This is a genomic window from Streptomyces sp. NPDC048644 (genome assembly GCF_043199105.1).
In the GTDB taxonomy this organism is placed as follows: Bacteria; Actinomycetota; Actinomycetes; order Streptomycetales; family Streptomycetaceae; genus Streptomyces.
Genome location: NZ_JBICVO010000006.1, coordinates 416,887 through 473,943, shown reverse-complemented (window position 1 = coordinate 473,943; position 57,057 = coordinate 416,887). Strand labels below are relative to the sequence as shown.

The 57,057-nt window shown below is 71.4% G+C and carries 49 protein-coding genes and 1 riboswitch (2 of these 50 cut by a window edge); of the genes, 24 read left to right on the top strand and 25 right to left on the bottom strand.

Features of this window, described 5'->3' with window-relative positions; genetic code table 11:
- Positions 1-940: the 5' portion of a HoxN/HupN/NixA family nickel/cobalt transporter gene (locus tag ACGFNI_RS17200; RefSeq protein ID WP_393684663.1), read on the bottom strand. It extends 137 nt beyond the left edge of the window; the window shows 940 of its 1,077 coding nt (coding positions 1-940); the start codon lies at positions 938-940; its stop codon lies beyond the left edge, outside the window.
- A 398-nt stretch (positions 941-1,338) separates the two neighbouring features.
- Here ACGFNI_RS17200 and ACGFNI_RS17195 point away from each other — a divergent pair, with 398 nt between their 5' ends.
- Positions 1,339-2,850, top strand: a complete 1,512-nt coding sequence (locus ACGFNI_RS17195) for a glycoside hydrolase family 76 protein (RefSeq protein ID WP_393684661.1) — start codon at positions 1,339-1,341, stop codon at positions 2,848-2,850.
- A gap of 21 nt (positions 2,851-2,871) precedes the next feature.
- On the opposite strand, the gene ACGFNI_RS17190 is transcribed toward ACGFNI_RS17195, so the two are convergent.
- From ACGFNI_RS17190 to ACGFNI_RS17175, 4 genes are all read right to left on the bottom strand, one after another.
- Entirely contained in the window at positions 2,872-3,426 is a 555-nt protein-coding gene (locus ACGFNI_RS17190; protein ID WP_393684542.1) for a hypothetical protein, read from the bottom strand.
- Positions 3,427-3,506: 80 nt separating this feature from the next.
- A complete protein-coding gene (locus ACGFNI_RS17185; RefSeq protein ID WP_393684541.1) occupies positions 3,507-5,102 on the bottom strand; it encodes an alpha/beta hydrolase in 1,596 nt (531 codons plus the stop codon).
- A gap of 3 nt (positions 5,103-5,105) precedes the next feature.
- Positions 5,106-5,405, bottom strand: a complete 300-nt coding sequence (locus ACGFNI_RS17180) for a hypothetical protein (protein WP_393684539.1) — start codon at positions 5,403-5,405, stop codon at positions 5,106-5,108.
- 187 nt (positions 5,406-5,592) lie between these two features.
- Positions 5,593-6,057 (bottom strand): ATP-binding protein, encoded by a 465-nt coding sequence (locus tag ACGFNI_RS17175; RefSeq protein WP_393684537.1) that lies wholly within the window; start codon positions 6,055-6,057, stop codon positions 5,593-5,595.
- 247 nt (positions 6,058-6,304) lie between these two features.
- Between ACGFNI_RS17175 and ACGFNI_RS17170 the strand changes: the two genes are divergently transcribed.
- The 9 genes from ACGFNI_RS17170 (at position 6,305) to ACGFNI_RS17130 (ending at position 16,477) form a co-directional block, all read left to right on the top strand.
- Positions 6,305-7,150, top strand: a complete 846-nt coding sequence (locus ACGFNI_RS17170) for a hypothetical protein (RefSeq protein WP_393684536.1) — start codon at positions 6,305-6,307, stop codon at positions 7,148-7,150.
- Between the two features lie 99 nt (positions 7,151-7,249).
- Positions 7,250-7,969: a YcnI family protein gene (locus tag ACGFNI_RS17165; protein ID WP_393684534.1), complete on the top strand. Its 720-nt coding sequence runs from the start codon at positions 7,250-7,252 to the stop codon at positions 7,967-7,969.
- 69 nt (positions 7,970-8,038) lie between these two features.
- A complete protein-coding gene (locus ACGFNI_RS17160; RefSeq protein ID WP_393684532.1) occupies positions 8,039-8,686 on the top strand; it encodes an SCO family protein in 648 nt (215 codons plus the stop codon).
- Positions 8,683-9,132 (top strand): copper chaperone PCu(A)C, encoded by a 450-nt coding sequence (locus ACGFNI_RS17155; protein ID WP_393684530.1) that lies wholly within the window; start codon positions 8,683-8,685, stop codon positions 9,130-9,132. Before ACGFNI_RS17160 ends, ACGFNI_RS17155 begins: the two co-directional genes overlap by 4 nt.
- 31 nt (positions 9,133-9,163) lie before the next feature.
- On the top strand, positions 9,164-11,149 hold the full coding sequence (locus ACGFNI_RS17150) for a copper resistance CopC/CopD family protein (protein WP_393684529.1): 1,986 nt from the start codon (positions 9,164-9,166) through the stop codon (positions 11,147-11,149).
- Positions 11,149-12,477: an iron uptake transporter deferrochelatase/peroxidase subunit gene (efeB, locus tag ACGFNI_RS17145; protein WP_393684528.1), complete on the top strand. Its 1,329-nt coding sequence runs from the start codon at positions 11,149-11,151 to the stop codon at positions 12,475-12,477. Before ACGFNI_RS17150 ends, efeB begins: the two co-directional genes overlap by 1 nt.
- A 140-nt stretch (positions 12,478-12,617) precedes the next feature.
- Entirely contained in the window at positions 12,618-13,544 is a 927-nt protein-coding gene (gene pheA, locus ACGFNI_RS17140) for a prephenate dehydratase (protein ID WP_393684526.1), read from the top strand.
- A gap of 816 nt (positions 13,545-14,360) precedes the next feature.
- Positions 14,361-15,650 (top strand): serine--tRNA ligase, encoded by a 1,290-nt coding sequence (serS, locus tag ACGFNI_RS17135; protein WP_393684525.1) that lies wholly within the window; start codon positions 14,361-14,363, stop codon positions 15,648-15,650.
- Positions 15,647-16,477 (top strand): HAD family hydrolase, encoded by an 831-nt coding sequence (locus tag ACGFNI_RS17130; protein WP_393684523.1) that lies wholly within the window; start codon positions 15,647-15,649, stop codon positions 16,475-16,477. The genes serS and ACGFNI_RS17130 overlap by 4 nt, the downstream gene beginning before the upstream one ends.
- Positions 16,478-16,483: 6 nt before the next feature.
- Here ACGFNI_RS17130 and ACGFNI_RS17125 read toward each other — a convergent pair whose 3' ends face one another.
- Complete coding sequence (locus tag ACGFNI_RS17125) at positions 16,484-17,566, bottom strand: Lrp/AsnC family transcriptional regulator (RefSeq protein WP_393684521.1); 1,083 nt, start codon at positions 17,564-17,566, stop codon at positions 16,484-16,486.
- A 268-nt stretch (positions 17,567-17,834) separates the two neighbouring features.
- On the opposite strand from ACGFNI_RS17125, the gene ACGFNI_RS17120 reads away from it, so the two are divergent.
- From ACGFNI_RS17120 to ACGFNI_RS17110, 3 genes are all read left to right on the top strand, one after another.
- Positions 17,835-19,448, top strand: a complete 1,614-nt coding sequence (locus tag ACGFNI_RS17120) for an MFS transporter (RefSeq protein ID WP_393684519.1) — start codon at positions 17,835-17,837, stop codon at positions 19,446-19,448.
- Positions 19,449-19,712: 264 nt separating this feature from the next.
- Positions 19,713-20,423: a FadR/GntR family transcriptional regulator gene (locus ACGFNI_RS17115; protein WP_393684518.1), complete on the top strand. Its 711-nt coding sequence runs from the start codon at positions 19,713-19,715 to the stop codon at positions 20,421-20,423.
- Between the two features lie 113 nt (positions 20,424-20,536).
- Positions 20,537-21,817, top strand: a complete 1,281-nt coding sequence (locus ACGFNI_RS17110) for a CynX/NimT family MFS transporter (RefSeq protein ID WP_393684516.1) — start codon at positions 20,537-20,539, stop codon at positions 21,815-21,817.
- A 128-nt stretch (positions 21,818-21,945) separates the two neighbouring features.
- On the opposite strand, the gene ACGFNI_RS17105 is transcribed toward ACGFNI_RS17110, so the two are convergent.
- Positions 21,946-22,686, bottom strand: coding sequence for an adenosylcobinamide amidohydrolase (locus ACGFNI_RS17105; protein ID WP_393684659.1), 741 nt, complete (start codon positions 22,684-22,686; stop codon positions 21,946-21,948).
- Positions 22,687-22,810: 124 nt separating this feature from the next.
- Here ACGFNI_RS17105 and ACGFNI_RS17100 point away from each other — a divergent pair, with 124 nt between their 5' ends.
- Positions 22,811-23,419, top strand: coding sequence for a TetR/AcrR family transcriptional regulator (locus ACGFNI_RS17100; protein WP_393684515.1), 609 nt, complete (start codon positions 22,811-22,813; stop codon positions 23,417-23,419).
- Between the two features lie 17 nt (positions 23,420-23,436).
- On the opposite strand, the gene ACGFNI_RS17095 is transcribed toward ACGFNI_RS17100, so the two are convergent.
- From ACGFNI_RS17095 to ACGFNI_RS17065, 7 genes are all read right to left on the bottom strand, one after another.
- A complete protein-coding gene (locus ACGFNI_RS17095; RefSeq protein WP_393684514.1) occupies positions 23,437-23,631 on the bottom strand; it encodes a ferredoxin in 195 nt (64 codons plus the stop codon).
- A 57-nt stretch (positions 23,632-23,688) separates the two neighbouring features.
- Entirely contained in the window at positions 23,689-24,966 is a 1,278-nt protein-coding gene (locus ACGFNI_RS17090) for a cytochrome P450 (protein ID WP_393684512.1), read from the bottom strand.
- Positions 24,967-25,029: 63 nt separating this feature from the next.
- On the bottom strand, positions 25,030-25,671 hold the full coding sequence (locus tag ACGFNI_RS17085; RefSeq protein WP_393684510.1) for a DUF3159 domain-containing protein: 642 nt from the start codon (positions 25,669-25,671) through the stop codon (positions 25,030-25,032).
- 140 nt (positions 25,672-25,811) lie between these two features.
- On the bottom strand, positions 25,812-26,531 hold the full coding sequence (locus ACGFNI_RS17080; protein WP_393684657.1) for an ABC transporter permease subunit: 720 nt from the start codon (positions 26,529-26,531) through the stop codon (positions 25,812-25,814).
- 79 nt (positions 26,532-26,610) lie between these two features.
- Positions 26,611-27,522 carry an ABC transporter ATP-binding protein gene (locus tag ACGFNI_RS17075; protein ID WP_393684508.1) on the bottom strand — a complete coding sequence of 304 codons (912 nt, stop codon included), beginning with the start codon at positions 27,520-27,522 and terminating at the stop codon, positions 26,611-26,613.
- A gap of 61 nt (positions 27,523-27,583) precedes the next feature.
- The gene (locus ACGFNI_RS17070; protein WP_393684507.1) at positions 27,584-28,504 is read right to left on the bottom strand and encodes an ABC transporter permease; all 921 of its coding nucleotides are present in this window, start codon (positions 28,502-28,504) and stop codon (positions 27,584-27,586) included.
- Positions 28,494-29,585, bottom strand: coding sequence for an ABC transporter ATP-binding protein (locus ACGFNI_RS17065; protein WP_393684505.1), 1,092 nt, complete (start codon positions 29,583-29,585; stop codon positions 28,494-28,496). Before ACGFNI_RS17065 ends, ACGFNI_RS17070 begins: the two co-directional genes overlap by 11 nt.
- A gap of 242 nt (positions 29,586-29,827) precedes the next feature.
- On the opposite strand from ACGFNI_RS17065, the gene ACGFNI_RS17060 reads away from it, so the two are divergent.
- From ACGFNI_RS17060 to ACGFNI_RS17045, 4 genes are all read left to right on the top strand, one after another.
- A complete protein-coding gene (locus ACGFNI_RS17060) occupies positions 29,828-30,694 on the top strand; it encodes a M24 family metallopeptidase (RefSeq protein ID WP_393684504.1) in 867 nt (288 codons plus the stop codon).
- A 50-nt stretch (positions 30,695-30,744) separates the two neighbouring features.
- A complete protein-coding gene (locus ACGFNI_RS17055; protein ID WP_393684502.1) occupies positions 30,745-32,535 on the top strand; it encodes an SDR family oxidoreductase in 1,791 nt (596 codons plus the stop codon).
- Between the two features lie 117 nt (positions 32,536-32,652).
- Positions 32,653-33,570 (top strand): metal-dependent hydrolase, encoded by a 918-nt coding sequence (locus ACGFNI_RS17050; protein ID WP_393684501.1) that lies wholly within the window; start codon positions 32,653-32,655, stop codon positions 33,568-33,570.
- Positions 33,571-33,581: 11 nt separating this feature from the next.
- Positions 33,582-34,646: a MerR family transcriptional regulator gene (locus ACGFNI_RS17045; RefSeq protein WP_393684500.1), complete on the top strand. Its 1,065-nt coding sequence runs from the start codon at positions 33,582-33,584 to the stop codon at positions 34,644-34,646.
- 100 nt (positions 34,647-34,746) lie between these two features.
- Here the strand turns inward: ACGFNI_RS17045 and ACGFNI_RS17040 are convergent, their stop codons facing one another.
- Positions 34,747-36,072 (bottom strand): carotenoid oxygenase family protein, encoded by a 1,326-nt coding sequence (locus ACGFNI_RS17040; RefSeq protein ID WP_393684498.1) that lies wholly within the window; start codon positions 36,070-36,072, stop codon positions 34,747-34,749.
- 4 nt (positions 36,073-36,076) lie between these two features.
- On the bottom strand, positions 36,077-36,658 hold the full coding sequence (locus ACGFNI_RS17035; protein WP_393684496.1) for a hypothetical protein: 582 nt from the start codon (positions 36,656-36,658) through the stop codon (positions 36,077-36,079).
- 114 nt (positions 36,659-36,772) lie between these two features.
- On the opposite strand from ACGFNI_RS17035, the gene ACGFNI_RS17030 reads away from it, so the two are divergent.
- Positions 36,773-37,342, top strand: a complete 570-nt coding sequence (locus ACGFNI_RS17030) for a PadR family transcriptional regulator (RefSeq protein WP_393684494.1) — start codon at positions 36,773-36,775, stop codon at positions 37,340-37,342.
- Positions 37,343-37,478: 136 nt separating this feature from the next.
- Here ACGFNI_RS17030 and ACGFNI_RS17025 read toward each other — a convergent pair whose 3' ends face one another.
- The 3 genes from ACGFNI_RS17025 to ACGFNI_RS17015 all read right to left on the bottom strand — a co-directional run bounded on the left by ACGFNI_RS17025 (position 37,479) and on the right by ACGFNI_RS17015 (position 40,144).
- Positions 37,479-38,042 (bottom strand): hypothetical protein, encoded by a 564-nt coding sequence (locus ACGFNI_RS17025; RefSeq protein WP_393684493.1) that lies wholly within the window; start codon positions 38,040-38,042, stop codon positions 37,479-37,481.
- Positions 38,043-38,173: 131 nt separating this feature from the next.
- Positions 38,174-39,073 (bottom strand): zinc metalloprotease HtpX, encoded by a 900-nt coding sequence (htpX, locus tag ACGFNI_RS17020; protein ID WP_393684491.1) that lies wholly within the window; start codon positions 39,071-39,073, stop codon positions 38,174-38,176.
- 177 nt (positions 39,074-39,250) lie between these two features.
- Positions 39,251-40,144 (bottom strand): LLM class flavin-dependent oxidoreductase, encoded by an 894-nt coding sequence (locus ACGFNI_RS17015; protein WP_393684490.1) that lies wholly within the window; start codon positions 40,142-40,144, stop codon positions 39,251-39,253.
- Positions 40,145-40,308: 164 nt separating this feature from the next.
- Between ACGFNI_RS17015 and ACGFNI_RS17010 the strand changes: the two genes are divergently transcribed.
- Positions 40,309-41,385, top strand: coding sequence for an HAD hydrolase family protein (locus tag ACGFNI_RS17010; RefSeq protein ID WP_393684488.1), 1,077 nt, complete (start codon positions 40,309-40,311; stop codon positions 41,383-41,385).
- A gap of 12 nt (positions 41,386-41,397) precedes the next feature.
- Here the strand turns inward: ACGFNI_RS17010 and ACGFNI_RS17005 are convergent, their stop codons facing one another.
- From ACGFNI_RS17005 to hisC, 5 genes are all read right to left on the bottom strand, one after another.
- Positions 41,398-43,077, bottom strand: coding sequence for a GAF domain-containing sensor histidine kinase (locus ACGFNI_RS17005; protein ID WP_393684656.1), 1,680 nt, complete (start codon positions 43,075-43,077; stop codon positions 41,398-41,400).
- Between the two features lie 107 nt (positions 43,078-43,184).
- A complete protein-coding gene (gene cydD / locus ACGFNI_RS17000) occupies positions 43,185-46,838 on the bottom strand; it encodes a thiol reductant ABC exporter subunit CydD (protein ID WP_393684487.1) in 3,654 nt (1,217 codons plus the stop codon).
- A 61-nt stretch (positions 46,839-46,899) separates the two neighbouring features.
- The gene (cydB, locus tag ACGFNI_RS16995) at positions 46,900-47,901 is read right to left on the bottom strand and encodes a cytochrome d ubiquinol oxidase subunit II (RefSeq protein WP_393684485.1); all 1,002 of its coding nucleotides are present in this window, start codon (positions 47,899-47,901) and stop codon (positions 46,900-46,902) included.
- Between the two features lie 9 nt (positions 47,902-47,910).
- Entirely contained in the window at positions 47,911-49,419 is a 1,509-nt protein-coding gene (locus ACGFNI_RS16990; protein WP_393684483.1) for a cytochrome ubiquinol oxidase subunit I, read from the bottom strand.
- Between the two features lie 283 nt (positions 49,420-49,702).
- Positions 49,703-50,779: a histidinol-phosphate transaminase gene (hisC, locus tag ACGFNI_RS16985; RefSeq protein ID WP_393684481.1), complete on the bottom strand. Its 1,077-nt coding sequence runs from the start codon at positions 50,777-50,779 to the stop codon at positions 49,703-49,705.
- Between the two features lie 429 nt (positions 50,780-51,208).
- Here hisC and ACGFNI_RS16980 point away from each other — a divergent pair, with 429 nt between their 5' ends.
- The 3 genes from ACGFNI_RS16980 (at position 51,209) to ACGFNI_RS16970 (ending at position 54,916) form a co-directional block, all read left to right on the top strand.
- The gene (locus ACGFNI_RS16980; protein ID WP_393684479.1) at positions 51,209-52,309 is read left to right on the top strand and encodes a LacI family DNA-binding transcriptional regulator; all 1,101 of its coding nucleotides are present in this window, start codon (positions 51,209-51,211) and stop codon (positions 52,307-52,309) included.
- Positions 52,310-52,723: 414 nt separating this feature from the next.
- Positions 52,724-53,827, top strand: a complete 1,104-nt coding sequence (locus ACGFNI_RS16975) for a metallophosphoesterase (protein ID WP_393684477.1) — start codon at positions 52,724-52,726, stop codon at positions 53,825-53,827.
- Positions 53,828-54,040: 213 nt separating this feature from the next.
- Complete coding sequence (locus ACGFNI_RS16970) at positions 54,041-54,916, top strand: hypothetical protein (RefSeq protein WP_393684475.1); 876 nt, start codon at positions 54,041-54,043, stop codon at positions 54,914-54,916.
- 68 nt (positions 54,917-54,984) lie between these two features.
- Here ACGFNI_RS16970 and thiC read toward each other — a convergent pair whose 3' ends face one another.
- Positions 54,985-56,769, bottom strand: a complete 1,785-nt coding sequence (thiC, locus tag ACGFNI_RS16965; RefSeq protein ID WP_393684473.1) for a phosphomethylpyrimidine synthase ThiC — start codon at positions 56,767-56,769, stop codon at positions 54,985-54,987.
- Positions 56,764-56,920, bottom strand: a riboswitch (TPP riboswitch). (Overlaps the previous gene by 6 nt.)
- 70 nt (positions 56,921-56,990) lie before the next feature.
- Between thiC and ACGFNI_RS16960 the strand changes: the two genes are divergently transcribed.
- Positions 56,991-57,057, top strand: the 5' end (the start) of a protein-coding gene (locus ACGFNI_RS16960; protein ID WP_393684471.1) for a YibE/F family protein. 1,346 nt of this gene lie beyond the right edge of the window; 67 of the gene's 1,413 nt are visible here — the first part of the coding sequence; the start codon lies at positions 56,991-56,993; the stop codon falls past the right edge of the window.

Genomic DNA, 57,057 nt, shown 5'->3' with positions numbered 1-57,057 from the left:
GGTCGAGTCCGGCGATCCAGTCCCAGAAGGCGCCGTGCAGACCGAGCTTGTCGGCGAGCAGGCCGAGCAGTTCGACGGTGCCGATGATCAGCGCGACCGCGACCGACAGGCCGGTGATGGTGAGGTTGTAGTAGACCTTGCGGACCGGCTTGGAGAAGGCCCAGCCGTAGGCGAAGTTCATGAACGAGCCGTCGATGGTGTCCAGGAGACTCATGCCGGCCGCGAAGAGCACCGGCAGGCAGAGGATGGCGTACCAGGGCAGCCCGGACGCGGCGCCTGATCCGGCGAGTACGAGGAGTGCGACCTCGGTCGCGGTGTCGAAGCCGAGGCCGAAGAGCAGGCCGAGCGGGTACATCTGCCAGGGCTTGGTGATCGACTTCATGACGCGGCCGAGCAGCCGGTTCATCAGCCCGCGCTTGTCGAGCTGGTCCTCCAGGGCCGCCTCGTCGAAGTCGCCGGCCCGCATCCGGCGGAAGACCTGCCAGATCCCGGCCAGGATGACGAGGTTGACCGCCGCGATGACGTACAGGAAGACGCCGGAGACGGTGGTGCCGATCAGACCGGTGACGTCGTGCAGCCGGGAGCCGTCGTCCTGGACAGGTCCGGCCAGGGCCCGTACGCCGAGCGAGAGCAGGAAGGCCAGCCCGAAGACGATGCTGGAGTGGCCGAGCGAGAACCAGAAGCCGACCGAGAGCGGGCGCTGCCCCTCGTTCATCAGCTTCCGGGTGGTGTTGTCGATGGCGGCGATGTGGTCGGCGTCGAAGGCGTGCCGCATGCCCAGGGTGTAGGCGGTGACGCCGATGCCGATGCCGAAGGTCTTGGTTCCCAGGCTGTAGTGCTCCGGCGCGACGATCGCCACCAGCGTGAACCAGCCGATCACGTGCAGGGCGAGGATGAACGCGGCCATGCCGCCCAGACGGCCCCACTCGGCGCGGGTCATCGAGCGGGCGATGCGCTGCCTGCGGGTGGCGGCGGGCGCGGTGGCCTGCGGTACGGCGGGGGGCACGGGCATGGGCGGTACTGCTCTCTTCCGGTGGGTCGCGTCCGGTGGGTCGCGCCTCTCCTTCTGCGGGCGCCCCTCCTCACGTTGCTGCGCTGGTTTCGCAGTTGCAACCAGTGCGCAGTAAAGACCGGGAAAGGTTCATCCCATCCCGCGCGACGGCACCGAACGGGCGGAATCCCTCTGCCTGGGGGCGGCATCGGTCGGCCGGTCACCCCGGGGAGCGCCCGGCACATCCCAACTCCCTTTGCTGCACCGGACGTTCACTTGACATGCACAAAGCCGGGACGCTTGTCTGGGCCGTCAACCCGCTCTCCGCCCTGCGACTGGAGGAGATCATGCGCCCGACCCCGCACTCCGGCGGCACCGCCCGCCACTCCCGATCCACCCGCCTCAGAAGGCTCGCCACCGCCTCCTGCCTGCTGGCCTTCCTGGCACCCGCCCTCCCGTCGTCGGCGGCGGCACAGGCAGCCGCCCCCCACGCAGCCGACCAGCCCATCTGCAACAAGCACTGCGATGCCCGCGACCCCCAGCACGCCGCCGACGACCACACCGCCGCCACCGCGTCGGTCCACTCGCGCGCCCTCGCCCTCCACCTCTCTGACAACGATGTCATGGGCTGGGCCTCGATCGACAACGGCAACCCCGGCGACGAGATCTGGCTCGACCGCTCCTTCGACGGCGGGCAGACCTGGGCATCGGGCAGCAGGCTCGGCGCCACCAAGACCCCCGAGGGCTCGCGGGGCTGGCGCAGCCAGATGTACAACGTCGACGACTGGAACCACGCAGGGGTCGGCGCGCTGCGCGCCTGCGGCAAGGCGGGCGACCGGCCCGAAATCGCCTGCACTCCGTGGAAGCGCACCACCTGGAACTCCTGGAGCAGGAGCACCGCGGCGGCCACCGCGCTGATGATGGGCTACCACCGCGACACCGGGAAGTTCGCCGGCTGGTGGACCTCGGCCACCGCGCTGACCTCGCTCATCGACAACATCCGCGTCAGCGGCATGCCGAGCTACACGTACGCCATCTCCACCACCTACGACAAGCTCCGCGGCGAGCAGGACGGCGACTTCAAGAACTCCTATCTCGACGACACCGGCTGGTGGGGCCTGGCCTGGGTCGCCGCGTACGACGTGACGGGCGAGCGGCGGTACCTGGACACCGCCCGCGCCGACGCCGACCACATGCACGACTACTGGACCTCCGCCTGCGGGGGCGGCGTCCAGTGGGCCACCGACAAGCCGTACAAGAACGCCATCACCAACGAGCTGTACCTGCACCTCAACGCGTCCCTGCACAACCGCATCGACGGCGACCGCACCTACCTCCAGCGCGCCGAGGACGAGTGGTCCTGGTTCCAGGGCAGCGGCATGACCAACTCGGGCCACAGCATCAACGACGGCCTCGACAACTCCTGCAAGAACAACGGCCAGTTGACCTGGACGTACAACCAGGGCGTCATCCTCGCCGGTCTCGCCGAACTCCACCGCGCCACCGGCGACGCGTCCGTCCTGAACAGCGCCCGCACCCTGGCCGACGCCTCCACCTCATCGACCTACCTCAACCCGGGCGGCACCCTGCACGAGCCCTACGAACCGGACGGCACCGGCTGCACATCCGACGGCGACTCCTTCAAGGGCCCCTACGCCCGCGGCCTGGGCATCCTCAACAAGGAACTCCCCGACCACCCCTACACCCCCTACCTCAACCACCAGGCCACCACCCTCCACACCAAGAACCGCACCTCCCTCGACCAGTACGGCCCCCACTGGGCCGGCCCCTTCACCACCACCGGCAACGGCTGCCAACACAGCGCCCTGGACCTGCTGAACGCGGCTTCGCAGGGGTGAGGGGGATGCGCGCCGGGGCCGTTACCCGAAGGGGGTGGGGGGAAGCGCGGCCCCGGTGGGCTCCATCAGCGCGAGGCGGGGATCCACCGGCGCGACGGGCACGGCGCCGGGCGCCGGGGCGGACACCTGTTGCTGCTTCGTGCCGGGGGGCAGGAAGCAGGGGGTAGTCACGGAGAAGACGAGCTGCGTGGGCGGCAGATAACTCTCCACCGAGACGGAGAGGTTGTCCTTGCCGCCCTTCGCGTCCATCAGCGCCCACGGGTCCTGGGATTTGTCCTCCCGGTAGCCGCTGATCCGGTACCCCTCGGCCTCCAGCCTCTTGCGCATGGCGCGGATCGCCTTGCCGTGCTCGGCCTCGGGGAGCGCGGCCCGCACCGCGTAGGTCAGGTCGAAGCGGCCGTCATCGGCGGATTCGCCCTCCTTGCCGAAGCAGTCACGGAACTCCTTGTGGACGGTCTTGCCGTCCGCCTTCAGGTCGTACTCCCCGGCAAGCAAGTCGACCAGGCTCCTGACCAGCTGCTCGGCCTGCCCCTGGCTCTTGACCGGGAGCGGGTCGTTCTTTCCTCCGTCGTTCATACATCCTCCTGATGCGAGCAGGGCCAGCAGGGCGAATCCGAGCGCTCCTATGCGACCTGCCCGCCCGGGGGTCCGTAGCGTCATGAGTGGTAATCCCCCTTCGAGGCGTCCCGGCCGGCGATGATGCGGCCCTGGTTGGCCAGGCTCTCGCTCCCCTTGTCCCAGTAGCCGCCGTGGCCTTCGGTGTCCACGTCGAAGACCTTGCCGCCGAACTCCTTCTCCATCGGGTCTTCGCCCAAGGTCAGTCCCGACGTGTGGTTGGAGACGAAGTCGTCCTTGGCGCCCCCGGCCCACACGTGATCGGGGTCCATGTTCAAGTCCTTGGCGTGCTCCACGGTCATGCCGGGGCTGCCGACCACGACGATGTCGTCGGCGTCGAGGCCACCGCCGTGGGACGCGCCGACACCCACCACCGTCGAGCCGTAGCTGTGCCCGAGCACGGTCATGTGCGCGCGATCGCCCTCATGGGTCTCACGCAGGCCGTGGGTGAAGCTCTGCAGGTCGCCGCCGGCCGGGTTGGCACGCCCCGTGGAAAACATGCTGTTGTCGGTCTCGGGGGCGTCATACCCGAGCCAGGAGACGACGGCGGTGTCCTTGGCGCCCTTGTCGACAGCCGCTTGCTGCAGCCTGTCCACGCGGTCGATCTGCTCATCGACGTTCGACAAGTCGTTGTCGGTGCCCGGTACTTGCACGGCAACATTGCGGGCGGTGTCCGGATTTCCCTGTGCGACGACGGCCCGCCCGTCGTGCTTCGTGTCGATCCCGAGTACGTAGAGCCGTTTGCCGTCGGCGCCGGTGCCGTCGGCCTTGTCGAGCGCGTTCTGGAGCTTCCGCAGGCCGTCGTACTGCCGCTGGTCGTGGATCCCCAACTCGCCGTTCTGCTTCTTCATGTCGTACTCCGCGAGCTGCAGATCCACCGTCTTGCGGTTCGCCTCGTCGCGGTCGGCGCTGGGTATGCCGTCGAGCCAGCCGATCTTCTCGGGGTAAGCATCGAGGTAGGACTGCTTTTCCTGCTCGGTGAGGCCCGCCCACCACTTGGCGTTCTCCTTCGGGTCCTTCTTCGACGGGATGGATTCCTCGTCGATGTGGGAGAACCCGGCGACCGCGCGGGCGCCGTCCTTCGCCGCCGATGCTCCGTAATCCTTGTCGAGGGTGAAGGCGTCGATCTTCTGAAGGAGCTGCATCCCTTTCCAGTCGGCGGAACCGGCGTTGTCGATGGCGGTCTGGATCATGTCCTTGTAGAGGTCCATGTCAGCGACGCGCCCGCGATACTGCGCCTGCGCCTCGTCATCGGCATTCCCGGTGGGGCAGGGGCTGTTGTCCGTCACGTTGCCGTGGTCGTCGACCGCGAACCCATTGCCTTCCGCGACGCGCACCGCCATCCGCAACTGATCCTGGGCCAGTTTCATATCGACATGAACGGTGTCCAGGACGGTGGCGATGGAGGTGACGTCGGACTGCGCGGTGCCGAGCTGGGTCTCGCTCGCCTCCATCTTCATGAATCCGTAGCGGGCGTCCACGCCCTGCCACCCACTGGCGTGCAGCGGCCCTGTCACCTTCTGCCGGTGCCTGACCTGGGCCGCCTCCAACTCCTTGGCCAGTTTCTGCCAGGACCTGACGGCGGCTTCCAGGTCGGAGAAGTCCTGCTTGATGAGTTCCTTGAAGCGCTCGGGCACCGGTTACCGCCCCTGAAACGACTGAGCGGTGACGTCTTCGTTGAACTGGTGGCCGTCGGCGGTGCGCCGCAGGCGGGACGCCGCGCTCTCGGGGTCGCCGCCGATCCGCTTGCTCAGCTCGTCCAGCGCCATGCCCCAGTCGTGGGCAACCCGTTCCATGTCCGGGCCGATGTGCCAGGACTTCAGCGCCGTACCGGCCGCTTCGATGTCGCGCTTGGCCACGGCGATGGGCGCCTGGAGATCCCCGCTGACGGCATCGGCGGCGCCTGCCGCCGCCCGCAGTTCCTCGGGTGTGACCGACATGCTGCCATGGGACATAGTCCTGTGTTCCCCCTGTTGACCGGACCGGTTGGCGAAGTAGCCACATGATCAGGACGACAAGGCTGACAGATGGGTTGCAGGCCGCTGAACTGCGGCTGGAAACCGCCCGCGGCATCCGGGCCTCTTCAGGTTCTCTCCGCGATCCGGCCCCGCCCGCGGCGGACGGACCTCACGACGCCATGGGAAGCGCCGCGCCCTCCCGCCACTTGAGGATCTTGTCGAAGCTGACGACGGCGCCGCGGCGGCCGGTGCGGTTGCGGTAGCGGACGTGGTCGGTGAGGGCTTCGATGAGGAAGAGGCCGCGGCCGTCCTCGGCGTCGGTGGGGGCCGGGGCGGGGGTCAGCAGGGCCGGGTCCGTCGGGGGGCGGGGGGTGGCGGAGAAGCCGGGGCCCGAGTCCGTGACCTCGATGCGGCAGGTGTCGCCGTCGATGAACGCCGTGACGCGGTAGTCGTCGCCCGCCGCGTCACCGCCGTGTTCGACGGCGTTCGCGCAGGCCTCGGAGAGTGCTGCCGCGAGGTCGTAGCAGATGTCCTGGTCGACGCCGGCCGTTTCCATGGCGCCGAGCAGCAGGCGTCTGGCGAGCGGCACGCTCGCAGGTTCACGGCGCAGATGGAGTGACCACCAGATGCTCATTCGCTCCAGCCTCCTGCGCCGCGGCTCGACATACCGTTACGTATTGCCGCGGTATGAGCCCCGTAAGCATGCCGGGGGAGGCACACCGCTCGATCGGCGGATGCGGGCACCGAGCGTGCCGTGTAAGCGAGCTCCGGGGTATGCGCCCCCGCGCGCCCTGCCGTCCTCCGCCGTCCCCCTGCCGCGCGCCCCTGCGCGGTGACCTGCCGTAGGCGGTGGATAAGCGCAGTGGGATGATGGCGCCGCCATGACTGCCCCCGTCGCCAGCACAGCACGCGCAGCCGCCGATCTGCGGCTGCTGAGGGCCGCGGTGTTCACCGCGGTCTGCGTCGCGCTGTCCGCTGCCGGGCACATGGCCGGGTCCTTCGCCTCGGTCCCGCTGTGGACGCTGGGCGTCGCCTGCGCCGTGGTCTTCGCGGTCGCGGTGCCGCTGGCCGACCGGGAGCGCACGCTGCCCGGCATCGCCGCAGGACTGGCCGTGGGGCAGCTCGCCCTGCACTCGCTCTTCTCGCTCGGCCAGCAGTGCGCGCCGGGCGCCGCCCCGGGCACCGCGGGCTCCGGCGGCCTCTCGGACCAGGCGGCGATCGGCCTCGCGCGGCGGCTCACCTGCGGTCTGGACGGCGTGCAGATCGACGGCGGTGAAGCGCGGCGCATCCTCGCCGAGGGCGGCGGGGTGGATCCGGCGGTGGCCGGTGCGTCGGGGATGTCCGGCATGTCTCCGGACATGGCCCCCGGGTCGGGCGGCCACAGCGCGATGGCGCACTGCCTGCTGCCCTCGCTGCCGATGCTGCTCGGACACCTGCTCGCCGCACTGGTCGCCGGGTGGCTGCTGCGCCGCGGCGAGGCGGCCCTGTGGCGGCTGGTGCGGCTCTCGGCTCCCGCGGCGCAGGAAGCGGCGGCGCAGGCGCTGGCCGGTGCGCTGCGTTCGGCGCTCGCGCTGGTCCGTTTCCTGCTCGCCGGGACCGGCGCCGCACAGGGCAACGGCCCGGCGGCGCCCCGCGCCTACGGCAGCGGCAAGGCCGGGCCGCGGGAACTCGTCCTTCAGCACAGTGTCGTCCGGCGCGGGCCGCCCGCGCTGACCCTCGCGGCCTGACGCCACGCGAAGCACGCCCGCAGGAAGGGCCGGGGCTTTCGCGTCGTCGCCGCGCGCGCCGACCCCCCTACCTCCTCCTGACTGTGGAGAGTTTCCGCCATGGCGAAAAACGAGATGACGAAGAAGACGATGATGCGCCGCCTGCCTGTTGTGGGCGGTATCGCGACGGGCAGTGTGCTGCTGCTGGCCGCGCCCGCGTTCGCGCACGTCACCGTGCAGCCCGACACCGCAGCGCAGGGCAGCTACGCGACCATCAACCTCAAGGTCCCCAACGAGCGCGACCACGCCTCGACGGTGAAGCTCGAAGTCACCCTGCCCACCGACCATCCGCTGGTGTCCGTCATGCCGCAGCCGGTGCCCGGCTGGAAGGTGAAGGTCACCGAGGCCAAGCTCGACAAGCCGGTGGAGACGCACGGCGAGAAGATCGACAAGGCCCCCTCCAAGATCACGTGGACGGCTGAAGGTGACGGCATCGAGCCCGGCCAGTTCCAGCAGTTCCCGCTCGCCGTCGGCCAGCTCCCCGAGCACGCCGGGCAGCTCGTCTTCAAGGCCCTCCAGACGTACGACAACAAGGAGGTCGTGCGCTGGATCGAGCCGGCGAAGGAGGGCGCGGCGGAGCCGGAGAATCCGGCTCCGGTGCTCAAGCTCACCGCGGCGGCCGAGGACGGCGCCGCAGGCCCGCAGGCCGCCCAGAACGCCCCGGACCAGAAGGTGTCCGAAAGCGACACCACGGCACGGGTGCTCGGCGTCGTCGGCATCGTCATCGGCATCATCGGAGTCGCGTACGGCGTCTTCGCCGGCCGACGCCGCAACGCCTGACCAGTGGCCGGGCCTGCCCTCTCCGGGCCGGCCCGGCACCCGCTTCTGACCACACGGGATACCTCTGCAATGCGTAGTAAGACCCTGATCGCGGCTGCTCTCACGGCGGTCGCCGCCCTCACCATGACGGCGTGCGGACCCGACGACGGCGGCGACAAGCCCGCCGCATCGGTCTCCGGCGCCTCCTCCAAGCCGATCGTCGCGCTGGACAGCCCGATGGAGAAGCCGGACCTCGTCCTGACCGACTCCGACGGCAAGAAGTACGACCTACTGGAGAAGACCAAGGGCCACCCGACGCTGATCTACTTCGGGTACACCAACTGCCCCGACGTCTGCCCGCTGACGATGGCCAACGTCGCCGTCGCGGTCAAGCAGCTGCCGAAGGCCGAACAGGACGATCTGCGGGTCGTGTTCATCACCTCCGACCCGGAGCGCGACACCCCGTCGGCGCTCAAGAAGTGGCTCGGCGGCATCAACAAGAAGTTCACCGGCCTGACCGGCGACTTCAAGACGATCCAGGCCGGTGCGCGCAGCGTGAACGTCGGCATCGACAAGCCGGTCACGAAGAAGAACGGCGACATCGTCTCGACGCACGGCGCGCAGGTCCTGATGGCCTCGCCCAAGGACGACCGCATCCACTGGCTTGGCATGCAGGACGCCACCGCCGACAACTACACCTCCGCACTTCCGAAGATCATCAAGGGACAGAACCCGTGAACCGCCGCACCGCCACCGCCCTCGCCCTCACCGCCGTCTCGGCCCTCGCCCTGGCCGGCTGCGGCTCCGGCGACAGCGCCCCGAAGCTGAAGGTCAGCGGCGCGTACATGCCGCAGCCCGTCAACGAGAAGATGGCGGGCGCCTTCCTCGTCATCGAGAACACCGGCTCCGCCGCCGACAAGCTGACGTCGGTCACCAGCGACCTCTCCGACGACATCTCGATACACAAGACGACCGGCAACAAGATGGAGCAGGTCAACTCCCTTCCGGTGCCCGCCAACGGCGAGCTGACGCTCTCCCGCGGCGGCAACCACCTGATGTTCATGGGCCTCAAGAAGAAGCCGGCCGCGGGCGACAAGGTCACCGTCGAGCTGCACTTCGGCACCTCCGACCCGGTCAAGGTCGAGGTGCCGGTGAAGGACGCCGCCTACACACCGAAGAAGTGACGTAGAAGTACGGAGAAAGGGGAGCACTTTCATGATCACCACCGCCCCTCGGCAGCCGCGGCCCGCGGCGCTGCGCCTGCTGATCGTCGTCGGCGCGCTGCTCGGTGTCCTGTTCGGCGGCGCCGCACCCGCCTTCGCGCACGCGGCACTGACCGGCAGCAGTCCGGCGCAGGGGGCGGTGGTGGACCATGCCCCCGAACAGGTCGCGCTCAGCTTCTCCGAAGGCGTCGCCATGAGCGACGACTCGATCCGCGTCCTGGACCCGAAGGGCAAGCGGGTCGACCGCGGCAAGCTGCGGGACCTGTGCAGCGGCGAGACCGTCAAGTACGGCACGGGGCTGCCGCCAGGACTCCCCGACGGGACGTACACCGTCGCCTGGCAGGCCATCTCCGCCGACAGCCACCCGGTGTCGGGCGCCTTCACCTTCTCGGTCGGCGCGCCCTCCGCGACCAAGGCGCCGCTGCCCCAACAGGAGGCGGGCGGCGGCCTGGTGGGCGCGCTGTACGGCATCGCCCGCTACCTCGCCTACGCCGGTTTCACGCTGCTGGTCGGCGGCGCGGTCTTCGTACTGGCCTGCCGTCCGGCGGCGGCGGGTGTCCGTCCTGTGCAGCGTCTCGTGGTCCGCGGCTGGGCGCTGCTGACGGCGACCACCCTCGCGATGCTGCTGCTGCGCGGCCCGTACACCGGGTCGGGCGACCTCGCGGACGTCTTCGATCTCGGCGTACTCAAGGGCGCCCTGGAGACCAAGCCGGGCACCGCGCTGCTCGCCCGGCTGCTGCTGCTCGCGGTGGCCGCGGTGTACCTGGCGGTGCTCTTCGGGGCGTACGCGCGGGCCCAGAGGGCGGAGCGTATCGGGGGGACCGACGGAGCGGACGGGGCGCAGGAGCTTCCCGGTGCCGGGCGGCTGCGGCGGCTGACGGCCTGGCTTTCCGCGGCGGGAGTGCTTGTCGCCGCCGGGCTCGCGACGACCTGGGCGGCGGCCGAGCACGCGTCGACCGGTCTCCAGCCCGGTATCGCGATGCCGGTCGACGTGCTGCACCTGCTGGCCTTCGCCGCCTGGCTCGGCGGCCTCGCGGCGCTGCTCGTGTCGCTGTACCGGGGTCCTGTCGTGGAGCGCACCGCGGTACGCCGCTTCTCCCGGCTGGCGTTCGGCTCCGTGCTGGTGCTGGTGGCCACCGGCATCTACCAGTCCTGGCGGCAGGTCGGCACCCTGCACGCGCTCACCGACACCGCCTACGGGCTGTTGCTGCTGCTCAAGGTGGCACTGGTCGTGGTGCTCGTCGGCATCGCGTGGACGTCCCGCCGGTGGACGGCGCGCCTGCGGGAGGCGGGCGGGGAGACGGCAGCCGCCAGGGTGCCCGCCGGTGTCACGGCGGCTTCCGGACCGGATGCCCCCGACGCGCCGGACACATCCGACGCCTCCGGCCCGGCGCCCGCCGACCCCGAGCGGGCCGCTCAACTCGCCCGTCAGCAGGCCGCGTTGAAGAGCGCGAAGGTGCGGAAGCTGCGCGACGCCGACCCGGAGCGGCGGGGGCTGCGCCGGTCGGTGCTGGCCGAGGCGTCGGTCGCCGTGGTGCTGCTCGTCGTGGCGACCGTGCTGACCGCCACCGAACCGGCCCGTACGGAAGAAGCCGTGAAGGCGGGCGAGGCCGGGCGGTCGGCGGACGCCAACCAGCCGCGGGTGCTGAACATCCCCTTCGACACCGGCGGCGCGCACGGCAAGGGCACCGCCCGCATCGACCTCGACCCGGGGCGCAGCGGCAGCGGCAACCAACTGCGGGTACGCATCGCCGACCCGTCGGGCACGACCATGAACGTCCCCGAGGTGAAGGTGTCCTTCACCTTGCGGGCCAAGAAGCTCGGGCCGCTCCCGGTGGTGCCCGAGCACGTCGGCAAGGGCCACTGGAGCGCGAACGGCGTCCAGTTGCCGGTGCCCGGACAGTGGCAGCTCGCGCTGCTCGTGCGGACGTCCGACGTCGACCAGGTGACCGAGACCAGGAACGTGAAGATCGACTGATGACCACGAAGAAGCCGAACCGGGGCCAGGGCGGACAGCCGGACCGGTCAGCGCAGCACACCGCCGACGACTCCGCGGCGGCCGAAGGATCCCCGTCCGTCGAACTGTCCCGCCGCCGGCTGCTGGGCACCGTCGGCGCGGCCGGTGCCGCCGGTCTTGTCGTCGGCGGGGCCGGCGGCGCCATAGGGTCGGCCGCCGCCCAGGGCGACGCGCCGGCCGCGCTCAGCTCCATCGGCGCGACGCGGGTGCCCTTCCGCGCGGCGCGCGCCAAGCAGCAGGCCGGCATCACCACGCCGCTCCAGGCCGCCGGTCATCTGCTCGCCTTCGACCTGGCACCGGGCAAGGACCGCAAGGCGGCAGCCGCACTGCTGCGCCGCTGGTCACAGCTGGCCGATGAGCTGATGGCGGGGCGGGCCCCGGCCGACGACACCGCCGTGGCACGCGACGCGGGCCCGTCCTCGCTCACCGTCACCTTCGGCTTCGGCCACAGCTTCTTCGCCCGTACGGGCCTGGAGAAGCAGCGGCCCGTGCAGCTCGACCCGCTGCCCGACTTCTCGTCGGACGCGCTGGACGCCGGGCGCAGCGAGGGCGACCTGTGGATCCAGATCGGTGCCGACGACGCGCTGGTCGCCTTCCACGCGCTGCGTGCGCTCCAGAAGGAGGCCGCGGGCACCGCGCGGCTGCGCTGGCAGATGAACGGCTTCAACCGCACGCCTGGCGCCACCGCGCAGCCGCTGACCGCCCGCAACCTCATGGGCCAGATCGACGGCACCAACAACCCCAAGCCGTCCGACCAGGACTTCGACGAGCGGATCTTCGTGGGGCGGGACGCCGACCAGGCGTGGATGCGCGGCGGTTCGTACGCCGTCGTCCGCCGCATCCGGATGCTCCTCGACGACTGGGAGAAGCGTTCGCGCGACGAGCAGGAGCGGGTGATAGGCCGCCGGAAGGTCAGCGGCGCCCCGCTGACCGGCGGCTCGGAGACCACACCGATGCAGCTGGATGCGACCGGTGCCGACGGGCTGCCGGTCATCCCCGCCAACGCGCACGCCCGGATCGCCGCGCCGGATTCCAACCAGGGGGCGGCGATGCTGCGCCGCCCGTTCTCCTTCCATGACGGGTTCCGCGACGACGGCGCACCGGACGCAGGGCTGCTCTTCATCTGCTGGCAGGCCGATCCGCTGCGCGCCTTCACCCAGATCCAGCGGAAGCTGGACCGCGGCGACGCGCTGTCGCCGTTCCTGCGGCACGAGGCGAGCGGCCTGTACGCGGTGCCGCCCGCCCCGGAGCAGGGCGGCTACGTCGGGCAGTCGCTGCTGGAGGGCTGATCCCGGCCCCGCGTCCACAGGGTGGCGGGTGCGGGGGCCGCTCTGTGGACGGAGCCCGCGGGGCCGGGCCGGGTCTCGGTATCGTGAACGCAAGGGAGATCGGCGGGACGTCCCCGCAAGAACGCGAGGGAGACACCTGCATGTCGGCCAGTCGCTACACCTATCTCGGCCCGGCGGGCACCTTTACGGAGGCGGCGCTGCGCACGCTCCCCGAATCGGCGACCCGCGAGCTGGTGCCGATGGTGTCCGTACCGGCCGCGCTGGACGCGGTGCGGAGCGGTGAGGCCGCGGCTGCGCTGGTCCCGATCGAGAACTCCGTCGAGGGCGGCGTGACCACCACCCTGGACGAACTGGCCGCAGGCGAACCGCTGATGATCTACCGCGAGGTGCTGCTGCCGATCGCCTTCGCCCTGCTGGTGCGCCCCGGTACGCCACTGTCCGACGTCAAGACGGTGACCGGGCACCCCGTCGCCCAGCCGCAGGTCCGCAAGTGGCTGGCGGCCCATCTCCCGGAAGCGGTCTGGGAGTCGGCGGCGTCGAACGCGGACGGCGCGCGGCTGGTGCAGGAGGGCCGCTACGACGGCGCGTTCGCCGGGGAGTTCGCCGCGGCGACCTACGGCCTGGAGCCGCTGGTCACCGACATCCACGACGCGCAGAACGCCGCCACCCGCTTCGTCCTGGTCGGCCGCCCGGCCCGGCCCGCCGCGCCCACCGGCGCGGACAAGACCTCGGTGGCGCTGTGGCTGCGCGCCGACCACCCCGGTGCGCTCCTGGAGCTGCTCCAGGAGTACGCGGTGCGCGGCGTGAACATGATGCGCATCGAGTCCCGCCCGACCGGCGAGGGCATCGGCCGCTACTGCTTCTCGGTGGACTGCGAGGGCCACATCACCGACCGCCGGGTCAGCGAGGTGCTGATGGGGCTCAAGCGGGTGTGCCGCGAGGTGCGCTTCCTCGGTTCGTACCCGCGCGCCGACCAGGTGTCGGCGACGGTCCGCCCGGACATGACGGACGCGGCGTTCACCGATGCGTCGGACTGGCTGACTCGTTGCCTCGACGGCCGGGCCTGACCGGTCGGCCGGCCGGGCCCGGCGGACACTGTCCGGCCCGGCGGGGCGTACCCGACCTGGGGCTTTCGCCGGGGTGTGGAGACTGTCCACAAAGTTATCCACAGGCATGAGTCTCGACCTGTGGGTAAGTCGACATGGGAGTCGATGTGAGAGTCCGGCAACCTCGACAAATCACCCCTTCGTTACCAGATCACCCCACAGACCCCCGCACCCTCTGAAGTGGGCTGTGTCAGCGCAATTCCCTCGGCCAATCCTTTAGGGCGAGGCAACTCCATGCGAAAGAGTGGGGGAACGGGGTTTGGACAACGAATCCATAGCGGACGATTCGCCTACCGGAACGAGGGATTCCGAGTTCCACAGTTTTCACACACAGCCTGTGGATAAGAATCGCCGAACCCCTCCCCCCTGTGGACAACTCCGGTTTTCCCCAGCCGCCCGAGCCCCGGAATCCCCTTCCCGCCACTTCCCTCGGACGCCCCGCCAACTCCCTCCACACACCCAGTTGATCAACGGTCGGCGCACGCCTCGCGCATCCACCCCGAATCCCGCCGGGAAATTCCCCGTCGAGATTCGGCCACTCCCGAGCGGCATCCCGGAGGCCCCTACGGACACCCGGGCGCGCTTCGTATCGCTTTGCCGTAGATCACGGCGACACTTCGGCGGACACTTCACGGTCACTTCGGCGGCACTTTCCGCTCACCATTGACCGCATTCCCGTCTGTCACTGCATGAGAATAAACAATCCCAAAGCGGACATAACGCCCGCAGTGAAATATCGCGTCGAGCGCCCCGGCCCGGTCCCGGTAGCCTGGGGGGGTGATTGACCTTCGCCTGCTTCGTGAGGACCCCGACCGTGTGCGCGCGTCCCAGCGCGCCCGTGGAGAGGACGTCGAACTCGTCGACGCGCTTCTCTCCGCCGACGAGCGGAGCAGGTCGTCCAGCGTCCGCTTCGACGAGCTGCGCGCCGAGCAGAAGGCGCTCGGCAAGCTCATCCCCAAGGCGGCGGGCGACGAGAAGGCCGTGCTGCTGAAGAAGGCGGGCGAGCTGTCCGCCGCCGTCAAGGAAGCCGACGCCGCGCAGGACGAGGCCAAGGCCGAGACCCAGGCCCTGCTGCGCAAGCTCGGCAACCTCGTCCACCCGGACGTCCCCGTGGGCGGCGAGGAGGACTTCACCGTCCTGGAAACCCTCGGCACCCGCCGCGACTTCGCCGCCGAGGGCTTCGAGCCCAAGGACCACCTGGAGATCGGCGAACTGCTCGGCGCGATCGACGTCGAGCGCGGCGCCAAGGTCTCCGGCTCGCGCTTCTACTACCTGACGGGCGTCGGCGCGCTGCTGGAGCTCGCCCTCGTCAACGCCGCCATCGCGCAGGCCACCGCGGCCGGCTTCACGCCGATGCTGACCCCGGCGCTGGTCCGCCCGCGCGCCATGGAGGGCACCGGCTTCCTCGGCCAGGCCGCGGAGAACGTCTACCACCTGGAGAAGGACGACTACTACCTGGTCGGCACCTCCGAGGTCCCGCTCGCCGCGTACCACATGGACGAGATCGTCGACGCGTCCAAGCTGCCGCTGCGCTACGCCGGTTTCTCGCCGTGCTTCCGCCGCGAGGCCGGCACGTACGGCAAGGACACCCGCGGCATCTTCCGCGTCCACCAGTTCGACAAGGTGGAGATGTTCTCCTACGTCGCGCCGGAGGACGCGCAGGCCGAGCACCAGCGCCTGCTGGACTGGGAGAAGCAGTGGCTGACCGGCCTGGAGCTGCCGTTCCAGGTGATCGACGTCGCCACCGGTGACCTCGGTGCCTCCGCCTCCCGCAAGTTCGACTGCGAGGCGTGGATCCCGACCCAGGGCAAGTACCGCGAGCTGACGTCGGCGTCGAACTGCGACGAGTTCCAGGCCCGCCGCCTCTCCGTCCGGATGCGCGAGAACGTCGAGGGCAAGCAGAAGGTCTCGCCGCTGGCGACGCTGAACGGCACGCTCTGCGCCGTCCCGCGCACCATCGTGGCGATCTTCGAGAACCACCAGCAGGCGGACGGCTCGGTGCGCGTCCCCGAGGTACTCCGCCCCTACCTGGGCGGTCGCGAGATCCTGGAGCCCGTCGCCAAGTGACCTCCCCAGTCCCGGACGCTGCCCCGGCAGTGCCGTACAAACTCATCGCGACGGACCTCGACGGGACGTTGCTGCGGCACGACGGGACCATCTCGGAGCGCTCCCGCGCCGCGCTCGCCACGGCCACCGCGGCGGGCGCGGCACACATCGTCGTCACCGGCCGGGCCGTGCCCTGGACCCGGCACATCCTCGACGCGCTCGACTACCGGGGGCTCGCGGTGTGCGGGCAGGGCTCGCAGGTGTACCACGCGGGTGAACAGCGGCTGCTGACGTCCGTGACACTCGACCGCCGGCTCGCCGAGCTCGCCCTCGCCAAGATCGAGGCGGAGACCGGCCCGCTGCGGCTGGCCGCGAGCCGGGACGGTCTGGCGGGCGAGGTGCTGGTCGGCCCCGGCTACCGCATCACCGAAGGGCCGCTGCCCAGCGTCCAGATCGATGATCCGGCCGAGCTGTGGTCGGCGCCGATCAACAAGGTCTACCTCCAGCACCCCACGCTGCACGACGACGCGCTGGCCCAGGCCGCACGCGCCACCGCCGGCGATCTCGTCGGGGTGACGGTCTCCGGGCCCGGCATCGTCGAGCTGCTGCCACTCGGCCTGACCAAGGCCACCGGTCTTTCGCTGGCCGCCCGCCGCCTCGGCGCCAAGGGCAGCGAGACCCTCGCCTTCGGTGACATGCCCAACGACCTCCCGATGTTCGCCTGGGCCGCGCACGGCGTCGCCATGGCCAACGCCCACGACGAACTGAAGGCCGTCGCCGACGAGATCACCGCGTCCAACGAGGACGACGGCATCGCGGTGGTGCTGGAGCGGCTGTACGGGCGCTGAGCGCGGTCAACGGCGTTTTCCCTGCGAGCGCTTGGGCGCGGCGGCGACGAAAGGCCCCGCGCCCTTGATGTGCCGGATCCGCGGCGCGCTCTCCATCGTCCGCACCCCGGGCAGCGCCGCGATGCGGCTGGTCAGATACGTGTAGAGGGCGCGGACGTCCCGGCACACCACCGAGGCGAAGAGGTTGTTGGGGCCGGTGGTGGCGCAGGCGAACGCGACCTCCGGGTGCGTCGCCAACGCGGCCCCGGCGGCGGCCAGTTCGGCCGGTGCGACGGACATCCACAGCGCGACCATCACGCCGTAGCCGAAGCGCCGCATGTCGTAGTCGACGTCGAAGTAGAGGACGCCACCGGCCTGGAGTTCGGCGAGCCGGCGGCGCACGGTGGTGGGCGACCAGCCGGTGACCGCGGCCAGTTCGGCGGGCGGCGTACGGCCGTCCCGGGCGAGCACATCGAGCATCCGGCGGTCGGCGGCGCCGAGCGTGACCGGGACGGGACCGGGATCCCTGCCGGGCTGCGGCGTCGCGTCCCGGCCCGGGACGGGGGCGGGCGGGCCCGGCACGGATGCGGGATCCGCGGGCGGCTGTGTCCCGCCGAGCCGGGCGATCTGCTCGGCGGTCAGCTCTCCCGCCTTGTTGACCAGGCTCTGGGCGCCGCCGTAGAACTCGTGGAGCAGGCAGTGGGCGGTGACGCCGACCACGCTCGGGGTGCGCGGCAGCTTCTCCAGCAGCAGCGCGTCGCTGTGCTCGCTGTCCGCCGCCCGGCACACCGCGGCGATCTCCGTCCCGCCGGACGTCAGGCTCACCCAGGTGGTGTCCGACCTGCGGGCCAGCGCCTCGGCCACCGGCACCGCCGCGTCCGGGGCGCACTGCACCCGGATCAGCCACTCCACCTCGCCGAGCGTCGCCGGGTCGGTCAGGCCCAGTACCTTGAGCGTGCCGGCCGTACGGTGCCGGGTGTAGCGCCGGGCTACGGTCTGGTCGGAGACTCCCAGGACCGCGGCGATACGGCTGAAGGGCGCCCGTCCGTCGAGCTGCAACGCGTGGATGAGCTGACGGTCGAAGGCGTCGTACCTGTCGGATATCACCATTCGACACTACTCCGTGTCGGATTGCGCCACTGCCGGCGAACTGGCTGGGAGATCCGCCCCCACAGGACGGATTGTGGGCGACGCACCGACCACGGGCACCGGAGACCGGACCCGATGGGGCACAGCCCACGGCCGCACTCCGCGGCCTGATCGCACGGCCCGATCCCGCGGCCTGCACGACACCTGGATCCGCCACCGGACACCCCTGGCCGGATCCCACCCGACACCACGGCCGCCAGTACCGGCCCGACCACAACGGAGGACTCTCATGCACCACGCGGCGGATCGGGGGAACGCGGCGGTCGCCCCCGCCGCGGACGGCGGTGGCCCGGCGGGCCACCGGCCCGTGGCGCGCGGCAAGTGGTGGCCCCTGGTCGCCATCACCCTCGGCAACTTCATGCTGCTCGTCGACGTCACGATCGTGAACACCGCGCTGCCGCGGATGGCCGACGGTCTCGGCGCGTCCTTCACCTCGCTCCAGTGGGTGATGGACATCTACGCGCTGGCGCTCGCCGCACTGCTGATGGTCGCGGGATCGGCCGCCGACCTCTTCGGCAGGCGCCGCCTGTACCTGGCGGGCCTCGCGCTCTTCGCCCTCTCCTCGCTCGCCTGCGGTCTCGCCCCCGACGCGGGCACCCTGATCGCCGCGCGAGCGGTCCAGGGTCTCGGCGCCGCCGCGATGTTCGCCACCAACACCCCGCTGCTGATGGCCCATTACCAGGGCAGGGACCGCGGCGTGGCCTTCGGGATCTGGGGCGGCACGAGCGGCGCGGCGGCGGCCGTCGGGCCCGTACTGGGCGGCCTGCTGACCGAGTACACGGACTGGCGGGCGATCTTCCTCGTCAACCTGCCGCTGACGGCCGTCGCGGTGTGGATCACGATGCGCCACGTGCGCGAGTCGCACGGCGACCGCACGGCCAGGATCGACTGGGCGGGCGCCACCTCCTTCACGGTGTGCGCGGGTGCGCTGATGTACGGGCTGATCCGCGGCGGCGAGCACGGCTGGACGGAGTCCGGAACGCTCGCCTCGCTGGTGGTCGCCGCCCTGGCACTGATCGTGTTCGTCGCCGTGGAGCGGCGGATGCGGCAGCCGTTGCTGGATCTGCGGCTGCTGCGCCGGCCGTCGTTCGCGGTGCTGATGCTGGCGGCCCTGCTGCTCCAGGCAGCGGCCTTCCCGTACCTGACGTACGTGGGGCTGTGGACGCAGAACATCCTCGGTCTGAGCCCGGTCGCCGCGGGCCTCGCGGTGACGCCGATGGCCCTGATGTCGCTGCTCATCGGCGCGCTCGGGGGCCGTCGGCTGGCCCAGCTCGCGCCGCAGATACCCATCGGCTGCGGCCTGTTGCTCACCGGCGCGGGCGGGCTGCTGCACGCGCTGCTCCTCAACGGCAACACCGACGCCGGCTGGGCGACGCTGACCCCCGGGCTCGCGGTGAGCGGCCTCGGCATCGGCATGGCGATGCCGGTCCTGGTCTCGGCGGCGCTCGGCGCAGCACCCCCGCAGCGGGCGGGCATGGCGAGCGGTGCCGTCAACACCTTCCGTCAGCTCGGCTACGCCATCGGCATCGCCGTCCTGGGCACGGTCTTCGCCACCGCGCTGCGCGACGCGGCACCGGGCGCCGCGGCCGGCGGGCACGGCGGCGGCAAGGCGGTCGGCGCCGCGTACGTCTCCGGTCTGACGGACATCACCCTGCTCTCGGGTGTCGTCGCCGTGGTGACCGGCCTGCTGGTCCTGGCGGTCGTGCGCCGCTCGGACGCCGGTGCCGCTGCGCCGTCCGCACCCGCCGCCGGGAAGTCCGCGCCGCAGGGCGAGAGCGAAGAAAGCGGCCAGGGCACCACCCCGGCCACGGCCGGGATCGGGGCCGGCCCGAGCGGGGAGTAACCGAGCCCGAGCAGGGCGGCACCAGGGACGACGTACGACCGTGCGTCGTCCCTGATGGCCGTTCCGGTGCCGCCACCGCGGCCCGCCGTCTGACACCCATCGCCTGATCACTCTCCGTAAACGCGCGAGCGCACCGTGCGGTTCCCGCCCGCTCCCGCGACTTCCGGACCGGTGAGCCCGGCGAGCCCGTCCGGTATCCGTGTACCCTGAAAACATCCAGTTGTAGGATGACCGGTCAACCGGGCACATGGAGGCGGGAAGCGGATGGCGCTACAGGCGGCGGGACGGCAGTCCCTGGTGGACACGGTCGTCGAGGCGCTGCGCGCACAGCTCACCGCGGGCGAGTGGAAGGTCGGGGCCCGCATCCCCACCGAGCACGCACTCGCCGAACAGCTCCAGGTCGGCCGCAACACCGTCCGTGAGGCGGTACGGGTGCTCGTGCACGCCGGGATGCTGCGGTCACGGCAGGGCGAGGGCACGTTCGTGGTGTCCACCGCCGACCCGGGCGACATCATGCGCGGGGTCCAGCGGGCCGGCATCCGTGACGTGCTCGAACTGCGGATCGCGCTGGAGGCGGAGGCCGCCAGGCTGGCCGCCGTCCGCCACGAACCCGCCGACCTGGAACGGATGCGCGCCGCCCTGGACGCGCAGGCCACCCTGGAAGTCACCCCGGGTCACCCGGCGTCCGACAGCCTGGAGCTGTACGCCGATCACGACATCGCCTTCCACAAAGCCGTGGTCGAGGCGGCCCACAACACCGCGCTGACGGCGACCTACGGCTGGTTCAGCAGCTCGGTGCGCGAGGCGCTGGTCACCGCGCTCGACGACCACGAGATCCCGAAGATCGTGCACGGCGACCACCACGCCGTCATGGAGGCCATCGCCTCGGGCGACCCGGAGGCCGCCGAGCGGGCCACCCGCGCACTTCTGGACAAGCCGAAACAGGCCGTGGAAGCCCTGCTCGCCGCCCGCTGACACACCCCACTCACCCCTTTTCCTTTTCCCGCCGCCCGGCGATGGGCGCCGCCGCAGCTCATCGGCGCGCCGACCGCCCGCGCACACCCCACGATTGGCGAGGTAACGCACCCATGTCAGCCATCAGACCCGACGCACCCTTGATCGACGCCGAGGAGGACCTGACCGCGGCACCGCAGGTCACCGCGGCCCGCCGCCGGCTCCGGGCGCACCCGGCGCTCCTGCTGGCCGGCATCGTCCTCGCCTCGCTCAACATGCGGGCGGCGCTGGCCGGTGTCTCGCCGCTGCTCAGCGAGATCGGCGGCCACTTCCACCTGGCCGCCACCGCCAGCAGCCTGGTCACGACCATCCCGCTGGTCTTCATGGGCCTCGGCTCGATCATCGCGCCGCGGCTCGCCCGCCGTTGGGGCACCGAAGCGGTGCTGTGCGGCGCGCTGGTCCTGCTGTGCGGCGGCATCGTGCTGCGCATCGCACCGCCGGTCGTCGCGCTGTTCGTCGGCTGCGCGGTGGTCGGCACCGCGATAGCCCTGCTGAACGTCCTGATGCCGGGGCTGATCAAGCGGGACTTCCCGGAGAAGGCCGCGGGCATGACCGCGCTCTACTCCACCGCGATGATCATGGGCGCCACCGTGTCGGCCGCCACCGCGGTCCCCCTGGAGAACGCGCTCGGCAGCTGGCAGGGCTCGCTGGCCTCCTGGGCGCTGCTGGCCGCCGTCGCCGCACTCCTCTGGATCCCGCAGGCGGTCATCGCCCGCCGCGGCACCCACCACGGTGAGTCCGCGGCGACCCCCGCGCACACCGCCGAGACCGGCCCCCGGCTGGGCCGTTCGCCGCTGGCCTGGCAGGTCACGCTGTTCATGGGGTCGCAGTCCCTGATCGCGTACGTGATGATCGCCTGGCTGCCGACGCTCTTCACCGACCACGGGATGGGCAAGAGCCAGGCGGGCCTGGTCTTCGCGTTCAGCACGCTGGTGCAGATGGCCGGTTCGTTCGTGGTGCCGATGCTCGCCGGGCGGATGCGGCGCCAGCGGCTGCTGGGTGTGGCCGTCTCCGCGCTGATGGCGTGCGGTGTCGTCGGGCTCCTGGTGGCGCCGGTGGCGGGCGCGTGGCTGTGGGCCGTGCTCCTCGGTATCGGGCAGGGCGGCGCGCTGGGCCTGGCGCTGACGATGATGGTGCTGCGCTCCGGTGACGCGCACACCGCCGCCCGCCTCTCGGGCATGGCGCAGACCGGCGGTTACCTCCTGGCGGCGGTGGGCCCGCTGATCCTCGGCGCGGTCCACCAGCTCACCGACGGCTGGACCGTCCCGCTCGCCCTGCTGCTGGTCGTGTGCGCCGGGCTCGCCCTCCTGGGCATGGGCGCGGGCCGTGACCGCCGGATCGGGTCGGCTGCCTGACGACGCGACGGTGCGACGGTGCGGCCCGTGAGCCGGCGCCCCCGGCCCGCGGACGGCTGACGGGCCTACGGCGGCACCGGCTCACGGGCCTACCGGCATACAGGGTCACCGGCCTACGGGTCACCGGCTCACGCGTCGCGCAGGGAAGTGGCCGGTACGAGCGGCGATCCTCCGGGGGCCCGCTCCCCTTCGGGGCTCCTGGAGGCCGCGTCGAGGGTGACGGCGCGCAGCGTGGCGCGGTGGACGGCGCGGGCCAGCCGGGCGCCCCAGAGCGAGCGGGGCCCCGCGAACTCCTCGGCCGGTTCGCCCGGTTGAGGCGCGCGGGCCGCGACGCACACCGCGTCGGTCGGCGTGCCCGACGCGTCGCAGCCGTACTCCAGGAGGGCCTGCACCTTGGCCTCGGTGGCGGTGGCGACGGCGTTCACCAGGGCCGCTTCGGACAGCGGCACCGGCAGCGCGACGAGGGTGTTGATGGTGCCTGGCCCGGGGTGCGGGAGCGACCGCGCGGGCGGCACCGCGGCCCATCCGGAGACCCCCACACCGGCCGTGACCAGCGCTTCCGCCCCGTCGTCCAGGGCGTGCGAGCGGGTGCCGAGCACATCGGCCGCGGTCATCAGACCGACGCCCGCCCCCGCCCCGCCCGGGTCCGCCCGTGCGCCCGCGGCGATCTCCGCGAGGTGCGCCGCCGGGTCGCGGCGCGTATAGCCGTGCCCCACCTGGGCGTTGAGCACCCAGGAACGCGTGCCGATGCCGCCGCCGAGCACCGCGCTGGAGATCATGCGCCAGCCGGGACCTGCCCGCCACAGCAGCGCGGGCAGCGCGCCCGCGCCGTGCGCGTCGCGGTGCTGCACGGTCTCGGTCGTGATCAACGCTCTCGGGGGTGTCACCCCGCAACCCTACGGACCGGCCGCCGGCGCCCCCTCGGCGCACCGGAAGCCGCCCCTGCCGGTACGTACCGGCAGGGGCGCCGCGGCGGCGTGGTCGAATTGTTCGGTGGACACCAGTGAAGGACAGGCCAGGCCACCGCGCCGCATCCGCAACCCCCAGCGCACCCGCCAGGCGATCGTCGACGCGCTGCTGAGCGCCGTCGAGGAGGGCCAGATCTCCCCGACCGCCCGGAGCATCGCCCAGCGGGCCGGGGTGTCGGAGCGCAGCGTCTTCGTGCACTTCCAGGACCTCGACGACATCCGCCTGGCGGTCGCGCGACAGCAGGCCGAGCGGGTCTCGAAGCTGGTCTCGCCGGTGCCGCAGGACTGGCCGCTGGAGAAGCGCCTGGACGCGCTGCTGGCCCAGCAGGAAGAGGTGTTCGCGCTCCAGGCGCGGGTCAGGATCGTCGCCCTCGTCCACGCCCAGCAGTCCCCGGCGGTCGCCTCGATCCTGGCGGAGATGAACCAGAAGTTCCGGGCCCGGCTGGCCGCGGTCTTCGCACCGGAACTGGCGGCTGCGGACGAGGCGGCGGGCGCCGAACTCCTCGACATCCTGGAGTCGGTGCTCGGCTGGGCCTTCAGGTACCACCTGTCGGAACAGCGCGGCGCGGACCGCGCGCGCGTCTCCCGGGCGGCGCGCCGTACGGTCCTCGCGGTGCTGCGCGAGGAGGGCTGAGGCGCCGGGTGCCCGCCCTACCCCGTCACCCGGATCACGGCTGCCGGGCAGACCGCGGCGGCCTCGCGGACGGCGTCGTGCTCACCGGCGGGCGGCTCGGAGTCGAGGAGGACGACGATGCCGTCCTCCTCACGCTGGTCGAAGACCTCGGGGGCGAGCAGCACGCACTGTCCTGCGCCGCAGCACTTGTCCTCGTCGACGGTGATCTGCATGGGGGGCTCCTGTTCTGGGGGACGGGTACCGGGCGGCCGGGGCGCGGCTACCAACGGCTACCAGGTGACCGGCAGCGTGTGGCAGCCGTAGATGGCCATGTCGGTGCGGAACGGGATCGCGTCGAGCGGTACGGCCGGGCGCATCGTGGGGAAGCGGCGCAACAACGTGCCGATGACGACCTGGAGTTCGGCGCGGGCCAGGGCCTGGCCGAGGCACTGGTGGATGCCGTAGCCGAAGGCGACGTGGCGTTGGGCGTGGGCGCGGGACACGTCGAGGGTGTCGGGGTCGCCGAACATCTCCGGGTCGCGGTTGGCGGACGGCAGCGCGCACACCACGCCCTCGCCCGCCCTGAGCAGCCGGCCGCCGATCTCGACGTCCTCCAGGACGGCGCGGCGCGGACCGCTGCGGATGATGCTGTGGAAGCGCAGCAGTTCCTCGACGGCTCCGGGGAGCAGCGCGGGATCCCGGCGCAGCCGCTCGGCGGTAGCGGGATCTCGCATCAGCGTCAGCGCGCTGAGCCCTATCATGTTCGCGGTGGTCTCGTGGCCCGCCACCAGCAAGATGCCGGCGAATCCGATCAGTTCACGGTGCGTCAGTTTTCCGTCCGCCTGCTGCTCGACGATCAGGCGGCTGAGAATGTCGTCGGCCGGGGCCTGCTCCTTGGCCGTCACCAGGGAGTCGAGATAGGCCACCAGATCCCGGCGGGCCGCGCCGGTCTCCCCGGCGGTGGCCGTGCGGGACAGCAGCGTGGCGGTGAGGCGCTGGAAGAGCGGGTGGTCCTCTTCGGGCACCCCCAGCAGCAGGCCGATGACCAACGAGGGCAGCGGCAGCGCCAGGGCATGTACCAGGTCGACGGGGTGTGCGGACCGCTCGGTGGCGGCCATCGCGTCGCACAGCTCGTCGGTCAGCTGCTGTATCCGCGGGCGCAGCGCGTCGATCCGCTTGACCATGAACTCCCGGGTCACCATGCGGCGCATCCGGGTGTGCTCGGGCGGATCCATCCGGATGAAGGTGCCGCCCTCGGCTGCGGCGCCGCCGGCCATCCCGTCGCGCGGGAATCCGGGCCTTGACGGGTCGGAGCTGAAGCGCGCGTGGTCGCCGAGCACCGCGCGGATGTCGGCGTAACGGGTGAGCAGCCAGGCCCAGTTGCCGTCGGCGAGGGAAATCCTGGACACCGGGGTCTCGGTCCGCAGCCGGGCGAACTCGGCGGGCGGGTCGAACGGGCAGCCACGCGGCGGCTCGACGGGCAGCGGCGGGAGGGTGGTGATGTCCACGGGGACATCCACGGGGGTGCCTGCGGGAACGTCTGCGAGGGCATCTGCGGCGGAGGTCATGTCGACTCCTTGGTTTCGGTTCGGCGGGCCCCGGGCGGGGCGGGGAGTGCGGGCGGTGGCCCGTTACGGCGCGGGCTCGGGCGGTCCGGCGGGGTCTGCGGGCCGGTCTTCCGGGCGGCGCAGCCTGCGCCACGTCAGCCAGCCGCAGACCGCGGTGGCCGGCTTGCCGAGCAGCACGTTGGCGACGCCGAGCAGCATGACGTTGTCCGCGCGGTAGAGCGGCAGCCAGATGGCCAGGTGGGCGCACCACAGGGCGAGCCACAGGGCCGTGATCTGCCAATGGAGGCGGCGCCTGCGGGGGTCGGACCGCCAGTCCTGCCGCTCGGCGCGCAGGAGCCGGGCCAGTGGGCCGCTCAGCGGGCGGCCGATCAGCAGCGACCCCGCGAACAGGGCCGCGAGCACCACGTTGAGCAGCAGCTCGGGCAGGAAGAAGGCCCGTCCGTCGCCGATGTAGAGGGCGAACAGCGCGTGCGCCAGGACGCCGCCGAGCGCAATCGCCACGATCTTCAGCGAGTCGCCGCGCAGCAGACGGACCACGGCGACGGCCCCGCCCCCTAAGAGCGCGCAGACGGCGCCTGTCGCCGGGCCGGCCAGTCCGTTGCCTGCGAGAAAGCAGCCGACCGGCACTGCCGCGTCAACTACGTGACGCAGCCCCGCGGTTGGCATCCGTCGCTGTTCCGGGACGGCATTCGTTCGTGCTGTCATTCCGATGAGTGTGCCACTATTGCAGTAACACTGTAATAAGCGGAGCCTGTCAGCCTCCGCCGGTCCACGCAGACATACGGCCGGCGCCGACCAAGTGGTCGGCGCCGGCCGCGTCATGGGGCCTCACGTGCCCCCGTCCGTCACTCCTCGCCCGCCAGCGTCAGGGATCGCAGCCGGTGCGCCGCGTACCAGGTGGCGCCGACGGTGACGACGACCAGCAGGCCGATGGCGAGCGGCAGTTGCACCTCGGAGGTGAGGGCGCCGTCGGCCGCGACCTTCTGGCCCACCGCGAGCGCCCACTGCTGGACGCTGAGCGTGCGCGCCCCCGCCACCAGGCTGCCGAACAGGGTCTCCCAGACCAGGGCGTAGACCAGCCCGAAGACGACGGCGTGCCGGCTGACCGTGCCGAAGAAGAGGAACAGGGCGCTGTAGGCGACCGAGGCGACGGCCGCAGCCACCGCGTAGGCCACCGCGATCTGCTGGCTGTTGCCGTTCAGGACGAACCCGGCGATCAGTACCGGCACGGCCGAGAACGCCACCGTCACCCCGATCGCGACCAGCAGTTTCGTGAAGATGATCGTCGACCGCCTGACCGGCTTGGCCAGGAGGTAGACCACGGAGCCGTCGTCGATCTCCGGGCCGATCGCGCCCGTACCCGCGATGACGCCGATCAGCGGCACCATCGTGGCCAGCGCGAAGCCGCCCAGGACACCCGTCGCCGTGGAGTCGTCGGCGCCGCTCAGCGCGCGGACCACCAGGGCGATCACGATGAGGAGTGCGGGCAGCGCGAACAGGATCAGCGCACGGCGGCGGCCGAGCAGGGCCCGGTAGGTGAGCCGGGCGACGGTCGGGTGGAACAGCGAGTGCGACGCGGCCGGTGCGTTCATCGGCGGGGCCGTCGGAGAGGTCGTGGACATGCGTCGGGGCTCCTTTCCGGCCTCAGGCCGCTACGAGGTAGGAGAAGACGGATTCCAGCGACTCGTCGGACGGCGAGACCGCCAGCAGGCGGATGCCGTGCTCCCGCGCGACGCGTGGCAGGAGTGCGGTGAACCGGGGGAAGTCGACGGCCTGGACGCGCAGTACGCCCTCGGCGATGTCCACCTCGATACCGGCCGTCGACGGGTCGGCGATCAGCGCGCCGGCCAGCGCACGGTCGTTGTCGGACCGTACGACGTAGCGGTGCGGACGGTCGGTCATCAGCCGGCGGATCTTGCGGAAGTCGCCGGACGCGGCGTGCCGGCCCGCGACCACCACCTCGATGTGCGAGGCGAGTTGCTCGACCTCTTCGAGGATGTGCGAGGAGAACAGGACCGTGCGGCCCTCGTCCCCCATCCGTCGCAGCAGCTCCATCAGCTGCATGCGCTGCCGCGGGTCCATGCCGTTGAACGGCTCGTCGAGCAGCAGCACGGACGGGTCGTGCACCAGCGCCGACGCCATCTTCACCCGCTGCCGCATGCCCTTGCTGTACGTCGAGATCTTGCGGTCCTGGGCGTACTCCATCTCGACGGTGCCCAGCGCCCTGGCCGCATCGGCGCGGCCCAGGCCGTGCAACTCGGCGTTGGCGACCACGAATTCGCGGCCGGTGAGGAAGTCGTACATCGCCTCGCGTTCGGGGACGATGCCGATGTGGCGGTAGCTGCGTTCGTTGCGCCAGACGGTGGTGCCGTCGAGGGTGACCGTGCCGTTGGAGGGGGCGAGGAAGCCGCCCATCATGTTGATGAGGGTGGACTTCCCGGCGCCGTTGGGGCCCAGCAGCCCGGTGACGCCGGGGGCGATGGTCATCGTGATGTCGTTGACCGCGACGACGTTGCCGAACCAGCGGGAGACGTGGTCGATCTGAAGAGTGCTCATGGGCGGGGCCCATTCCTTCGGAGGGTGGCGAGGGGGGCGGGGGCGGGCGACGGGACGTGACTCACAGGCCCGCCTTCCGGTAGCGGCGCATCAGAAGGGCGTAGCAGCCGGCGATGACACCCAGCGTGACGAGGAGGTAGACGTATCCCGCGGCGGTCGACGGCTCCAGGCCGTTGGGGAAGGAGCTGGTGCCGCCGAGGAACTTCGTCTGGACGCCGTCGATGAGGGTGATCGGCGAGAACAGGCCGAGCCAGCCCGCCGCCGCTTCGTTGCCCTGCACGAACGCGATGCCCTGGACGGCGCTCACCGCCCCGTAGGGGATGGTCAGTACGGCGATCACCGCGGCGACGCCGAAGCCGCGGCGCGGGGTCAGCGCGGAGACCACCAGGCCGATGCCGGCGAACAGCAGCGACAGCAGCGCGATCGACACCAGGCCCTGGGCCAGGCCCTTGGTCTGGTCGAGGAAGTCCAGCTTCGCCAGCAGCGCCCCCACGTACAGGATCACCAGGGGGGCGCCGGTGAGCAGGAAGAGCGCGCTCGCCATGGCGGCGAACTTGGCCACGACGTAGTCGACCCGCTCGATGGGGCGCGAGAAGTACAGCGGCACGGTCTTGAAGCGCAGGTCACGGGAGACGGACTGCGGTGCCTGGGCGGCCAGGTAGAGGCCGATGACGGCCTGGACGTAGATCGCGTAGCGGGTGTATCCGACGGGCAGGCTGCTCGCCTTGGTCACGACGGTCACCGCCACCATGATCGCCGCGGGCAGGCACATCACCGCGAAGAGCAGCATCGGCAGCACCTTGGACTTGGCGGAGCGGCCGAGTCCGTAGGCGCCGCGCAGGCTCTGCGAGAACAGTGACCTGCGGGCGTACGCACGGCCCAGGCGCGGGCCGTCGTAGTGGCGGTAGCCGATGTTGTGGATGACGTCGGGCGCGGCGGCGGGCGCCTGCGCGGTGGGCTTCGCGGTGGTCTCACGCGACATCGGGGGCACCTCCTTCCTGGGGGGCGTACGAGACGGCGGGGTCGGGAGCGGCGGCGGTGCGGCCTGCGGGCGCCGCGGTACCGGCCCCGGCCACGGACGCCGCGTCCGCGTCCGCGTCGCGGAAGACCTCGGCGATCCGGTGCCGCCGCTGTTCCATCCGGACCAGCCCGATGCCGAGCCCGGCGACCGTGTCCCGCACCAGGTCGTAGGTCTCGTCGCCGGTCACCTCGACGTGCAGCAGGTGCCCGGAGGCGGCCGAGCCGTCCGTGCCGACGGCCGCCGAGGTCACCGCGGCGCCGGCTGCGGACAGCGCGGCGCGCAACGCCCCGGTGCCGTCGGGGCACGCGTCGGTGTCCGTGACCTCGACCGCCAGCGAGGCGGTGACCTGCGTGAAGTCGTCGGTGGCTGACGAGCGCAGCAGCTTCCCGCCGTCGATGACGACGACGTGGTCGCAGGTGCGCTCCAGCTCGCCCAGGAGGTGGGAGGTCACCAGGACGGAGATGCCGAAGTCCGTGTGGACGCGCCGGATCAGCGCCAGCATCTCGTCCCTGCCGACCGGGTCCAGGCCGTTGGTCGGCTCGTCGAGGAACACCAACTGCGGGTCGTGGACCAGGGCTTGGGCCAGTTTCACCCGCTGCTTCATGCCGGTGGAGTAGCCGCCGATGGGGCGGTAGCGCTCCTCGTACAGGCCGACGTGGCGCAGGGTGTCGGCGGTGCGTTCCCTGGCCGCGGTGGGCGGCAGCCCGGACATCCGCGCCATGTGGACGACGAATTCGGTGGCGGAGACGTCGGGTGGCAAGCAGTCGTGCTCGGGCATGTAGCCGACGCGCTCACGGATCGTGCTGCCGTGCGCGGTCACGTCCATGCCGAGGACGTGCGCGGTCCCCTCGGTGGCCGGAGCCAGGCCGAGCAGGATCTTGATCAGGGTGGACTTTCCGGCGCCGTTGGCACCCACCAGGCCGGTCACGCCGGGGGCGATGTCGACGGACAGCCGGTCCAATGCGGTCACCCGCGGGAACCGCTTGCTCAGGCTTTCGGTCACGATCACAGTCACGTCATCGACCGTAGTGGCGCCCGGCACGCCGGTCGTCAGCCCTGGCGATGGTGTGTCCCTACCTCTCCGGGACGACAGGCCCGTAGGGGATCCCCTCCTTGGGGCGCATCCGGCTCCGGTGACGGCACCCGGACCTGCGCACGGACCGGCGCCCCGAGGCCCGTGCCGCACACCTCTTGACGCAGCCTCCAGTCATTGTCACATTCATCAGTGTCAAGTTACGCGCACGTACCGCAATGATCTGCTGACGGATGGACGGACGGTTGGCGATGGCTGCAGTGACCTCAGTGACCCCGGCGGCAGGCGGCCGGCTCACCCCCGAACTGCGCGGCTTCCGGGACGTCCAGCGTCTCGCCTACGCCTGCGCCGAGGCCGTCGCCGCCCAGCTCAGGCCCGGCGTCACCGAGCGGGATGCGGCCCGGATGCAGCGCGCCTGGCTGCGCGAGCGCGGCGTACGGGACTGGTTCCACCTGCCCTTCGCGTGGTTCGGCGACCGTACGGCCTTCGCCAACTTCCGCATCCCGCTGCAGTTCTTCCCCACCCACCGCGCGCTGGAGCCGGGGATGGCCTTCATCCTCGACCTCGCGCCGGTCCACAACGGCTTCACCGCCGACATCGGCTACTCCGGCTGCCTGGGACTCAATCCCGTGCACGACCGGCTGCTGGCCGACCTGGAGGCACACCGCGAGCTGATCCTGCGCGAGGTCCGCGAACGCCGGCCGCTGCGCGAGATCTACGAAGACGTCGAACGGCTCATGGTGCGCCAGGGGCACACCAACCGGCACCGCGCCTACCCCTTCGGCGTCATCGCCCACAAAATCGACCGGGTCAGGGAACGCCGCTTCGCACCCACCCTCTTCGGGTTCGGCACCCAGTCGCTCAAGAGCCTGGCGAACGACGCGCTGCACGGACACCGCGACGGCTGGTCCCCGCTGTGGAGCCCGTACACCTTCTCCGACCATCCGCCGCAGCCGGGCCTCTGGGCGGTCGAACCGCACCTCGGCTTCCGGGGCACGGGGGCGAAGTTCGAGGAGATCCTCGTGGTGACGGACTCCAAGGACCCGCAGGAAAGCGCCTTTTGGCTCGACGACGATCTGCCGCACGTGCGGCGCTGGCAGGAGGAGAAGGCCGCGTGAACACCGAACGTGGACAGGGGCGTGGGCAGGGGCTCAGGCAGGGGAAGGGTATGGAGAGCGCCGGGGCCCGCGGGGCGGACGGCGGGCTTCCGGGGGCACGGGAGCGCCGGGTGCGTACCGGGGGCGTCGAGCTGTGCGTCGCCGAACTGGGCGATCCGGCGCGGCCCACCGTGATGCTGGTGCACGGCTATCCGGACAGCAAGGAGGTGTGGTCCGAGGTCGCCCGCGGCCTGGCCGACCGCTTCCATGTGGTGCTCTACGACGTCCGGGGCTGCGGCCGTTCCACCGCCCCGCAGCCGCTGCGGGGCGGGTTCACCCTGGAGAAGCTGACGGACGACTTCCTGGCCGTCGCCGACGCCGTCAGCCCGGACCGTCCGGTGCACCTGGTGGGCCACGACTGGGGATCGGTGCAGTCCTGGGAGTTCGCCACGGTCCGGCGCACCGAGGGCCGGATCGCGTCCTTCACCTCGATGTCGGGCCCCTCCCTCGACCACTTCGGCCACTGGATCAAGCAGCGGATGTCACGCCCTTCGCCGCGGCGGGCCGCCCAGCTGCTCGGCCAGGGCATGAAGTCCTGGTACGTCTACATGCTGCACACCCCGGCACTGCCCGAACTGGCCTGGAAGGGCCCGCTCGGCAAGCGCTGGCCCGCCATCCTGGAGCGCTTCGAAAAGGTGCCGGGCGGCGGCTACCCGACCTCGTCGCTGCCCACCGACGCCGCCCACGGCGCCTGGCTCTACCGCGACAACGTCCGGGCCCGGCTGCGCCGCCCGCGCGCCGACGCCTACGCGCACTGCCCCGTCCAGCTCATCACCCCGACCGGCGACATGTTCCTCTCGGAGCGGCTCTACGACGACCTCGACCAGTGGGCACCCCGGCTGACCCGCCGCACCCTGCCGGCCAAGCACTGGGTGCCGCGCACCCGGCCCGACCAACTGGTCTCCTGGGTCACGGAGTTCGTGACCGCCCAGGAGGAGGGCGACCCGGCGAAGGAGGTCGCGGCGCGCGGTCCGCACGCGGACCGCTTCGGCGGCCAGCTGGTGCTGGTGACCGGCGCGGCCAGCGGCATCGGCCGGGCCACGGCGTTCGCGTTCGCCGAGGCCGGCGCCCGGATCATCGCCGTGGACCGGGACGAGGAGGGGGCCACGCGCACCGCCGACATGGCGCGGCTGATCGGCGCCCCGCAGGCGTTCAGCGAGGTCGTCGACGTCTCCGACGCGGCGGCGATGGAGAAGCTCGCCGACAAGGTCGACGCGGAATACGGCACCGTCGACGTCCTGGTGAACAACGCCGGCATCGGCCTGTCCGGGTCCTTCATGGAGACCACGCCCGAGGACTGGAAGAAGGTCCTCGACGTCAATCTCTGGGGCGTCATCCACGGCTGCCGGACCTTCGGCAGGCGGATGGCCGACCGGGGGCAGGGCGGCCACATCGTCAACACCGCGTCGGCCGCGGCGTTCCAGCCCTCCCGGGCCCTTCCCGCGTACAGCACCTCCAAGGCAGCGGTACTGATGCTCAGCGAATGCCTGCGCGCCGAACTGGCCGGGCAGGGCATCGGCGTCTCGGCGATCTGCCCCGGCCTGGTGAACACCGCCATCACCAGCACGTCGCGCTTCACCGGCGTATCGGCGGAAGAGGAGAAGCGCCGCCAGGCCAAGGCCGCCCGCGCGTACGGCATGCGCAACTACCCGCCGGAGAAGGTCGCCGACGCCGTACTGCGCGCGGTGGTCCGCAACCAGGCGGTGGTCCCGGTCACCCCCGAGGCACGCGGCGCCCACCTGCTCTCCCGCTTCGCCCCGCGGGCCCTGCGCGCCATCGCCCGTATCGAGCCGCGCTTGTAGGGGCGGCACCCGGGGGCGGCCTCCCCCCGGCCCTCGGGTGCCGCCCAGCACCTACCAGAAGGCCCATAAAAAGGAAGAAACACCAGGTCAGGAGCGTCGCCACGACAGGAGTCGCGTATGAATACGCCACGACCGGAGGAGCACCACCCCATCGCACCGCGCCGGGTCTCGTTCGACTGGCGCGACACCCCGCTGCACTGGATACCCGACGAGCCCACCGCCACCCATGTCATCAACGTGCTGCACCTGCTGCTGCCCGCCGGTGAACGGTGGTTCGTGAAGGTCTTCAAGGAAGCGCTGCCCCTGGTCCGGGACGAGGACCTGCTCAGGGACGTGAAGGGCTTCATGGGCCAGGAGGCCACCCACAGCGTCCAGCACTCCTACGTCCTGGAGCACCTGGCACACCAGGGTCTCGACACCGGCCCCTACACCCGGCACGTCGACTTCCTCTTCGAAACCCTGCTGGGCGAGCGGGCCCCGTTCGGCGTCCCGGTCCCCGCGCCGGAGTGGCTGCGCTTCCGCCTCGCGCTCGTCGCCGCCATCGAGCAGTTCACCGCCGTACTCGGCTCCTGGGTGCTGGAAGCCGACGGCCTGGACCGCGCGGGCCCCGACCCGGTCATGCTCGATCTGCTGCGCCGGCACGGCGCGGAGGAGGTCGAGCACCGCGCGGTGGCCTTCGACATGTACCAGCACACCGGCGGTGACGATCCGGCCCGCTACCTCAGGCGCCAGCTGGGCATGGCCGTCACGGCGCCCGTCCTGCTCCACCTCTGGGCCTGGGGCGCGGCCTATCTGCTGCGGCACGATCCCCAACTCGCCGCCCGCTCCCGCTATTCGCTGCGGGAACACCACCGTGCCGTGAGGAAGGGGCTGCTGCCCGGCTGGCGCCTGCTGGGAGCGGCGATACCGCGCTACCTCCGCCGGTCGTACCATCCCTCGCAGGAAGGGTCGCTGCGCACGGCCGTCGCCTACCTGGCGTCTTCCCCGGCCGCACGGGCCGCGGCAGGTGCGGTGGGCCGCGCGGCCATCTCGTGAGGAGCACCGTCTTGACCGACCAGCCGCAGCCGGAGTACCGCATCGAGGACCTGGCCCATCTCAGCGGTGCCACGGTCCGGACGATCCGCGCCTACCAGGACCGCGGCCTGCTGCCGCGGCCGGAGCGCAGGGGCCGGGCCAATGTCTACGGCGACGCCCACCTGGCCCGCCTCCGGCAGATCGCTGACCTGCTGGAACGCGGCTACACCCTCGCCAGCATCAAGGAACTTCTTGAGGCGTGGGACGCCGGCCGTGACCTCGGCGGGGTGCTCGGACTCGTGGCCGAGATCGACGGGCCCTGGAGCGACGAGAAGGCATCCCGCATCGGCCGCGCCGACCTGCACACCGCGTTCGGTGGCGTACCGGACGACGCGGCGCTCGCCGAGGCCGTCGAGCTGGGTGTCCTGGAACGCGTCCCTGGCCGGGACGACGAGTTCTTGGTGCCCAGCCCCCAGGAACTCGCCGTCGCCGCCGAACTGCACTCCGCGGGCGTCCCGTTGGCGGCCATCGCCCGTCATCTGCGGGAGGTGCGGGCCGAGGTGGAGCACATCGCCTCGCGCTTCCTGGACTTCACCACCGAGCATGTCTTCCAGCCCTTCCTGGATCACCCGCCGACGGAGGCGGAGGCGGTCGAAGCGGCGGCACTGATCCGCCGGCTGCGCCCGCTGGCCCAGCAGACCATCGATGCCGAACTGGCCCGTGCCATGCGCACCCTCGCCACCCGGCACCTCCGCCACCACCTCGTCGAATCCCTCCCTCCGGCCGCCGCGGACCGGCCCGCGGTCACGGTGGCGGCGCCGTCGGCACGGCGAGAGCTGCCCGGCGGTGAGCGCGCGGCGCCCTCCGGCCCCGCCACCGGCCGGGATCCGGTGGCCCTCCCCGCAGCGACCGTGCGCGCCGTGCGGGATCTGGTGGGGCCGGAGAACACGGCGGAGTTCATCGCAGCCGCCGCCCAGCGCGAGGTCCAGGCCCGCACCATGGACGCCCTGGCCGCACCCGCCACCCGAGGCGCCCGGACCGCCGCCACTGCGAGGACGAAGGCAACGACGGCCGACCTCGACGGCGAAGACGGCTGACCCGGACGGCGGCAGCGGCCGGCCTGAGCCTCACTGTGCAGTTGTCAAAGAACGGTCCATGAGCGCCGACGCGCACCGGAGCGGATCGTCAACTCAATCCTCAACTCACCGGATCGGGCAGCCAGTTGCCGTGGAATCCGTAGGGAACCCGCCGCGGAAGGCGGACCGTCGCCACAGGGTCCGCGGCTACGTCGTCGGCGTCGAGGATCACGAGATCGCTGGTGTCGGTGGCCGCGTCATGGACATAGGTGATCAGCCAGCCGGGGCCGCCGGGAGTGTCGTCCGCCGGCGCGAAGGCCGCCTCCCCCGGAGTGCGGCCCGGACCGAAGTCGTGCCGGACGGCCGATCCGGTCCGCAGGTCGTAGCGGAGCAGCGCACCCGCGGCCGGGCCCGAGTCGGGCAACTCGCACGACGTTGCGTGGCCGAACCTGGCCGGGCCGCCCGCCAGCCGGTCGTCGGCCCGGGGGAACTCGCAGAACTGGTCATCGAGTTGCTCCTCGGCGACCGTGCCCGCGGCGAGGTCGATGGTCCAGCGCCACAGATGGGCGGGGGCGCGACCGCCGAACGTGGCGTACCGGGAGACGTACAGGACGATGCGGTGGTCACCGTCGTCGTGGGCGTTCAGCGCGTGGAAGACATAGCAGGGATCGATGGGCAGCCAGCGGACCTCGCCGAACGGGTCGTCACGGCGCAGCACGCCCAGCCTGGCGCCGTACTCCGGATCCCAGCCGTACGGCAATCCGGGCAGCTTGTGGTCGAAGACGACCGGGAGGTCCATGAACACCACGTGGGATGCGGTGAGATGGAAGTCGTGCATCATCGTGGGCCCCGGTACCTCGACCGGGCGGCTGACCACCAGCTCCCCTGCCGCATCGGCACGGTGATAGGTGAGGAATGGGGGCTTGGGGGCGCCGTACCCGAAGAAATGCAGTTCGCCGGTGGTGGGGCAGGTCTTGGGGTGGGCCGTCATGGCGGTGGTGAGCCGGCCGGCGAAGTCGTGCGGCCCGATGGTCTCCAGCTCATGGCCGGGGCGGCAGTCGACTTCGTAGGGGAATGAGGACTCCACCAGCGCCAGGGTGCGGCCGGCGTGCCGGACGATGTGGGTGTTGGCCAGGCCGGCGGTGCGGTCGAAGCGGCCCTGTTCGTCGACCACCTTCGCGCCGTCGGTGAAGGTGGAGGTGCGGACCCAGCGGTTGCGGTAGGAGACGGCCCGGCCGCCGTCCAGGCGCAGGCCGTGGACCATGCCGTCACCGAGGAACCAGTGCCGCGAGGCGGCCTCCCGCGGATTGGGGCCGTTGCGCAGGTACCAGCCGCTCAGCTCCGGCGGGATGGCGCCGTCGACCGGCAGGTCGTAGCAGGTCAGTTCGTCCGGCACCGGGGCGAAGTTGCCTGCCATGTGGGGTGCGGGGGTGGATGCGGTGGTCATGGCGTCATGCCTCCTGGGGCTGCGGCTGGATACCGGTCTCCCGGGCGAACCGGGCCTGAGCCCGGTCCGGGTACGTAGCGGTGAACCTGATCGGAACGACGAACCCGGAGACCTGGACGAGAATCGAGAAGATCACGCCCAACCCGTAGGCGACGACCGCCAGTTGGGCGAGCGCGGTGAGCGTGAAGGACAGCGCCCACGCCGCGGTGATCACGACGTTGATCCGCCGGAAGAGCGGACTGTCCCAGACCTCGGGCGGCGCCATGCGGCGGGCCATGGCGAGGGTGAACGGGCACCTGACGGCGATCGACAGCCAGGCGATGAGCGCGAGCCAGCCCGTGGACAGCGCGTTGCTGTAGGACTCCAGGCCGCTGTCGGGCCGCGCGAAGGCGAGCACGGTGAGCGCCGCAAAGAACACGATCGTGCCGTACTCCAGCGTGCGGGCGGCCGGTGACCAGCCCGCCGCACGGTCGGCCAGGAGCAGCACGGCGGCGAGCGCGAGTCCGGCGAGCGCACCCCACTGCCAGCCGAACGAGGACGCTCCCGCGAACGCCAGCCACGGCAGAAAGCCTCTCAGGTAGATCATGACCCCCCATTTCTCATGCCGCGGAAATCCCCCCACGCCACATTCCACTTCAGACATGTCGAAGATAGAAGGTGCATCTTTGACATGTCAAGACTGGAAGGTAAAGTGACGGTCATGAGCCTCAGACATGCCGTGCTCGGACTGCTGTCCGAAGCCCCCGCCAGCGGCTACGACTTGATGAAGCTGTTCAACATCTCGCTGGCCGAGGTCTGGCCGGCGACGCAGAGCCAGGTCTACGGCGAGCTGGGCAAGCTCACGACCGCGGGGCTGGTCGAGGTCGCCGCCCACGGCCCGCGCGGCCGTAAGGAATACGCGATCACCGACGACGGCCTGACCGAGCTGCGGCACTGGCTCACCGACGTCGAACCCAACGGCCCCGCCCGCCACGACGGCCTGCTGCGGGTCTTCTTCCTCGGCGTCCTCACCCCGCTCGAAGCCCGCGCCTACCTCCTGAAGATGGGCTCGGACGCCGCTCGGGCACGCGCCCGGTACGAGGAGATCGACCAGCACACGGAGTGGGACGAGGACATGATCTCGGTCTACGGACGGCTCGCCCTGGAGTACGGCCTGCGGATGTCGACGATGCACGAGGAATGGGCGAAGTGGGCTGCGGAGGAGATCGAATCCGCGAAGGCCAGGAAGGCGGGGGAGCGGGTCAGGGACCGGCAGGCGCACAAGGAGTGAGGCACCGCCCGGCCGGGCCCGCACGGCAGCCCGCCGCGGGCCCCACTGGACGCCGCCGGGCAGGCCGGGTGTTCCGGGTCGGCGCCGACGGCGGCCTGCCCGACCGCTTACCGCCGCCGGGCAGGCCGCCCGCCCCTCAAAGGCCCGGCGCGCTCCACACCGGGAACCACCGGCCGAGGTCCTCCTCGATCGTCAGATCGTCCGCGAGCATCGCCCGCACCTGGAGTTCGAGCGGATTGTCCCGCTTCTGGGCGCCGTCGCCCTTCGGCGCGAACGGGTAGAACGTGCCGCGCTTGTAGAGGTAGACGAGCGCGAGACGCTGCCCCCGCTCGTTGCGGAAACCCATCAGCGAGCAGAGCAGCTGAGGCCCGAACCCCGCGCCCTCCAACGCCGAGTTGACCGCGTGCAGGTCATTGACCAGCCCCGCCGCGTCCCCCGGATCGTGCCGCGCCTGCATCCAGGTGTAGCCGTACGCGTCCTGGCTGAATTCGACCGGTGTACCCAGGAGGGCCCGCACCTCGTCCTGGATGCGGGCGAATTCCGCGCCCTCGACGCTGGCGAAACACACCGATCCCAGGCCCGTGGGGGTGAACCCGGCGGCGGCCTGGAGGGTGACCGCCGCGGACGGCAGGGCGAACAGCCGGTCGAGATCGGGGCGTACCGGCTTGCTGCGGCCCAGAAGGGCGTCCAGAAATCCCATGCGGTCCATACTCCTCGCTCGCGGTGGTCCCGGCGCCCGGCACAGGCCGTGCCAGGCGCCGCCGTCCTTCCCGTCCGGCCGTCAGCGGCGCCCAGGGCACCGGACCGCACCGTGGTGCGCCGGCCGCACCGTCACGGCCTGCCCAGCTGCGCCGAGATCCGTCCCAGCTGGTCAAGGCGCTGTTCCAGCGTCGGGTGGGACGACAGCAGCCGGTTGAAGGTCTCCTTGTTGAACGCGGGGGCGAAGAAGAAGGCGTTGAACGGCTGGGACTTGCGCAGGTCGTCGGTCGGGATCCGCGCGATCTGCCCGGTGATCTTCGTCAGCGCGGAGGCCAGGGACGACGGGCGGCCGGTGAGGATCGCGGCGGCCCGGTCCGCTGACAGCTCGCGGTAGCGCGACAGCAGGCGGGTCAGCAGGAAGCTGATGGCGTACACGACCGCGCTGACCGCGGTGACGATGAGGACGGCGACCGCCGCGTTCTGGTCACGGTTGTTGCGTCCGACGCCGCTCCACAGGGCGGCCCGGGTGATGATTCCGGCCAGGACGCCGAGGAACGAGGCGATGGTCATCACCGCGACATCGCGGTGCGCGACGTGCGACAGCTCGTGGGCCAGCACCCCCTCCAGCTCATCGGGTTCCAGCCGCCGCAGCAGTCCCGTCGTGGCGCAGACCATGGAGTTCTTCTGGTTGCGGCCGGTGGCGAACGCGTTCGGCACGTCCGATTCCGCGATGGCCACCCGCGGCTTGGGCATGTCGGCCAGCGCGCAGAGCCGGTCGACGGCGCCGTGCAGCTCGGGCGCCTGCTCGGGGGTCACCTCATGGGCTCCCATGCTGAACGCGGCGATCCGGTCGCTGAACCAGAACTGCGCGATGAACAGGCCGCCCGAGATGACCAGCACCACCACCCACGCGCCCTTGAGCAGCACCACCAGCACCCCGACGACCACGACGTACAGCAGTCCGATGAAGAACATCGTCATGACCATGCGGGAGGTGAGCCCGCGGTCGGGGGCGAAACGGGTCTGTGCCATGGCTCCTCCACACGTCGCGTTCCGCGCACCGTGCGGGCCCGGGGCCGCGCCTTCCCCGGCGCCGGGCCGCACAGTACGCCGCTGCACCGATTCTCCCTCTTCTTTGCTCTATGCGGGATAAAGCCCAGGCCAGCGACGCACCATGAGCCCCGGAGGAAACAGCGGTCCAGGAGGCGGTCAGGCGCCGAGCTGCCCCAGCCCCTCCGCGGCGATCCGTTCAAAGACCGCGACGTCGGCCGCGAACATCGAATCGGCGATCGGCCAGTGCAGCACGATCTCGTCGAAACCCAGCTCGGCATGGGTGCCGGCGAAGTCCACGAACGCGTCGAACGAGTCCAGCGGCCGGTCGGGGGTGAACCCCGTCAGCAGGATCTTCCGCAGCTCACCGGGGTCACGGCCGACGTCGGCGCACGCCTTGCCCAGGCGTTCCACCTGGCCTCGCAGGGCCGCAACCGACTGCTCCGGCGTCCCCTCCGCGTACAGCTTCGGATCACCGGTGGTCACCCACGCCTGGCCGTGCCGGGCGGCCAGCTTCAGACCGCGCGGCCCGGTGGCCGCCACCGCGAACGGCAGCCGCGGCCGTTGCACACACCCGGGGATGTTGCGGACCTCGTGCGCGGAGTAGTGCTCGCCCTCGTACGAGACGACGTCCTGCGTCAGCAGCCGGTCGAGGAGGGTGACGAACTCGCCGAAGTGGTCGGCCCGCTCCCGCGGCGTCCACGGGTTCTGGCCGAGCGCGGTGGCGTCGAAGCCGTTCCCGCCGGCGCCGATGCCCAGCGTGACGCGTCCTTCGCTGATGTCGTCGAGCGAGATCAACTCCTTGGCGAGGGTGACCGGGTGGCGGAAATTCGGCGAGGTGACGAGGGTGCCGAGGCGCAGCCGGGAGGTCGCGGCGGCGGCTGCCGTCAGCGTCGGAATCGCGCCGAACCACGCCTGGTCGCGAAAGCTCCGCCAGGAGAGGTGGTCGTAGGTGTACGCGGTGTGGAAGCCCAGCTCCTCGGCGTGCTGCCACACCTCCTTTCCGCCGTCGGACCAACGGCGAACGGGGAGGATCACGGTGCTCAGTCGCATACCCCCGAGCCTACGGCCGCCGCCCGATCACCCACAGGGCGCCGGAAGGACCGCCCCGCCGACCGGCCCCGGCGTCCGCCCCGGCGCCCCGTACCGGCCATCCCACGGGCTCATGCGCGCGCCCCACCGCACGCCTGTGCGCCGCGGTACGGGAAGATGGACCGGTGACTGATGCCTCTGCGACGCCGCACCGGGTGCCCGAACCGGCCCTCGCGCCCCGGCTGATCGCCACCGACCTCGACGGCACCCTGCTGCACGACGACAAAACGGTCTCGGACCGCACGATCGCCGCGCTGGCCGCCGCGGAACAGGCCGGTGTCGAGGTCTTCTTCGTCACCGGCCGCCCGGCCCGCTGGATGGGCGTGGTCAGTGATCACGTGCACGGTCACGGCCTGGCGATCTGCGCGAACGGCGCGGCCGTCGTCGACCTGCACCGTGGCCGCCGCATCGTCGAGGTCAGCCCGCTGGAACGCGCCGCGGCACGCGCCGTCGTGGACGCGCTGCGCAGCGCGGCGCCCGGCACCACCTTCGCGGTCGAATGCACCGGCGGCATCCACTACGAGCCGCAGTACCCGCCCTTCCACCTCGACCCGGCAGCGGCCATCGCCCCCGCCGAAAAGCTGCTCGCCGACGACTTCGCACCGCCTCCGGGCCCCGCGCCGACCCGACTGAACGGCACGGACCTGCCGGACGGCTCGGACCCGGCAGCCCCGTACGGCCTCGCCCGGCCCGGCGGCGCGGAGGACGGCGCCCCGTACGCCGCGGCGTACGACACCGCAGCGACGGCCCCCTTCGAGTCACCAGGCACCGGCACCCCCCACCTCACTCCGGGCATCTCCGGCACCGAGATCCCCACCACCGGCCCCGGCCAGCCCGTCCTGAAGCTCCTCGCGCACCACCCCGACCTGGATCCCGACGCGTTTCTCGCCCTGGCCCGCACCACCGCGGGCGGCCTCGCCTCGTTCACCCGCTCCAGCCCCACCGCCCTCCTGGAGATCAGCGGCCCCGGGGTCAGCAAGGCCGGCACGCTCGCCCGGTGCTGCGCGGAACGCGGCATCGCCCCGGAGGAGGTCGTCGCCTTTGGGGACATGCCCAACGACATAGAGATGCTCGGCTGGGCCGGCACCTCCTACGCCATGGCCAACGCCCATCCCGACGTGCTGGCCACCACCACGGGCCGGACGGTCTCCAACAACGAGGACGGCGTGGCAGCCGTCATCGAGCAGATCCTCAAGGCGTAGCCGCCCCCGGCCTCAGAGCGGCGCCTCCCAGGTGACCCTGGTGCCCGTGCCCTCTTCGCCGGTGCCCGGCCCGTGGACGCTCGATCCGCCGAGCGACTCGGCGCGCTTCGCGAGGTTCTTCAGGCCGCTGCGCCGGCCGCCCTCCGGGACGCCGACCCCGTCGTCCGTGACGGTCAGCCGCACCCCGTCCGTGCCGTCGGGCAGCGCCACCGTCGCATCGACGACGACTTCGATCCGGGACGCCCGCGCATGCCGGAACGCGTTCGACAGCGCTTCCCGCAGCGCCGCGATCAGGTTCTTGCCGGTCAGCTCGCCGACCCGGGAGTCGACCGGTCCGACGAAGTGCGCCGACGGCTGGAAGCCGAGCGGCACGGCGGCGGCGCCGATCTCCCGCAGCACACGGGTGCGCAGCCCGGACGGCGCCTCGGCCGGGCCCTGCTGGAGCGCGAAGATCGCGGTGCGGATCTCCTGGATCGTCACATCCAGTTCGTCCACGGCCTTGCCGATGCCCTGGGTGACCTCCGGCACCTCGGCCCTGCGCTGCGCGCTCTCCAGCAGCATCCCGGTGGCGAACAGCCGCTGGATGACCAGGTCGTGCAGGTCACGGGCGATCCGGTCGCGGTCCTCGAAGACCGCGAGGCGTTCCCGGTCCCGCTGCGCGTCGGCGAGCACCAGGGCCAGCGCGGCCTGCGCGGCGAACTGGGTGGCCAGGGTGCGCTCGGCGGCGGTGAACGCGCGCCCGCCGCGGTTCCTGGGGGTCGCGAGCGTGCCCAGGACCCGGCCGTCGCTCTTGAGCGGCAGCATCATGCTCGGCCCGAAACGCGGCGCGATGGCGGTGATCATGCGCGGGTCGGTGGCCGAATCGTCCACGAACACCGGCTCGCCCGCCAGGAGTTGCGCGGTCACCGGGCTGTCCGGCGGGATCTGCGTCCCCATGATCCCGGTCGGGTCGTCCGCCGACACCGCGACGATCTCCAGACCGCCCTCCTCGTCGGGCAGCAGCACGATCCCGGCCGCCGAATCCGCCAGCCGCCGCGCCTGTTCGGCCACCACGGCGAGCGCGTCGTCGACGTCGCTGCCCGCGAGGAGTTCGGTGGTCACCGCGACCGAGCCGTCGATCCAGTGCTCCCGCTGCCGGGTGAGGGCGTACAGCCTGGCGTTGCCGATCGCGATGCCCGCTTCGGTGGCCAGCACCCGCACCATGTGCAGGTCCCCCTCGCTGAACTGCCCGCCGCCGCGCTTCTCCGTCAGATAGAGGTTGCCGAAGATCTCGCCCTGGACGCGGATCGGCACCCCCAGGAACGTCCGCATCGGCGGGTGTCCCGGTGGGAAGCCGGCCGACCGCGGATCCTGGGTGAGGTCGGCGAGACGCATCGCCTGCGGGTCGTGGATGAGCGCGCCCAGCAGCCCCTTGTGGCCGTCGGGCAGCTCACCGATACGCCGGTGCTCCGCCGCGGTCACGCCGTACGTCACGAAGTCGGACAGGCCCTCGCGGGCGTCGTCGATGATGCCGATCGCGGCGTACCGGGCGTCGGCCAGCTCCGCGGCGGTCTCCACGATCCGGTCGAGGGTGATGTGCAGGTCGAAACCGGCGCCGACCGTGCGCATCGCCTCCAGCAGCTGCGGCACCCGCGCGGTCAGCTCGGACGAGAGGCCCTGCAGGCTGCGGGTCGCCTCGGTCGCGGCGCGCATCGGGTCGGGGTCCGATCCGGCGGACCGGAAGTCCGCGGGGTCCTGAGGTCCTGCCGTGGCTGCCATACCTTGAGCCTAATAACGACGCTTTTCCGAGGAAAGTCCAGTTATGCGGGCAGGGCCGGGACGCCGGTGCGCACGCTCGACGCCTGCTGCGCCAGGCCGTACGCCGCATCCACCGCGCGCTCGCGTTCCAGCATCCGGCGGAACGGCCCGTCGGCCGCGGCCAGCTCCGCGTACCCGCCGTGCTGCACGGCCCGGCCGCCCTCCAGGACCAGCACCTCGTCGACCTCGTCGAGACCGGTCAGCCGATGGGTGATCAGGACCGTCGTCCGGCCCTCGGTCGCCGCCAGCAGGTCGGCGGTCAACGCGTCGGCGGTGGCCAGGTCCAGGTGTTCGGCGGGCTCGTCCAGGACGAGTACGGGGAAGTCCGCCAGCAGCGCGCGGGCCAGCGCGAGACGCTGCCGCTGGCCGCCCGACAGCCGGGCCCCGTGCTCGCCGACCATGGTGTCGAGCCCGTCGGGCAGCCCGCGCACCCACTCCGCGAGGCGCGCCCTGCCGAGCGCGTCCCACAGGTCCTGGTCGTCAGCGGGCGGCTGTTCGTCGCCACCGGACACGGCGGGGTCCGGGTTCCGGCGGGCGAGCCTGAGGTTTTCGCGCAGCGAGCTGTCGAAGAGGTGCGCGTCCTGCGCGCACAGCCCGACCAGACGCCGCACCGCCTCGCCGTCCAGCGCCGCGGCGTCCACACCGTCCAGCGTGTAGGAGCCCGCCTCCCGGTCCAGGAAACGCAGCAGCACCTGCGCGAGGGTGGTCTTGCCCGAGCCTGAGGTGCCGACGACGGCGAGCCGCCGGCCGGCGTTCAGGGTGAACCCGACGCCGTCCAGCGCGAGGCCGGTCTGCCCGGCGTGACGCGCGGCCAGATCCCTTACGGCCAACGGGAAAGGCGAGGCGGGGGCGGGAGCCGGGGCCGTCGGTTCGACGACCGGATCGGGGGCGTCCAGCACCTCGAAGACCCGTTCCGCCGCCCGCCGGGTGCGCTGGCGGTACTGCACCGCGAGCGGCAGCCCGGCCACCGCCTCGAACGCGGCCAGCGGCGTCAGCACGACCACCGCGAGCGCCACCCCGTCCAGCCGCCCGTCGCGCACCGCCTGCACCCCGGCCACCGCGGTCGCGACGACCGTCAGCCCGCACAGCAGCGCCGAAAGACCGGCCCCCGTCCCCGCCGCCGCCGACGAGCGGGACGCGATGGCGGTCAGCTCCCGGTCCGCGCGCCGCACCGCTTCCGTACGGCCCGCGAGCGCGCCCGCGACCGTCAACTCGGCCGTGCCGGTGAGCAGATCGACGATCCGGGTGGACAGCCGCCCCCGCGCGGGCGCCAGTTGACGCTCCGCACGGCGGGACAGCACACCCGACACCGCGGGCACCCCGGCGCCCGCCAGCAGCAGCCCCGCGGCGAGCAGCCCGCCCGCCTCCGGCAGCAGCCAGCCGGTGAATCCGACGGTGCCCGCGCCGACCAGCACCGCGGCCCCCACGGGCAGCAGCCACCGCAGGAAGTGGTCCTGCACGGCGTCGACATCGGCCACCAGACGCGACAGCAGATCGCCGCGGCTGCGGTCCTTCAGACCGGCGGGCGCCAGCCTCTCCAGCCGCCGGAAGACGGCGACCCGGACATCGGCGAGCATCCGGAACACCGCGTCGTGCGCGACGAGCCGTTCGGCGTACCGGAAGACAGCGCGGCCGATGCCGAACGCCCGGGTCGCGGTGACCGCCACCATCAGATACAGCACCGGCGGCTGCTGCGAAGCCCGCGAGATCAGCCACCCGGACGTCGCCATCAGCCCCACCGCGCTGCCCAGCGCCAGGCTGCCCAGCAGCAGCGCGAGCGCGAACCTGGACCTGCGGGCACGGGCCAGCCGGCGCAGCCGCGACAGCGCCGAACCGGCCCCTGCGCCCATACCGGCGGGCTCGGGCGCGGCGGCCGGGGCGGCGGCCACCGGAGCCGGGGCGGCGGACACCGGCCGCGCCGGGACCTGCGCCGCGCCGGTCCGGGTGACGCCGCCGCCGTCCGCCGGGTCCGGCAGCCGCACGATGCGGTCGGCCACCGCGAGCAGCGCCGGCCGGTGCACGACCAGCAGGACCGTGCGCCCGGCCGCCAGACGGCGCACCGCGTCCACGACCGCCGCCTCCGTCCCGCCGTCCAGGCCCGCGGTCGGCTCGTCCAGGAGCAGGACCGGACGGTCGGCGAGGAAGGCGCGGGCGAGCGCGATGCGCTGACGCTGGCCCGCGGAGAGACCGGCGCCGAACTCCCCGAGCCGGGTCGCGGCGCCGTCGGGCAGCGCGTCGACGAAGTCCAGCGCGCCCGCGTCCCGCAGCGCCCCGCGCAGCGACGCGTCATCGGCGTCCGGGCGCGCCAGCCGTACGTTCTCGGCGATGGTGCCGGCGAAGAGATGCGGTCGCTGCGGCACCCAGGCGATCCGGCTGCGCCAGTCGTCGGGGGAGAGGGACGCGATGTCCTGCCCGTCGACGAGGACCCGGCCCGCGGACGGCTCGGTGAAGCCGAGCACCACGCTGAGCAGGGTGGACTTGCCCGCCCCCGAGGGCCCGACCAGCGCGACGGTCTCCCCGGCCCGCACCTCGAACGACGTGGCGGGCAGCGAGTCGGCGCTCCGGCCGGGGTGGCGGACACTCAGCCCGTCGACGGTCAGCGCGGTACCGGCCGGAGCGGCGGCGGTGCCTGGCACCCGCGGCGGGGTCTCCAGCACCGCGAAGATCTCCTCCGCCGCCGAAAGCCCCTCGGCCGCCGCGTGGTACTGCGCGCCCACCTGCCGCAGCGGCAGATACGCCTCCGGCGCCAGGACCAGCACCATCAGCCCCGTGTAGAGGTCGAGGTGGCCGTTGACCAGCCGCATGCCGATGCCGACGGCGACCAGCGCGACGGAGAGGGTGGCGAGGAGTTCCAGTGCGAAGGAGGAGAGGAACGCGATCCGCAGCGTGCGCAGGGTGGCCCTGCGGTAGTCACCGGTGATGGCGCGGATGGAGGCGGCCTGGGCCTTGGCCCGGCCGAAGACCTTGAGGGTGGGCAGCCCCTCGACGACGTCGAGGAAGTGGCCCGACAGCCGGGCGAGCAGCCGCCACTGCCGGTCCATCCGCGACTGGGTGGCCCACCCGATGAGGATCATGAACAGGGGGATCAGCGGAAGGGTGATGACGATGGTCAGCGCCGAGATCCAGTCGCCGGTGACGATCCGGGCCAGCACGGCGACCGGGACGACGACGGCGAGGCCGAGCTGCGGCAGATAGCGGGCGAAGTAGTCGTCCAGCGCGTCGATTCCGCGGGTGGCGAGGGTGGTGAGTTCGCCGGTACGCATCTCCAGGGTGGCGGTCGCCTGCGTCCCGGCGTCCGTCCCGCCGTCCGGGCGGCGGAGTTCGGCGCCCGGCCCGAGCCGCGCCGCCCGTTCGATCAGCCGCATCCGCAGCTCGGACTTGACCGCGGCGCTCGCACGGTGCGCGGCCAGCTCGGTGAGCCAGGAGACCAGCCCCCGCCCGACCGAGACGGCGGCGAGCAGCGCCACGGGAGTGGCCAGATCACCGAGATCGAGCGCGTTCCGGAAGGCCCCGACCACGATCTCGGCGATCAGCATGGCCTGGCCGATGACCAGGCCCGCCCCGGCAAGCCCGAGCACCACCACCGCGATGAGGAATCCCCGGGTGGCGCGGGCGTATCGGAGCAGGCGCGGGTCGACCGGTTTCACGTGAAACATCCGTCCAGATGAGCCGGCCGAGTTCGCCCCCCGGAGAGGCGAACTCGGCGTAGGGCTACGGCTAGTGGGCCTCGGCGATGTGCTGGGTGCCGATCCGCTTACGGAACACCCAGTATGTCCACCCCTGGTACAGCACCACGATCGGTGTCGCGATGCCGGCGCACCAGGTCATGATCTTCAACGTGTAAGGGCTGGACGAGGCGTTGGTGACCGTGAGGTTCCAACTCCCGTTCAACGACGACGGCATGACGTTCGGGAAGAGCGTCAGGAAGAGCATCGCGACCACGGCCACGATGGTGATCCCGGAGAACGCGAACGCCCATCCCTCCCGGGCGAGCCGGTTCGCGCCGAGCGCCGCGACCAGGGAAACGACCGCCACGATCATGGCGATCAGGCTGCCGGCGTCGCCCTTGTCCGCCTGCGTCCAGCTCAGGAAGCCGATCGCCAGGACGGCGGTGACGAGGCCGAGCGCGGTCGCCATCCGGCGCGCCCGCTCCCGGATGTCCCCCACCGTCTTGAGCGAGGCGAACACCGCGCCGTGGAAGGTGAACAGGGTCAGCGTGACCAGACCGCCGAGGATCGCGTACGGATTGAGCAGGTCGAGGACGCTGCCGACGTACTCCTTGTGCGCGTCGATCTTCACGCCGCGCACGATGTTGCCGAACGCCACGCCCCACAGCACCGCGGGCAGCAGCGAGGTCCAGAAGATCGCGTGCTCCCAGTTCCGCTGCCACCGCTCCTCGCTGCGCTTGGCGCGGTACTCGAACGCCACTCCGCGCACGATCAGGCAGACGAGGATGAGCAGCAGCGGCAGGTAGAAGCCGGAGAAGAGGGTGGCGTACCACTCGGGGAAGGCGGCGAAGGTCGCGCCGCCCGCGGAGAGCAGCCAGACCTCGTTGCCGTCCCAGACCGGGCCGATGGTGTTGATCAGGACCCGCCGTTCCTTACGGTCACGGGCGAGCAGCTTGGTGAGGACGCCGATGCCGAAGTCGAAGCCTTCGAGGAAGAAGTACCCGGTCCAGAGAACGGCGATCAGGACGAACCAGACGTCGTGGAGATGCACAGTCGCCTCCTAGTACGAGAAGGCCATCGGCCGGTCGGCGTCGGTACTGTCGCCGCCGATCTTGGTGGGCGGGTTGAGGTCGGAGTCGGTGAGTTCCTGGGGCCCTGCCTTGACGTACTTCACCAGCAGCTTCACCTCGACGACGGCGAGGATCGCGTAGAGCGCGGTGAAGACGATCAGCGAGGTGAGCACCTCGCCCTGCGAGACACCGGGCGAGACCGCGTCGGATGTGCGCAGCACGCCGTAGACGGCCCACGGCTGGCGGCCGGTCTCGGTAAAGATCCAGCCCCAGGAGTTGGCGATGAGCGGGAAGCCGAGGGTGACGAAGGCGAGCGACCAGTACCACTTGGTGAGGCGAGCGCCGAGCACCTTGTTCTTGGTGACGGCCAGCAGCGGTGGCTCCTCGTCCCCGGTCCGCAGCCCCGGCGAGAGCCAGAACTTCTTGCGGGTGAGCCAGAGTCCGGCCAGTCCGATGACGAAGGACGTCATACCGAAGCCGATCATCCAGCGGAAGCCCCAGTACGCGACGGGGATGTTGGGCCGGTAGTCGCCGGGCCCGAACTTCTGCTGCTCGGCCTTGTTGACGTCGTTGATGCCGGGCACCGGCGAGGTGAAGTCGTTGTGGGCGAGGAAGGAGAGCAGGCCGGGGATCTCGATGGCGACCTTGTTGTGGCCCTTGTCGACGTCGCCGTAGGCGAAGACCGAGAACGGCGCCGGCTCTTCCTTGTCCCACAGCGCCTCGGCCGCGGCCATCTTCATCGGCTGCTGCTTGAACATGACCTTGCCGAGCTGGTCGCCGCTGATCGCGGTGAGGGCACCGGCGATGACGAGGGTGACCAGGCCGAGCCGCAGCGAGGTGCGCATCACCTTGATGTGCTTCTTGCGCATGAGGTGGTACGCGGAGATGCCGACCATGAAGGCGGCGCCGGTGAGGAAGGCGGCGGTCAGCGTGTGGAACACCACGACCAGGGTGGTGTCCTGGGTGAGCACCTTCCAGAAGTCGGTCAGCTCGGCCCGGCCGTTCGCGGCGTTGTACTTGTAGCCGACGGGGTGCTGCATCCAGGAGTTGGCGGCGAGGATGAAGTACGCCGACAGGATCGTGCCGATCGAGACCATCCACATGCAGAAGCAGTGGATCTTCTTGGGGAGCTTGTCCCAGCCGAAGATCCACAGACCGATGAAGGTCGACTCGAAGAAGAAGGCGATGAGCGCCTCGAACGCGAGCGGGGCGCCGAAGACGTCACCGACGAACCGCGAGTAGTCGGACCAGTTCATGCCGAACTGGAACTCCTGGACGATGCCGGTGACGACACCCATCGCGATGTTGATCAGGAAGAGCTTGCCCCAGAACTTGGTGGCCTTGAGGTACTTCTGCTTCGCCGTTCGCACCCAGGCGGTCTCAAGTCCGGCCACCAGAGCGGCGAGGGAGATCGTCAGGGGGATGAACAGGAAGTGGTAGACGGTCGTGATGCCGAATTGCCATCGCGCCAGAGTCTCTGGCGCCAACGCCAGTTCCACGTCATTCTCTCCTTACGTCGCCGTTTGCACTACGGCAATCTGCACCTTTTGCCCCCAATGAAGCGGGGCATAAAGGGCGCGCTTGTGAACGCGTTCACATTCACAAGCATTATCTCTCACACGCTTCCAGCCATTCTTACGGGGGGTGCGTGACCGCGGTCACGCAGGAATCCACGGTGCGGACCCCACCGCGCAGCCTCCGCACCGGTACCCGGCGCCCTGCACAACGCCTTGGGGCCGCGAGCCGTCAGGCCCGCGGCCCCAAGGCCGGAAAAACCGCGCGTCACAACGCCTTGCGGAACTCCTCGGCTGCCTGCAGGAACAGGTCCATCGCCGCACTCTCACCGATCGTCACCCGCACACCCTCACCGGCGAACGGCCGCACCACGACACCGGCCCGCTCACACGCAGCCGCGAAGTCCGTCGTACGGTCCCCCAGCCGCAGCCAGACGAAGTTGGCCTGCGTCTCCGGAACCGTCCAGCCCTGCCCGGCCAGCGCATCGACCACCCGGGACCGCTCGGCGACCAGCGCGTCGACCCGCTCCAGCAGCGCCGCCTCGCTGCGCAGCGACGCCACGGCCGCCTCCTGCGCGAGCTGGCTGACGCCGAACGGCACCGCCGTCTTGCGCAGCGCCGCGGCCACCGGCGCGTGCGCCACCGCGAAACCGACCCGCAGCCCCGCCAGCCCGTACGCCTTGGAGAAGGTCCGCAGCACACAGACGTTGGGCCGGTCACGGTAGAGCTCCACGCCGTCCGGCACCTCGGCATCGCGGATGAACTCGCGGTACGCCTCGTCCAGCACCACCAGGACGTCCCCCGGCACCCGGTCCAGGAACGCCTCCAGCTCGGCACGGCGCACGACGGTGCCCGTGGGGTTGTTGGGGTTGCAGACGAAGATCAGCCGAGTGCGGTCGGTGATCGCCGCCAGCATCGCGTCCAGGTCGTGCACCTCGTCGGAGGTCAGCGGAACCTGCACGGACGTGGCACCGGAGACCTGCGTGACGATCGGGTACGCCTCGAACGACCGCCAGGCGTAGATCACTTCATCGCCGGGACCGGCCGTCGCCTGCACCAGTTGCTGCGCCACCCCCACCGATCCGGTACCGGTCGCCAGGTGCTCCACCGGCACCGAGAAGCGCTCGGCCAGCTCCGCCATCAGACCGGTGCACGCCAGGTCGGGGTAGCGGTTGAAGGCCCCGGCGGCGGCCACCGCGGTCTCCAGGACGCCGGGCAGCGGGGGATAGGGATTCTCGTTGGAGGACAGCTTGTACGCGGCGGGCCCTTCCGGGGCCGGCCGGCCCGGCTTGTAGGTGGGGATGCCGTCCAGCGCAGCACGCAGCTTCGGGGTCTTCTCGCTCACCGCAGGTCCTCCTCGACCGTCCCACTCGACTCCAATACTGCACACCTTAAGAGGATTCCCCCGTTCGGCGGCAGACCCCCGCTTCCCGGCCGCCCTTCCCACGGCCCTGGGGCCCCGTCCCCGTACGGTGCGAGTCAGCCACCCGTACCGCGCCGCCCACTCGCCCCCGGGGCGCGCTCGCCATATCTGCGCGCGCCGGTAGCTCACTCCGTGGCGCGCGTCCCCCGTGAAGGTGACTTGAGACCTCTTCGATACCTGACGAGATCGCCAGGCGAACGCCCCCGGTGACCCGGCCAACTCCACCCGAAACCCACAACTCCCTTACCTTCCAAGGATATTGACGACTGATCACCTTGCAGAAACGTGCCTTCTGCAAGGCGACGGCCGACTCCCGCGAAAAGCCCGCCCGAGCCCTACTATCGGCTCGCCATGACAGCAGCAGGGAAGCACCAGGTGAGCCGGTCGACCGGTCGCCGGCTGGGGCGGGCAGGCATCCGAGATGTGGCCGCCGCGGCCGGCGTATCGATCACGACCGTCTCCGACGCGCTCAACGGCAAGGGCCGGCTTCCGGATGCCACCCGTAGCCACGTCCGCGAGGTGGCCGAACGGCTGGGCTACCGCCCCTCCGCCGCCGCCCGAACCCTCCGTACCGGCAAATCGGGCCTCATCGGCCTGACCGTGACCACGTACGGGGATGAACCTTTCACCTTCACCGAATTCGCGTACTTCGCAGAGATGGCCAGAGCCGCCACCTCCGCCGCGCTGGCCCGCGGCTACGCCCTCGTCATCCTCCCCGCGACCTCCCGCCACGACGTGTGGTCCAACGTCGCACTCGACGGCACGGTCGTCATCGACCCGGCCGACGGCGACCCCGTCGTCACCGAACTCGTCCGGCACGGCCTCCCCGTCGTCTCCGACGGCCGCCCCGGCGGCACCCTCCCCGTCACCGGCTGGGTCGACAACGACCACGAAGCGGCCGTACTCGGCCTGCTCGACCACCTCGCCGACGCCGGCGCCCGCCGCATCGGCCTCCTCACCGGCACCACCACCGACACCTACACCCGGCTGTCGACCACCGCGTACCTCCGGTGGTGCGAACGAGTCGGCCAGGACCCGGTCTACGAGTCCTACCCGGCACACGACCCGTGCGCCGGAGCCGTCGCCGCCGACCGGCTCCTGGCCAGGCCCGACCGCCCCGACGCCGTCTACGGCCTCTTCGACCCCAACGGCACGGACCTGCTCGCCGCGGCCCGCCGCTACGGACTGCGCGTCCCGGACGACCTGCTGCTGGTCTGCTGCAGCGAGTCCACCGTCTACGCCAACACCGAACCGCCGATCACCACCCTGTCCCTCAAACCCCGCCGCATCGGCACCGCCGTCGTCCAGATCCTCATCGACGCGATCGAAGGACTGGGTGACGGGTGCCCGGTGGAACAGGTCATACCGACCGACCTGATCGTGCGGACCTCGTCCCAGCGCCGGTCCCCCCGCACGACCGTCAGCCCGCCGCGCGGCCCGGCCGGCGACTGATCCCTACCGTCGGCGCAGCGTCGGCAGCGGGAGGGGCACCGAGTGGGTGCCCCTCCCGGGCCGGCCCGTCGGCCTCCCGTCCGGGACGTTCCGCGCCACGCCGACCGTCGCATTCACGCCATGATCCGGCCGCCGCGTGTTGGATACGCTCCCGGAACCGGCGCGAGCGACGCACCGGCAGCGGCCCGGTCAGCCCCCACGGCCAGGGAAAATCAGGGTGATCTCGGGATAAAACCGCAGGGAACGCCGAGCTCCCGTCGATTGACCACCCCCGGGTGCGTCACAACCCGCGAGCAGCGTTCCTATGATGGGCGAACGACACCGCGGACCGCCGTCGACCAGGCAAAGGTCCGAGAGGTACACGGCGGCGCGATGGTGGAGGGGTCAATGACTCAGGGGGCCGGTCAAGGACCCATGGCGTGGACCATGGCGGCACACACTCCGGCGTCCCCGCAGCCGCCAGGACCGCCCCCCGGCGCGCCCGTGGGACCGCCGGCTGACACCGTCCCCCCGCACTTCCCCGCCGCACCGCAGGCGCAGCTCCCCGCACACGCCGCGGAACTGCCCGATGAGTACACCCCGACCGCCCGCGACCTCCCCGTCGTCGGCGCACCAGGGCGTGCCGACACCCTCGTCGACCAGCCGACGGCCGGACTCGTACCGGCCCCCGAGACCGCACCGGACGGCGAACCGGCCGAGGGGCCAGGCCCCTTGTACGTCGTCGGCGACGTACACGGCTACTACGACGAGCTGCGCGAGGCCCTCGCCGCCGAAGGGCTGATCGACGCCGACGGCAGCTGGTCGGCGGGCAACGCCAGGCTGTGGTTCCTGGGCGACTTCACCGACCGCGGCCCGGACGGCATCGGCGTCATCGACCTCGTCATGCAGCTGTCCGCCGAGGCCGCCGCCGCCGGCGGGTACTGCAAGGCGCTGATGGGCAACCACGAACTGCTGCTCCTGGGCGCCAAGCGGTTCGGTGACACCCCCGTCCAGTCCGGCGCCGGGACCGCGTCCTTCCAGGCCGCCTGGCTGCTCAACGGCGGCCAGAAGACCGACATGGACCGCCTGGAGGACCACCACCTCCAGTGGATGGCCCGCCTGGACGCCGTGATGGAGGAGGACGGGCACCTGCTCGTGCACTCCGACACCACCGCCTACCTCGAATACGGCGACTCCATCGAAGCCGTCAACGACACCGTCCACGACGTGCTGACCCGCAGCGAGGCCGACGAAGTCTGGGACCTGTTCCGCAAGTTCACCAAGCGCTTCGCCTTCCGCGACGAATCCGGCGCGCAGGCCGTACGCCAGCTCCTGGACGCCTACGGCGGCACACGCGTGGTGCACGGCCACAGCCCGATCCCGTACCTCCTGGGCGAGGTGGGCACGGAGGACACCGACGGCGAGCCCGTCGTCGTCGAGGAGCCGCACGTCTATGCCGACGGGCTGGCCATCGCCATGGACGGCGGGGTCACCATGGCCGGAAAATTGCTTGTCGTTCAACTTCCCCTGACTGACTGAGCGTTATCCGGGCAGGTGAAGGCCAAGTCGGCGGGTGGTCGGCGCACGGCGTGACCGGACGGTTCCGTTCCGGGCCGGGCCCAATTTCCGGAAACCCCCTGTCACCCCGTGCCGGAGGCGCTCTACCATCGGGCTATCCGTAGCAGGCTCTCCTCCGTTTCCGCCAACTGCCCGGCCATCGTCGGCCCGTACGGCCCTACGGAGCATCGGGGGATGCACATGAACAGCGCTCCGCATCTGCTCAACGAGGACCGCGAGGACTTCGCGCGACTCCTCGATGAAGCGCTGCGTACCGCCGCCCACCGCCCGGATCTCGCCACCGCAGCGAGCGAGCACCTCACCACCGAGCAACTGCGCACGCTGGCGCTCGACGCCACCTCCACCATCACCGCCCACGCCGCGACCGAGTACCGGCACTACGTACGGCTGCGCGACCGACTGCGCGACCCGGACGGCGCTCCCGCCGATGCCGCGACGGCCGACCGCGAAGATGCCCAAAGCCCCGGCGTCGCGGACCCGTTCACCACCGCGGCCACCGGCCCGGACGGCGCGCCGGAAGCCGCCGGCGCGGGACTCGGCGCCATGATCGCCGTCCTCGCCCCGGTCCTCGCGGGCATCGCGGCGGTCCTCTTCCTCCTCATCGGCTACGTCCTGAGCGCCGTCAGCCCCGAACAGGCCGTCGCCCGGCCGCTGATCGCCGTCGGCTGGATCTTCGCCGCGCTGACCGCGGCGGGGGCGCTGGTCGCGATGGCCGGCCTGGTGATCACCGCACTGCGCAACGGCTCATCGCCGCGCGAGGCCACCGGACACCACGACCTCGACCGCGCGCGCGAGGCATGGCACCGCGCCCTCATCGAACAGGGCCTGCTGCCCTTCCTCCACGACACCCTCGCGGCAGCCGCCGACCACGCCCCCGCCCCGTACACCCCGGGCCGGACCGGCGTACGCAAGAGCCGCATCCCGTCCCTCGGCTACTCCCGCCCCCGGTTCAGCAGCCCCGACACCGGATCGGCAGGCCCCCGCCCCCGCTACTCCAGCCCCGACTTCACCGGCCCCGACCACGACGGGCCCGAGGAACGGCCGGAGTAGGCGGGCGCGCTCCCGGCCCGAGGCGCCGCGCGAAGGGACGCCCCGGTGCCGGTCCCGGAACGGCCGGATCAGTCGGCGATCGGCAGATAGACGCGGTTGCCCGCCGCCGCGAACTCCTTCGACTTCTCCGCCATACCCGCCTCCGCGTCGACCGCCAGGTCACCGCCGTGCTCGCGGCGGATGTCCTGGGAGATCTTCATCGAGCAGAACTTCGGCCCGCACATGGAACAGAAGTGGGCCGTCTTCGCCGGCTCGGCCGGCAGGGTCTGGTCGTGGAAGGAACGCGCGGTGTCCGGGTCCAGGGCCAGATTGAACTGGTCCTCCCAGCGGAACTCGAAGCGCGCGTCGGACAGCGCGTCGTCCCACTCCTGGGCACCGGGATGTCCCTTGGCCAGATCCGCCGCATGGGCCGCGATCTTGTACGTGATCACGCCGGTCTTGACGTCGTCACGGTCCGGCAGGCCCAGGTGCTCCTTGGGCGTGACGTAGCAGAGCATCGCCGTACCCCACCAAGCGATCATCGCGGCGCCGATACCCGAGGTGATGTGGTCGTACGCGGGCGCGATGTCGGTGGTCAGCGGGCCCAGCGTGTAGAACGGCGCCTCCTCGCAGATCTCCTGCTGAAGGTCGATGTTCTCCTTGATCTTGTGCATCGGGACGTGCCCCGGACCCTCGATCATCGTCTGGACACCATGCCGCTTGGCGATGGTGTTCAGCTCACCCAGCGTCCGCAACTCCGCAAACTGCGCCTCGTCGTTGGCGTCCGCGATCGAACCGGGACGCAGGCCGTCCCCGAGCGAGAACGTCACGTCGTAGGCCGCGAGGATGTCGCAGAGCTCCTCGAAGTGCGTGTAGAGGAAGGACTCCTGGTGATGCGCCAGGCACCAGGCAGCCATGATCGAACCGCCCCGCGAAACGATGCCGGTCTTGCGCCGGGCGGTGAGCGGGACGTAGCGCAGCAGCACACCTGCGTGCACCGTCATGTAGTCCACGCCCTGCTCGGCCTGCTCGATGACCGTGTCCTTGTAGATCTCCCAGGTCAGTTCCTCGGCCTTGCCGTCGACCTTCTCCAGCGCCTGGTAGAGCGGAACGGTGCCGATCGGCACGGGGGAATTGCGCAGCACCCACTCCCGCGTGGTGTGGATGTTGCGACCGGTGGACAAGTCCATGACCGTGTCCGCACCCCACTGCGTCGCCCAGGTCATCTTGTCCACCTCCTCCTCGATGGAGGAAGTGACCGCGGAATTACCGATGTTGGCGTTCACCTTCACCAGGAAGTTCTTGCCGATGATCATCGGCTCGATCTCCGGATGGTTGACGTTGGCCGGCAGGACGGCACGGCCCGCCGCGATCTCGTCACGTACGAACTCCGGCGTGACGTTCTCGCGGAGGGCGACGTACTCCATCTCCGCGGTGATCTCGCCGCGCTGCGCATAGGCGAGTTGGCTGACCGCGGCGCCGTTCCGGCCGCGGCGGGGCTGCCGCGGCCGGCCGGGGAAGACCGCGTCGAGGTTCTTCAGACCGCCACGCGGCGAGGTGTGCTTGAGGCCGTCGTCCTCGGGGCGCAGCGGGCGACCCGCGTACTCCTCGGTGTCGCCCCGCGAAATGATCCAGTTCTCTCTCAGCGGCGCCAGTCCGCGGCGGACGTCCGTTTCGATGTGAGCGTCGGTATACGGCCCTGACGTGTCGTAGAGCGTCACGTCCTTGCCGTTGGTGAGGTGCACTCGCCGGACCGGAACCCGCAGGTCAGGGCGGGATCCGGTGAGGTAGCCCTTGTGCCAGCCGATCTCCTTGGCGGAGGCGTCCTGGCCGGACTCGCCGTTTTCGGGCGTGCGTGCATCCTGCAGAGTCATGGAGACCCAACTCCCTACGCCGGCATTACCCGGTAACAGGTTCGGCGGTCGACGCAGCGGCTCCCGCCCACGGGCGTTTCACGTGAAACGCCGCTGGGACGAGGATCAGCGCCCTCTCAGCCCGGTGCTCCGAGCTCCCGCGATTGCAAAGGTGCCACCACGGTAGCGGCCGATGTGGCGTGGTGAACAGGGGGCCCTGCGCTTCTTGCGATGATCGGTCGGTGACCGGCACCGATCCTCATACGCACTCCCACGGCCATGCGCACACGCACGGGCACGGCCCCGCCG

Excerpts from the sequence above, each read along its gene's own strand:
- ACGFNI_RS17195 (WP_393684661.1), top strand. The coding sequence starts at position 1,339 with ATGCGCCCGACCCCGCACTCCGGCGGCACCGCCCGCCACTCCCGATCC.
- ACGFNI_RS17190 (WP_393684542.1), bottom strand. The coding sequence starts at position 3,426 with ATGAACGACGGAGGAAAGAACGACCCGCTCCCGGTCAAGAGCCAGGGG.
- ACGFNI_RS17180 (WP_393684539.1), bottom strand. The coding sequence starts at position 5,405 with ATGTCGGTCACACCCGAGGAACTGCGGGCGGCGGCAGGCGCCGCCGAT.
- ACGFNI_RS17175 (WP_393684537.1), bottom strand. The coding sequence starts at position 6,057 with ATGAGCATCTGGTGGTCACTCCATCTGCGCCGTGAACCTGCGAGCGTG.
- ACGFNI_RS17170 (WP_393684536.1), top strand. The coding sequence starts at position 6,305 with ATGACTGCCCCCGTCGCCAGCACAGCACGCGCAGCCGCCGATCTGCGG.
- ACGFNI_RS17165 (WP_393684534.1), top strand. The coding sequence starts at position 7,250 with ATGGCGAAAAACGAGATGACGAAGAAGACGATGATGCGCCGCCTGCCT.
- ACGFNI_RS17160 (WP_393684532.1), top strand. The coding sequence starts at position 8,039 with ATGCGTAGTAAGACCCTGATCGCGGCTGCTCTCACGGCGGTCGCCGCC.
- ACGFNI_RS17150 (WP_393684529.1), top strand. The coding sequence starts at position 9,164 with ATGATCACCACCGCCCCTCGGCAGCCGCGGCCCGCGGCGCTGCGCCTG.
- efeB (WP_393684528.1), top strand. The coding sequence starts at position 11,149 with ATGACCACGAAGAAGCCGAACCGGGGCCAGGGCGGACAGCCGGACCGG.
- pheA (WP_393684526.1), top strand. The coding sequence starts at position 12,618 with ATGTCGGCCAGTCGCTACACCTATCTCGGCCCGGCGGGCACCTTTACG.
- ACGFNI_RS17125 (WP_393684521.1), bottom strand. The coding sequence starts at position 17,566 with ATGGTGATATCCGACAGGTACGACGCCTTCGACCGTCAGCTCATCCAC.
- ACGFNI_RS17120 (WP_393684519.1), top strand. The coding sequence starts at position 17,835 with ATGCACCACGCGGCGGATCGGGGGAACGCGGCGGTCGCCCCCGCCGCG.
- ACGFNI_RS17115 (WP_393684518.1), top strand. The coding sequence starts at position 19,713 with ATGGCGCTACAGGCGGCGGGACGGCAGTCCCTGGTGGACACGGTCGTC.
- ACGFNI_RS17110 (WP_393684516.1), top strand. The coding sequence starts at position 20,537 with ATGTCAGCCATCAGACCCGACGCACCCTTGATCGACGCCGAGGAGGAC.
- ACGFNI_RS17095 (WP_393684514.1), bottom strand. The coding sequence starts at position 23,631 with ATGCAGATCACCGTCGACGAGGACAAGTGCTGCGGCGCAGGACAGTGC.
- ACGFNI_RS17090 (WP_393684512.1), bottom strand. The coding sequence starts at position 24,966 with ATGACCTCCGCCGCAGATGCCCTCGCAGACGTTCCCGCAGGCACCCCC.
- ACGFNI_RS17085 (WP_393684510.1), bottom strand. The coding sequence starts at position 25,671 with ATGACAGCACGAACGAATGCCGTCCCGGAACAGCGACGGATGCCAACC.
- ACGFNI_RS17075 (WP_393684508.1), bottom strand. The coding sequence starts at position 27,522 with ATGAGCACTCTTCAGATCGACCACGTCTCCCGCTGGTTCGGCAACGTC.
- ACGFNI_RS17070 (WP_393684507.1), bottom strand. The coding sequence starts at position 28,504 with ATGTCGCGTGAGACCACCGCGAAGCCCACCGCGCAGGCGCCCGCCGCC.
- ACGFNI_RS17060 (WP_393684504.1), top strand. The coding sequence starts at position 29,828 with ATGGCTGCAGTGACCTCAGTGACCCCGGCGGCAGGCGGCCGGCTCACC.
- ACGFNI_RS17055 (WP_393684502.1), top strand. The coding sequence starts at position 30,745 with ATGGAGAGCGCCGGGGCCCGCGGGGCGGACGGCGGGCTTCCGGGGGCA.
- ACGFNI_RS17050 (WP_393684501.1), top strand. The coding sequence starts at position 32,653 with ATGAATACGCCACGACCGGAGGAGCACCACCCCATCGCACCGCGCCGG.
- ACGFNI_RS17040 (WP_393684498.1), bottom strand. The coding sequence starts at position 36,072 with ATGACCACCGCATCCACCCCCGCACCCCACATGGCAGGCAACTTCGCC.
- ACGFNI_RS17035 (WP_393684496.1), bottom strand. The coding sequence starts at position 36,658 with ATGATCTACCTGAGAGGCTTTCTGCCGTGGCTGGCGTTCGCGGGAGCG.
- ACGFNI_RS17030 (WP_393684494.1), top strand. The coding sequence starts at position 36,773 with ATGAGCCTCAGACATGCCGTGCTCGGACTGCTGTCCGAAGCCCCCGCC.
- ACGFNI_RS17025 (WP_393684493.1), bottom strand. The coding sequence starts at position 38,042 with ATGGGATTTCTGGACGCCCTTCTGGGCCGCAGCAAGCCGGTACGCCCC.
- htpX (WP_393684491.1), bottom strand. The coding sequence starts at position 39,073 with ATGGCACAGACCCGTTTCGCCCCCGACCGCGGGCTCACCTCCCGCATG.
- ACGFNI_RS17015 (WP_393684490.1), bottom strand. The coding sequence starts at position 40,144 with ATGCGACTGAGCACCGTGATCCTCCCCGTTCGCCGTTGGTCCGACGGC.
- ACGFNI_RS17005 (WP_393684656.1), bottom strand. The coding sequence starts at position 43,077 with ATGCGCGCCGCGACCGAGGCGACCCGCAGCCTGCAGGGCCTCTCGTCC.
- cydD (WP_393684487.1), bottom strand. The coding sequence starts at position 46,838 with ATGTTTCACGTGAAACCGGTCGACCCGCGCCTGCTCCGATACGCCCGC.
- ACGFNI_RS16980 (WP_393684479.1), top strand. The coding sequence starts at position 51,209 with ATGACAGCAGCAGGGAAGCACCAGGTGAGCCGGTCGACCGGTCGCCGG.
- ACGFNI_RS16975 (WP_393684477.1), top strand. The coding sequence starts at position 52,724 with ATGGCGTGGACCATGGCGGCACACACTCCGGCGTCCCCGCAGCCGCCA.
- ACGFNI_RS16970 (WP_393684475.1), top strand. The coding sequence starts at position 54,041 with ATGCACATGAACAGCGCTCCGCATCTGCTCAACGAGGACCGCGAGGAC.
- thiC (WP_393684473.1), bottom strand. The coding sequence starts at position 56,769 with ATGACTCTGCAGGATGCACGCACGCCCGAAAACGGCGAGTCCGGCCAG.